This is a genomic window from Methylophaga marina (assembly GCF_030296755.1).
Classification (GTDB): Bacteria; Pseudomonadota; Gammaproteobacteria; order Nitrosococcales; family Methylophagaceae; genus Methylophaga; species Methylophaga marina.
Map to the genome: position 1 here is coordinate 2,375,919 of NZ_AP027741.1, position 57,671 is coordinate 2,433,589.

At 44.2% G+C, this 57,671-nt stretch carries 44 protein-coding genes, 2 pseudogenes and 1 riboswitch (2 of these 47 cut by a window edge); of the genes and pseudogenes, 29 read left to right on the top strand and 17 right to left on the bottom strand.

The features are described from left to right. Both QUE24_RS12190 and QUE24_RS12195 read left to right on the top strand, forming a co-directional pair. Positions 1 to 826, top strand: partial view of an efflux RND transporter periplasmic adaptor subunit gene (locus QUE24_RS12190; RefSeq protein ID WP_286304096.1) — the 3' portion only. It extends 365 nt beyond the left edge of the window; only the last 826 of its 1,191 coding nucleotides appear in the window; its start codon lies off the left edge, out of view; it ends in the stop codon at positions 824 to 826. Positions 827 to 872: 46 nt separating this feature from the next. After that, a complete protein-coding gene (locus QUE24_RS12195) occupies positions 873 to 4,037 on the top strand; it encodes an efflux RND transporter permease subunit (RefSeq protein WP_286304097.1) in 3,165 nt (1,054 codons plus the stop codon). A 12-nt stretch (positions 4,038 to 4,049) separates the two neighbouring features. On the opposite strand, the gene QUE24_RS12200 is transcribed toward QUE24_RS12195, so the two are convergent. The 6 genes from QUE24_RS12200 to QUE24_RS12225 form a co-directional block, all read right to left on the bottom strand. Then, positions 4,050 to 5,354: a YbaY family lipoprotein gene (locus QUE24_RS12200; protein ID WP_286304098.1), complete on the bottom strand. Its 1,305-nt coding sequence runs from the start codon at positions 5,352 to 5,354 to the stop codon at positions 4,050 to 4,052. 98 nt (positions 5,355 to 5,452) lie between these two features. Next, complete coding sequence (locus tag QUE24_RS12205; protein ID WP_286304099.1) at positions 5,453 to 7,327, bottom strand: methyl-accepting chemotaxis protein; 1,875 nt, start codon at positions 7,325 to 7,327, stop codon at positions 5,453 to 5,455. A gap of 100 nt (positions 7,328 to 7,427) precedes the next feature. Beyond that, a complete protein-coding gene (gluQRS, locus tag QUE24_RS12210; RefSeq protein ID WP_286304100.1) occupies positions 7,428 to 8,309 on the bottom strand; it encodes a tRNA glutamyl-Q(34) synthetase GluQRS in 882 nt (293 codons plus the stop codon). A 25-nt stretch (positions 8,310 to 8,334) separates the two neighbouring features. Next, positions 8,335 to 8,613 (bottom strand): YrhK family protein, encoded by a 279-nt coding sequence (locus QUE24_RS12215; RefSeq protein WP_286304101.1) that lies wholly within the window; start codon positions 8,611 to 8,613, stop codon positions 8,335 to 8,337. A gap of 108 nt (positions 8,614 to 8,721) precedes the next feature. Beyond that, positions 8,722 to 9,117 carry a YkvA family protein gene (locus tag QUE24_RS12220; protein WP_286304102.1) on the bottom strand — a complete coding sequence of 132 codons (396 nt, stop codon included), beginning with the start codon at positions 9,115 to 9,117 and terminating at the stop codon, positions 8,722 to 8,724. 18 nt (positions 9,118 to 9,135) lie between these two features. Beyond that, the gene (locus QUE24_RS12225) at positions 9,136 to 9,891 is read right to left on the bottom strand and encodes an endonuclease/exonuclease/phosphatase family protein (protein WP_286304103.1); all 756 of its coding nucleotides are present in this window, start codon (positions 9,889 to 9,891) and stop codon (positions 9,136 to 9,138) included. Positions 9,892 to 10,078: 187 nt separating this feature from the next. Between QUE24_RS12225 and htpG the strand changes: the two genes are divergently transcribed. Then, the gene (gene htpG / locus QUE24_RS12230; protein ID WP_286304104.1) at positions 10,079 to 11,986 is read left to right on the top strand and encodes a molecular chaperone HtpG; all 1,908 of its coding nucleotides are present in this window, start codon (positions 10,079 to 10,081) and stop codon (positions 11,984 to 11,986) included. A 142-nt stretch (positions 11,987 to 12,128) separates the two neighbouring features. After that, complete coding sequence (gene hslO / locus QUE24_RS12235) at positions 12,129 to 13,016, top strand: Hsp33 family molecular chaperone HslO (protein WP_286304105.1); 888 nt, start codon at positions 12,129 to 12,131, stop codon at positions 13,014 to 13,016. 58 nt (positions 13,017 to 13,074) lie between these two features. Here hslO and QUE24_RS12240 read toward each other — a convergent pair whose 3' ends face one another. Next, the gene (locus tag QUE24_RS12240; RefSeq protein ID WP_286304106.1) at positions 13,075 to 13,692 is read right to left on the bottom strand and encodes a DUF1294 domain-containing protein; all 618 of its coding nucleotides are present in this window, start codon (positions 13,690 to 13,692) and stop codon (positions 13,075 to 13,077) included. A 532-nt stretch (positions 13,693 to 14,224) separates the two neighbouring features. Here QUE24_RS12240 and QUE24_RS12245 point away from each other — a divergent pair. Beyond that, entirely contained in the window at positions 14,225 to 14,707 is a 483-nt protein-coding gene (locus QUE24_RS12245; protein WP_343749635.1) for an Hsp20 family protein, read from the top strand. Positions 14,708 to 15,343: 636 nt separating this feature from the next. Here the strand turns inward: QUE24_RS12245 and QUE24_RS12250 are convergent. After that, positions 15,344 to 15,925, bottom strand: coding sequence for a VPLPA-CTERM sorting domain-containing protein (locus QUE24_RS12250; RefSeq protein ID WP_286304107.1), 582 nt, complete (start codon positions 15,923 to 15,925; stop codon positions 15,344 to 15,346). Between the two features lie 18 nt (positions 15,926 to 15,943). Continuing rightward, positions 15,944 to 16,019, bottom strand: a riboswitch (cyclic di-GMP riboswitch). 200 nt (positions 16,020 to 16,219) lie between these two features. After that, entirely contained in the window at positions 16,220 to 17,395 is a 1,176-nt protein-coding gene (locus QUE24_RS12255) for an AI-2E family transporter (protein ID WP_286304108.1), read from the bottom strand. A gap of 313 nt (positions 17,396 to 17,708) precedes the next feature. Here QUE24_RS12255 and QUE24_RS12260 point away from each other — a divergent pair, with 313 nt between their 5' ends. Further along, positions 17,709 to 19,796 (top strand): TonB-dependent siderophore receptor, encoded by a 2,088-nt coding sequence (locus QUE24_RS12260; protein ID WP_286304109.1) that lies wholly within the window; start codon positions 17,709 to 17,711, stop codon positions 19,794 to 19,796. Between the two features lie 47 nt (positions 19,797 to 19,843). Here the strand turns inward: QUE24_RS12260 and QUE24_RS12265 are convergent, their stop codons facing one another. The 3 genes from QUE24_RS12265 to QUE24_RS12275 form a co-directional block, all read right to left on the bottom strand. Further along, on the bottom strand, positions 19,844 to 20,812 hold the full coding sequence (locus QUE24_RS12265; protein WP_286304110.1) for a bifunctional methionine sulfoxide reductase B/A protein: 969 nt from the start codon (positions 20,810 to 20,812) through the stop codon (positions 19,844 to 19,846). Positions 20,813 to 20,882: 70 nt separating this feature from the next. After that, positions 20,883 to 21,611: an alpha/beta hydrolase gene (locus tag QUE24_RS12270; protein ID WP_286304111.1), complete on the bottom strand. Its 729-nt coding sequence runs from the start codon at positions 21,609 to 21,611 to the stop codon at positions 20,883 to 20,885. 273 nt (positions 21,612 to 21,884) lie between these two features. Continuing rightward, entirely contained in the window at positions 21,885 to 23,369 is a 1,485-nt protein-coding gene (locus QUE24_RS12275; RefSeq protein ID WP_286304112.1) for a hypothetical protein, read from the bottom strand. Positions 23,370 to 23,630: 261 nt separating this feature from the next. Here QUE24_RS12275 and recC point away from each other — a divergent pair. From recC to recD, 3 genes and pseudogenes are all read left to right on the top strand, one after another. Continuing rightward, a pseudogene (gene recC / locus QUE24_RS12280) lies at positions 23,631 to 26,857 on the top strand (exodeoxyribonuclease V subunit gamma). Beyond that, positions 26,854 to 30,339: an exodeoxyribonuclease V subunit beta gene (recB, locus tag QUE24_RS12285; RefSeq protein ID WP_286304113.1), complete on the top strand. Its 3,486-nt coding sequence runs from the start codon at positions 26,854 to 26,856 to the stop codon at positions 30,337 to 30,339. The pseudogene recC and the gene recB overlap by 4 nt, the downstream one beginning before the upstream one ends. Beyond that, positions 30,332 to 32,080 carry an exodeoxyribonuclease V subunit alpha gene (gene recD / locus QUE24_RS12290; RefSeq protein WP_286304114.1) on the top strand — a complete coding sequence of 583 codons (1,749 nt, stop codon included), beginning with the start codon at positions 30,332 to 30,334 and terminating at the stop codon, positions 32,078 to 32,080. The genes recB and recD overlap by 8 nt, the downstream gene beginning before the upstream one ends. A 41-nt stretch (positions 32,081 to 32,121) precedes the next feature. Here recD and QUE24_RS12295 read toward each other — a convergent pair whose 3' ends face one another. Further along, entirely contained in the window at positions 32,122 to 32,850 is a 729-nt protein-coding gene (locus QUE24_RS12295) for a Crp/Fnr family transcriptional regulator (protein WP_286304115.1), read from the bottom strand. A 448-nt stretch (positions 32,851 to 33,298) separates the two neighbouring features. Between QUE24_RS12295 and QUE24_RS12300 the strand changes: the two genes are divergently transcribed. From QUE24_RS12300 to QUE24_RS12315, 4 genes are all read left to right on the top strand, one after another. Continuing rightward, complete coding sequence (locus tag QUE24_RS12300) at positions 33,299 to 34,951, top strand: FecR family protein (protein WP_286304116.1); 1,653 nt, start codon at positions 33,299 to 33,301, stop codon at positions 34,949 to 34,951. Between the two features lie 30 nt (positions 34,952 to 34,981). Beyond that, positions 34,982 to 37,414, top strand: a complete 2,433-nt coding sequence (locus QUE24_RS12305; RefSeq protein ID WP_286304117.1) for an EAL domain-containing protein — start codon at positions 34,982 to 34,984, stop codon at positions 37,412 to 37,414. Positions 37,415 to 37,682: 268 nt separating this feature from the next. After that, positions 37,683 to 38,234, top strand: coding sequence for a hypothetical protein (locus tag QUE24_RS12310; protein ID WP_286304118.1), 552 nt, complete (start codon positions 37,683 to 37,685; stop codon positions 38,232 to 38,234). Between the two features lie 38 nt (positions 38,235 to 38,272). Continuing rightward, a complete protein-coding gene (locus tag QUE24_RS12315; protein ID WP_286304119.1) occupies positions 38,273 to 38,815 on the top strand; it encodes a cytochrome b in 543 nt (180 codons plus the stop codon). Positions 38,816 to 38,875: 60 nt separating this feature from the next. Here QUE24_RS12315 and QUE24_RS12320 read toward each other — a convergent pair whose 3' ends face one another. The 3 genes from QUE24_RS12320 to QUE24_RS12330 form a co-directional block, all read right to left on the bottom strand. Beyond that, positions 38,876 to 39,547, bottom strand: coding sequence for an urease accessory protein UreH domain-containing protein (locus tag QUE24_RS12320; RefSeq protein WP_286304120.1), 672 nt, complete (start codon positions 39,545 to 39,547; stop codon positions 38,876 to 38,878). 64 nt (positions 39,548 to 39,611) lie between these two features. Then, the gene (locus tag QUE24_RS12325; protein ID WP_286304121.1) at positions 39,612 to 40,244 is read right to left on the bottom strand and encodes an ANTAR domain-containing response regulator; all 633 of its coding nucleotides are present in this window, start codon (positions 40,242 to 40,244) and stop codon (positions 39,612 to 39,614) included. After that, on the bottom strand, positions 40,241 to 41,392 hold the full coding sequence (locus tag QUE24_RS12330) for a transporter substrate-binding domain-containing protein (RefSeq protein WP_286304122.1): 1,152 nt from the start codon (positions 41,390 to 41,392) through the stop codon (positions 40,241 to 40,243). The genes QUE24_RS12325 and QUE24_RS12330 overlap by 4 nt, the downstream gene beginning before the upstream one ends. A 513-nt stretch (positions 41,393 to 41,905) precedes the next feature. On the opposite strand from QUE24_RS12330, the gene QUE24_RS12335 reads away from it, so the two are divergent. The 14 genes and pseudogenes from QUE24_RS12335 to QUE24_RS12400 all read left to right on the top strand — a co-directional run bounded on the left by QUE24_RS12335 (position 41,906) and on the right by QUE24_RS12400 (position 55,047). Continuing rightward, entirely contained in the window at positions 41,906 to 43,138 is a 1,233-nt protein-coding gene (locus QUE24_RS12335) for a transporter substrate-binding domain-containing protein (protein WP_286304123.1), read from the top strand. A gap of 63 nt (positions 43,139 to 43,201) precedes the next feature. Continuing rightward, positions 43,202 to 44,095, top strand: a complete 894-nt coding sequence (gene urtB / locus QUE24_RS12340) for an urea ABC transporter permease subunit UrtB (protein WP_286304124.1) — start codon at positions 43,202 to 43,204, stop codon at positions 44,093 to 44,095. After that, the gene (gene urtC / locus QUE24_RS12345; protein ID WP_286304125.1) at positions 44,095 to 45,210 is read left to right on the top strand and encodes an urea ABC transporter permease subunit UrtC; all 1,116 of its coding nucleotides are present in this window, start codon (positions 44,095 to 44,097) and stop codon (positions 45,208 to 45,210) included. Before urtB ends, urtC begins: the two co-directional genes overlap by 1 nt. Next, entirely contained in the window at positions 45,200 to 45,955 is a 756-nt protein-coding gene (gene urtD / locus QUE24_RS12350) for an urea ABC transporter ATP-binding protein UrtD (RefSeq protein ID WP_286304126.1), read from the top strand. The genes urtC and urtD overlap by 11 nt, the downstream gene beginning before the upstream one ends. Then, positions 45,955 to 46,650, top strand: a complete 696-nt coding sequence (urtE, locus tag QUE24_RS12355) for an urea ABC transporter ATP-binding subunit UrtE (RefSeq protein ID WP_286304127.1) — start codon at positions 45,955 to 45,957, stop codon at positions 46,648 to 46,650. Before urtD ends, urtE begins: the two co-directional genes overlap by 1 nt. Before the next feature lie 21 nt (positions 46,651 to 46,671). Further along, a complete protein-coding gene (ureE, locus tag QUE24_RS12360; protein ID WP_286304128.1) occupies positions 46,672 to 47,118 on the top strand; it encodes an urease accessory protein UreE in 447 nt (148 codons plus the stop codon). A 53-nt stretch (positions 47,119 to 47,171) separates the two neighbouring features. Beyond that, positions 47,172 to 47,623, top strand: a pseudogene (locus QUE24_RS12365) (urease accessory protein UreF); the annotation flags it as partial. A 15-nt stretch (positions 47,624 to 47,638) separates the two neighbouring features. Then, positions 47,639 to 47,821 (top strand): urease accessory UreF family protein, encoded by a 183-nt coding sequence (locus QUE24_RS12370; RefSeq protein ID WP_286304130.1) that lies wholly within the window; start codon positions 47,639 to 47,641, stop codon positions 47,819 to 47,821. 17 nt (positions 47,822 to 47,838) lie between these two features. Further along, on the top strand, positions 47,839 to 48,534 hold the full coding sequence (locus tag QUE24_RS12375) for an urease subunit beta (protein ID WP_286304131.1): 696 nt from the start codon (positions 47,839 to 47,841) through the stop codon (positions 48,532 to 48,534). Positions 48,535 to 48,536: 2 nt separating this feature from the next. Continuing rightward, a complete protein-coding gene (ureC, locus tag QUE24_RS12380; protein ID WP_286304132.1) occupies positions 48,537 to 50,249 on the top strand; it encodes an urease subunit alpha in 1,713 nt (570 codons plus the stop codon). Continuing rightward, positions 50,246 to 50,893: an urease accessory protein UreG gene (gene ureG, locus QUE24_RS12385; protein ID WP_286304133.1), complete on the top strand. Its 648-nt coding sequence runs from the start codon at positions 50,246 to 50,248 to the stop codon at positions 50,891 to 50,893. The genes ureC and ureG overlap by 4 nt, the downstream gene beginning before the upstream one ends. 8 nt (positions 50,894 to 50,901) lie before the next feature. After that, a complete protein-coding gene (locus QUE24_RS12390) occupies positions 50,902 to 51,816 on the top strand; it encodes an urease accessory protein UreD (RefSeq protein WP_286304134.1) in 915 nt (304 codons plus the stop codon). A gap of 133 nt (positions 51,817 to 51,949) precedes the next feature. After that, entirely contained in the window at positions 51,950 to 54,658 is a 2,709-nt protein-coding gene (locus tag QUE24_RS12395; protein WP_286304135.1) for a cation-transporting P-type ATPase, read from the top strand. 47 nt (positions 54,659 to 54,705) lie between these two features. Beyond that, positions 54,706 to 55,047: a hypothetical protein gene (locus QUE24_RS12400; RefSeq protein ID WP_286304136.1), complete on the top strand. Its 342-nt coding sequence runs from the start codon at positions 54,706 to 54,708 to the stop codon at positions 55,045 to 55,047. A 412-nt stretch (positions 55,048 to 55,459) separates the two neighbouring features. On the opposite strand, the gene QUE24_RS12405 is transcribed toward QUE24_RS12400, so the two are convergent. After that, a complete protein-coding gene (locus QUE24_RS12405) occupies positions 55,460 to 56,083 on the bottom strand; it encodes an arylesterase (RefSeq protein ID WP_286304137.1) in 624 nt (207 codons plus the stop codon). A gap of 23 nt (positions 56,084 to 56,106) precedes the next feature. Here QUE24_RS12405 and QUE24_RS12410 point away from each other — a divergent pair, with 23 nt between their 5' ends. Together QUE24_RS12410 and QUE24_RS12415 are read left to right on the top strand one after the other, a co-directional pair. Beyond that, positions 56,107 to 56,817 (top strand): ABC transporter ATP-binding protein, encoded by a 711-nt coding sequence (locus QUE24_RS12410; protein WP_286304138.1) that lies wholly within the window; start codon positions 56,107 to 56,109, stop codon positions 56,815 to 56,817. Continuing rightward, positions 56,786 to 57,671, top strand: the beginning of a protein-coding gene (locus QUE24_RS12415) for an ABC transporter permease (RefSeq protein ID WP_286304139.1). 1,574 nt of this gene lie beyond the right edge of the window; only the first 886 of its 2,460 coding nucleotides appear in the window; its start codon is at positions 56,786 to 56,788; its stop codon lies beyond the right edge, outside the window. Before QUE24_RS12410 ends, QUE24_RS12415 begins: the two co-directional genes overlap by 32 nt.

The window sequence follows — 57,671 nt, forward strand, 5'->3', positions numbered from 1 at the left end:
TGAGGCACAACTGGCATCCGCTAAATCAAGAGCGACATTAGCGAAAGATGAGTTAGCTCGTGCGGAAAGATTAGTTAAAGATAAATTAGTCTCAGACAGTGTGTTTGATGCAGCAAAAAATGAGAGTCAGGTTTCTGTGGCTGCCATACGTGAGGCGGAAAGTGCTGTTTCTCAAGCGAAACTGAACCTGAATTATTGCTATATCCGTGCGCCGTTTGCCGGGCGAGTCAGCCGCGCTGAATTAACGGTAGGTAATATTATTGAGACGGCGCCAAGTTCACCTGTTTTGACTACCATCGTGGCCAATGATCGTTTTTATGCTGAGTTTGATATAGATGAGCAAACCTATATCAAAATGATGAGAAATAATCATACCAAGCAGAAAATGCCAGTCGATATGACATTGGCAGCAGATGAAAGTGTGGTCTATCACGGTGAAATCCATTCTCTAGATAACCAGTTAGATATTGCCAGCGGTACCATCCGCGCACGTGCCATTTTTGATAACAAAGATGGGGCGCTAACACCCGGTATGTATGCCAATGTCAGAGTTGGGGCCGCAGAGAAACAACAGGCTTTATTGATTCCAAATCGGGCTATCGGCACCAACCAAGATAAGAAATTTGTTTTTGTTATCAACGCTGAAAATCAGGCTGTGTATAAGGAAGTGCAGTTAGGCGGACATCATCAAGGTAAACGCTTGGTGTTATCAGGATTAAATACGGGTGACCGAGTCGTGGTGAATGGCTTGTCTCATATCCGTGCGAATATGGTGGTGTCGCCCAAATCCGTGGCTGAAACAGATGAAGCCGCCACGACAGAATAATGCTGCCAGTCAGTTAAATCGCTTTGTAGCGTAACGAAGGAACGCAATGAATATTTCAAAGTTTTTTGTGGACAGACCCATTTTCGCGGGTGTTTTATCCATTCTTATTTTTATTGCCGGTTTACTGTCAATGTTTCAGTTACCGATTTCAGAATACCCGGAAGTCTCACCGCCATCTGTTGTCGTTAATGCTCAGTTCCCAGGTGCTAACCCAAAAGTCATCGCTGAAACCGTGGCTCGTCCATTGGAAGAACAACTGAGTGGTGTAGAAAACATGATTTATATGTTTTCTCAGGCTACCTCAGATGGTCGTATGACACTGACGGTCACGTTCAAAATTGGTACCGATCCTGACCTTGCTCAACAGATGGTGCAAAACCGTGTCACTCAGGCCACACCAAGGTTGCCAGAAGTCACGCGTCAGCTTGGTGTAACAGTAGTGAAAAGTGCACCTGATCTGACGATGGTGGTGCATTTAACATCTCCAGATAAGCAGTATGATGAGTTATATCTGCGTAACTATGCCGTGCTGCATGTTAAAGATGAATTAGCCAAAGTAGAAGGTGTGGGGCAGGTGCGTCTGTTTGGTTCAGGTGACTACGCGATGCGTATCTGGCTGAACCCTGAAAAAGTGGCCGAACGTGGTCTGACAGCCATGGATGTGATTGCTGCCATCAGAGAACAAAACGTTCAGGTGGCTGCAGGTATCATTGGTGGTTCGCCGATGACGGATCCGGTTGATGTGCAATTGCCCATCAATGCCAAAGGCCGGCTGGAGTCACCGGAAGAGTTCGAAAATATTATTATCCGTGCGGGTAGTGATGGTCAGGTGACGCGTCTAAAAGATGTCGCGAGAGTTGAGCTGCAAGCGGCTGAATTCAGCCTGAATTCGATGCTGGATAACCAACCTGCTGTCGCGATTCCTATTTTCCAATCACCCGGCGCAAACGCGATTAATATCTCTGATAATATTCGTAGCACCATGGCGAAGTTAAAAAACAACTTCCCGGAAGGCGTTGATTACAGCGTTGTATATGACCCGACAGTGTTTGTTCGTGATTCGATTAAGGCGGTTATCAAAACCTTATTAGAAGCGCTTGTTTTAGTCGTCATCGTGGTGGTGGTGTTCTTACAGACCTGGCGTGCATCTTTAATTCCGTTGTTGGCTGTCCCTGTATCGATTATCGGCACATTCGCCTTAATGCATGTGTTTGGTTTTTCCATTAATACGTTGTCTTTATTCGGACTGGTTCTAGCGATTGGTATCGTGGTGGATGACGCCATCGTGGTAGTGGAAAACGTGGAGCGGAACATTGAAAACGGCTTATCACCGTTAGAAGCCAGTTATCAGGCTATGCGCGAGGTCAGCGGGCCGATTGTAGCGATATCCCTGACCTTGGTGGCCGTGTTCGTGCCAATCGCTTTTGTCAGTGGTTTAACCGGGCAGTTTTATCAGCAGTTCGCCTTAACGATCGCTATTTCAACCGTCATTTCTGCTGTTAACTCTTTAACATTGAGCCCGGCATTGTCGGCACTGTTACTGAAAGGGCATGATGCACCGAAAGATAAGCTGACGCGAATTATGGACTTTCTGTTTGGCTGGTTCTTTAACATCTTTAATAAGACCTTTAAAAAAGCGTCGAATGGCTACTCGAGCTCAGTAGGTGGCCTGCTTAAACATAAAGTCTTAATGTCATTTTTGTATATCATCCTGCTGGGAATGACAGTTTACGGACTAAATGGTTTACCCAAAGGCTTTGTCCCTGCACAGGATAAGCAATATTTAATCAGTTTTGCCCAGCTGCCCGATGGCGCTTCTTTAGCTCGTACTCAGGAAGTGATTAAGGAGATGGGACGACTGGCACTGGAAGAACCAGGCGTGCAGAGCGCCGTTCAGTTTCCTGGGCTTTCGGTAAATGGTTTTACCAATAGTCCAAGTGCTGGGATTGTGTTTGTGACCTTGGAATCATTTGATAAACGGCATTCACCTGATTTATCTGCTGCTGCGATTGCTGGCCGCTTGCAGGCAAAATATGCGCAGGTGGAAGAGGCCTTTATCGCCATATTCCCACCACCACCTGTACGTGGTCTAGGGACGACGGGTGGCTTCAAACTTCAGATTGAGGATCGTGCTGATTTGGGCTATGAGAAACTGGCTGAAGTCGTTGGGCAAGTCCAAGGTCAAGCCTGGCAGAGTCCGGCACTGACCAGTGTGTACTCAAACTATAAAATCAATGTGCCACAGCTTTATGCTGATTTGGACAGAACAAAAGCGAAACAGCTCGGCTTAAACATCAAAGATATTTTTGACACCATGCAGATTTATCTGGGGTCGCTTTATATCAATGACTTTAACCAGTTTGGTCGTACCTATCAGGTTATTGCTCAGGCTGATTCAGATTATCGTAATGCGCCCGATGATGCGTTGAATTTAAAAGTACGTAATAGCAATGGTGATATGGTGCCATTAGGAAGCGTACTTGAGATGAAAGAGAGTTATGGGCCGGAAAGTGCCGCTCACTACAATGGTTATCTCGCGGCAGATTTAAATGGTAATGCGGCGCCTGGCTATTCCAGTGGACAAGCACAGGATGCCATTAGCGAAATTCTGGAGAAAACCCTACCTTCAGGCATGGAGTTTGAATGGACTGACTTAACCTATCAACAAGTCATTAGTGGGAATACTGCCTTATTTATTTTCCCATTGTGTTTGTTACTGGTGTTCTTAGTTTTAGCGGCACAATATGAGAGTTTAATCTTGCCATTGGTCGTTATCACCATTGTGCCATTATCGATTCTGGCTGCAGTAACGGGTGTCTGGTTAACCGATGGGGATAGTAATATCTTTACCCAGATCAGTTTCTTTGTGTTGGCGGGGCTGGCCAGTAAAAATGCCATATTGATTGTTGAGTTTGCCCGAGAACTTGAAATCGATGGCATGGAAACGGTAAAAGCGGCTATCAAAGCCAGCCGTATGCGTTTAAGACCAATTTTAATGACATCATTCGCCTTCATTATGGGCGTGGTACCGATGGTTTTATCTACCGGTGCCGGTTCCGAAATGCGTAATGATATTGGTGTCACTGTATTCTCAGGCATGCTCGGGGTCACATTCTTCGGCTTGTTCTTTACCCCGGTTTTCTATGTGATGTTAAGAAAACTGGAAGGTAAACGCCGTTACCATAGTCACAATCATGTGGTAATGAAATAAAGCCCGGCTTTATCAGCGACGGGCGGTAATCGTCCGCCCGTCTGCTGTTTTCAATACTAATGCACCATTAATGCTGATATCCAGCGACTCAACATCGGCTAAGGTCGTCAAAAATACCTTTTCCTGATTCATGATGGCCACCGGACAAACTTTCTGTGTAGTGATGGCAGAAGCAATGTCCAGCCGTTCATTGAACTCATAAGCTGTGCTGTACTGATTACAAGAGGTAAAGCCTGATAAGCGGCCTTGATCATCGAAGGTCATGGTCAGACGTGAAAAATCAATAATGCCTTGCTGATTGATATCCTGAACAATCCACTCTTGCCCAACCAATAAGTCACGGCTGTGCCCTCCACATCCCTGAAAATCGAGATTATCTAAACGGACACTGACCTGATAAGGGTAGGGTAGTCCCGACATATCGTCACGGCATAGCGTTGCTAACGTTTCAACTTTGATATAACGAGTGTCTGAATAGGCTTTCAATTCAAAACCAGCATGGTAAATATGCAATTCAGTTTCGCCGAGGACGCTCTGTTTCTGTCCACCATCCCATGTCATGATGACCTGGTCGTATGTGGCTGAAAGAGACCATTCTGGTTCGTGTCCCTGAGCGCGAAATGGGAGTTGTTCGACTTGATCCTGGTTCACAGCAGTGCAGTGACTCCAACTCATATCAGCAATCGTCAAAATGCCCTGATGCCCTTTATTCCAGAAGCTGACTAATTTGTCTTTAGACTGATATTTGCTTCCTGAGGCGCTGGGTACTTGAAACAGCATATACAAATCATCATTCATTTTGAGCTGCATGGATTCATTCTCAATAACGGTGGTGATCTGCTGCTCGCCACATTGAAACATGACCGTATGACTGTTTTGATGTTCAGGTGGCTGGAAAGAGATCAAATTGAGCACACCCAGTGACACTTCATGCGTGTCAGTGGGAATCAGATTCAGCTCATCTGTGGTCCAGATTAATTCCCCTTCTTTATTCTGAATAGAAGCACGAAGTGCATAATTTTCATCAGCATTGAGTTGGTCTTTGAATACCTGTAGCTGAAAATCAATAGGCACTTGGCGGTTGCCGAGAGAGATGGTTTTTTCAGCCACCACTTCCCCATTTTTTTGGGCGCTGGTGATGTTTTCGAGTTTGATGATGAGTTTGGAATGCTTGGGTAACGCGATACGTTCGCGATAGCTTATTTTGCCACTTATCGTTAGCTGTTGTTGTTTGAGTGTTTGTTGAGCAGAGTCTGAATCACATCCGAGTAATGTCAGACTCAGTAACACCAATATGAACAAACGGTACAAGGGCATAATATGTCATCCTGAATCTAGTCCTGAGTATTCATCATAAATGTAACCTGTACAGCCAAGCTATAACATCAAGTCGTCATCCATGACGTATCTTAGATTCAGACTTTGAACTGAGTGATGAGTTTTTGCAAGTCTGCCGCTAATCCGGCAAGGCCCTGACTGGTTTCCGTTGTTTGTGAAGTGCTTTCTGCATTTTCTTCTGCTACTTGGGCGATATGATTCACATTGCGGTTGATGTCTTCAGCCACAGCGCTTTGCTCTTCAGCTGCACTGGCAATATGCGTATTCATATCCATAATAGAGCGGACTTTTTCAGAGATGGTGGTCAGGCTTTCACCCGCCGCTCCCACTTTGGTGACAGTGGCTTCGACATACTCTTTACCCTTCAAGGTAGCAGCGACACACTGATTTGCTTCGTTTTGTAGACGTTCGATAATGGTTTTAATTTCTTCGGTAGACTCTTTACTACGTTGCGCAAGGGTTCTGACTTCATCAGCAACAACAGCAAAACCTCGGCCGGATTCACCGGCGCGGGCAGCTTCAATCGCGGCATTCAAGGCTAATAAATTAGTTTGTTCAGCAATACCTTGTATAACGGTCAGGACCGTACCAATGTTTTCACTTTCAGCTTGTAAGTTTTTAATTGCATCGGCATTGGTTGAGCTTTGGTCGGCTAACTGCTTGATAGAGCTGATGGTGTCTTTAACTAACAACTGACCTTGGCTGGTTTCACTATCTGAGCTTTTAGATAAATTCGCCGCTTCTGCAGCGTATCGAGCCACTTCCTGAACAGTTGCCGTCATTTCATTCATGGCCGTAGCCACTTGTTCACTACTGCTTTGTTGATTGATAACACCTTTTTTGGTCTGTTCAGCGACCACGGATAATTCTTCTGCTGCGGCACTTACAGTGAGAGCAGAAGTCATGACTTGCTGAATTAATTTTTGAAAGGATGCGGTCATCAGATTGAATGAACGTGCCATTTCAGCAATTTCATCTTTGCCGCTATCATCAACACGTAAACTTAAATCACGATTTTTTTCGACTTCTTGCATGGTTTCAGAAAGCTGATGAAGTGGAATAATAATACTTTGGCTTATTAGCCTGATAAGCCATAGAATCAGAGCAGCCAGTGTTAAAGCAATTACAAACACAGTAATTTTTGCATTTTTAACGGCAGTGGGTATTTCATTATTGATATGTTGCTCAAGCGCATCAAGTGCGCTTTCGCTTTGATGAATGGTGCTGCGTAACTCACCCAGTAAGCCTGACTCAGCATTCATGCCACGGGTTTCGTAGCCTTTCACTAAAGACAGAAAATCAGCACGATACGATTCTATTTCACTACGGACTTGGTTTTTTACATTATTACTCAGGTAGCTGTTATCCAGACGGCGATTGAAGTCGATAAACCCATCTTCAAATTTACTGACATATTTTTTATCAGAGCGAAGCATAAAGTCTTTTTCATGTCTTCTGAGCATTAACATAGCCGCTAATAAACTATCGTCATCGTATGTGTTAATGGTTTCTTCAACCTGATGCACGGCACTACGTAACTTGCCATAAAGGCCATCAGTCGGTGTTAAGCCAATGGTTTGCTCAATATTCACTATCTGATCAAATTTGTCGCCATATTCAACAAGTACATCATGGAGACGATTTTCTGATTCATGTGATTGGTTCAGCCGATCGAGACGCTGTCCAAGTTGATCGAGGTTGGTAAGGAAGAGCTGGTGAGATTGATGGAACTCATTTTGATATTTCAGATCATGTCGGTTAAGAAAATCTTTCTCATGCCGACGCAGCATCAGCATATTTGTTTCTAGTTTCACTGTCTGAATTGATGCTTCTTCCAGACGAATAATTTTAGATAAGAAAACCTGACCTAGAATAATCATCACCAGTATCGTTACGCCAACGAGGACTGACAAAATGAAGAGCTTCTTTTTCACAGTGAGTTGATTGAGCATGGGGTTTTCCTTGAAAAACATCAACAGGTCATATTAATTGACAGCGCTAATCAACTTAGCGGTCAGGTTCTTCATTTCCTTAGCCTTTTTCACTGTTTTTTTAGATGATTTTTTTCTTAACTTGGCAGAGTTGCCAATTCGTTAAAGCCCACTGCCAGATATGGGCTATCGGCATAGCTGAAGATAGGGCGGACGCATCCAAGCCAAGGAAAAAAAGAGCATTGATGAGTTGTTCAGATGCATCATGGATGGCGATAGCTGGCGCAGCAGTTTGCTTGCTCAATTTCTCACCATGCGTATTTGTTACCAGAGGAATATGAGCATAGCTCGGTGATATCGCCTCTATTTGTTGCTGTAGATAAACCTGACGGCTGGTAGAGTTTAATAAATCGGCACCACGAACAATGTGATTGATACCTTGTTCTGCATCATCAACAACAACGGCTAATTGATAAGCAAAAAGACCATCAGCACGTTTTAAAACAAAGTCACCAAAATCTGTTTGTAAATGATGCTGAATATCACCATACACTCGGTCATTAAATATCAGATTGTCGCTATCCACGCGTAGCCGCCAGGCTATCTGTGTGCGATTTGATGATAGGCCATGTCGGCAAGAGCCAGGGTAAACCGGGCCTTCTATGCCAGCGTGTGCAATATCTGCTACTTCGCGACGACTACAGTTACAGGGGTAAACACATTGTTTATCTTTTAGCTTTTCAAGATAGGATTGATACAGCTCACTGCGTTCACTTTGGTAAATGACCTCACCATCCCATTCAAAGCCATAACCGTCGAGCGTGCGTAATATATCGTCTGCTGCGCCTGGCATTTCTCTGGGTTTATCCAGATCTTCCATGCGTAATAACCACTTGCCAGACTGCGTTTTGGCATCAAGATAGCTTGCGACAGCGGTTACCAATGAACCAAAATGTAATGGTCCGGTAGGAGAGGGGGCATAGCGTCCGATGTAGTCAGTCATGATGATCGTGATGGTTGTCGAGCTACTATTTTTGCCACTCAGACTCAGGTATACGTTGCAGGTGAATGTGTGAAGCTAAACGTAAAGTCGGACGTAATAGAAATTGAAAACTCCCAATAATAAACAGCCATATCGCAGTTTTTTCATAGACGGGATACAAAAATAAAATACTACCAATCAAAAACCAGATAGCAATCAGAAAGTCATTAAGAATACTGAGCACTTCATAGCGTCGACGAATCTGTAGTTGTTCGTGGCCTATTGTGAATGTTAATGGACTATCGAGTTTTTTTGACTCAGACATGTTCACCTCAGATATAGACGGATTTTTCAGATGACATTACACACGGCCTGTGTAACTCAAAGCAGTACATTAAATGAAAATTACTTTATGTCTGCAAGTCAGCAGAGCTTAGACACTGCCTGTGAAGCTGGGCCAAATAAGATAAATAAGCCAAGCCGTCAGCACACACCACAACAAGATAATTGCCCACATGACCCAACGGTTTTCGGGAAGCTGAATAGGGTTTTCCTTCGCTTTTAGCTTGCAATCGAACCAGACCTCGTCAGACATAAATTGGATAGCCAGCCAGCAGCCAATGGGTAACAGCAGCAGTTCATCCAACCATCCCAATACAGGAATAAAGTCCGGAATCAGATCGATTGGGCTAACGGCATAAGCAATGACAAGACTGATAATCATTTTACTGATGAGTGGTACATCAGGACGCTGGTAGGCGATATATAAAGCCGATATTTGAGTTTTTAGTGCCTTAGCCCAATCTTTGAGCTGCCCAAAAATGTTCATTCGCAGAGCTATGAGCAGTCAGGGTAGATCAAAAGCAGCAATAAGCGGGGCATGATCTGACAGCTGATTCCATGATGAATGAGGTGGTCTGCCGCACAACGTTGGCTCCATGCCCCGATAATAAATGCGATCCATTTTTAACATAGGCATCCATGAGGGCCAGGTGCGTGCATAACGGTTATGCAAAGTGCGGTACGCTTCTTTTAGATGTAAACGCTGTGCCAGACGTTTTTCAGCTTGCCCGGTCCAATCATTAAAGTCACCAGCAATAATCAGTGGTGCACTGTCTGGTACATGTGCCTGAATGCGATCACATAACAAACTAAATTGTTTGCGTCGCTCAATGCCGGTGAGTCCAAGGTGTATACAAATGATATGCAAAATATCGTCTGACCAGGGCAATTGTACTTCACCATGCAACAGGCTACGGCTGGCCCAGGTGAAAGGAGACACATTGATATTTTCCCAGCTGATGAGTGGGAATTTACTCAGAATGGCATTGCCATGATGACCCACTTCGTAAATCGCATTTTTGCCATAGGCATGATGCGGCCACACATCTTTGGCTAAAAATTCAGAATGCAGACCTTCCGGCCAGGTGTCATGAATCAAACCATGCTTGCTGTGCTCGCCCTGAATTTCCTGCAATAGCATGATATCGGCATTGGTCTCCACCAAGGCATCTCGAATGGGATGCAACGTGAATTGGCGATTGCTGGTGTTAAAGCCTTTATGCAGATTGTAGGTCAGAATGCGGAGCTGGTTTTTCGACATGTATTTAAATCCAATGTACTTGTGTCAACCGAGCACTATCCGGCTTGAGAAAATGAATCTCTATTATGGTTGGCCTGAAAGAAAAATCCAAGTCACAGTTATTGATGGATTGCTCTTGATTTTAAAAAGCGCCGTCCCCATCTGCTTCCCATGTTCAAACAAATAGCCATACGGAGGCATTTTTTCAATGAGTGTTGATGCACATAAGGAAACGCTAGGTTTTCAAACTGAAGTCAAACAGCTATTGAATCTGATGATTCACTCTTTGTACTCGAATAAAGAGATTTTTTTACGTGAATTAGTTTCAAACGCGGCCGATGCAGCTGATAAATTGCGTTTCGAAGCGTTATCAGACGATGCACTTTATGAAGATGACGCGGAATTAAAGATTCGTGTTGAGTTTGATAAAGACAAAAATACCGTCACGATCAGTGATAACGGTATTGGTATGACACGTGAAGAAGTGATCGAAAACATCGGTACCATTGCACGCAGTGGTACACGTAAGTTTTTTGATAACTTAACCGGTGACCAAACCAAAGACTCACAATTAATCGGCCAGTTTGGTGTCGGTTTCTACTCTGCCTTTATTGTGGCTGACAAAGTGACACTAAAAACACGTCGTGCTGGTTTGACGGCTGAGCATGGCGTGCAGTGGGAATCGGCTGGTGAAGGTGAGTTCACCATTGAAACCATCGAAAAGCCTCAGCGTGGCACAGAAATTACGCTACATCTTCGCGAAGGTGAAGAAGAATTCGCAAATGGCTGGCGCCTACGTAACATCATCACTAAATACTCTGATCACATCAATCTACCGATTCTGATGGCAAAAGAGCCATTGCCAAATGAAGATGGCGAAATTGATGAAGCTGATAAAGGTGATGAAACCATCAATAAAGCCACCGCTTTATGGACCCTGTCAAAAAACGACATCACTGAAGATCAGTACAAAGAATTCTATAAACAAATTGCCCACGACTACCAAGACCCCATGCTGTGGAGTCACAACAAAGTCGAAGGCAATATTGAATATACCTCTCTGCTGTATATTCCATCTAAAGCGCCGTTTGATATGTGGGATCGCGACCGCATGCACGGTATCAAGCTTTATGTAAAACGTGTCTTTATCATGGAAGACAGCGAACAATTAATGCCACGTTATCTGCGTTTCGTTCGTGGTGTGATTGATACCAATGATTTACCACTGAATGTATCACGTGAAATTCTGCAAAGCAGCAAAACGATTGATACCATTCGTGCGGCATCAGTAAAAAAAGTGCTGAGTGAAATCAGTAAACTGGCGAAAAATGAGCCTGAGCAATATGCTGAATTCTGGAAAGAATTTGGTCAGGTCCTAAAAGAAGGCCCAGGCGAAGACTTTGCTAACAAAGAAACATTAGCGAAACTGTTCCGTTTTGCTACCACAGAATCAGGCTCGTCAGACCAAACCGTGTCTCTGGAAGACTACGTCAGCCGGATGAAAGACAAGCAAGAGAAGATTTACTACATCACCGCAGAAAGCTACGCTGCGGCGAAAAACAGCCCACACCTGGAAGTCTTCCGTAAGAAAGGTATCGAAGTCTTATTGCTGACTGACCGTGTCGATGAATGGCTAGTAAATTCTCTGACTGAGTTTGATGATAAACACCTGCAATCTGTCGCAAAAGGTGACTTAGACTTAGGTGAACTGGAAGACGAAGAAGAGAAAAAAGCGCAGGAAGAAACCGATAAAAACTTCGAAGACTTAGTCGAAAGAGTCAAAAAATCACTGGAAGACAAAGTCAAAGACGTGCGTATCACGCATCGTTTAACAGACTCTCCAGCCTGTTTAGTCGCCGATAACTACGATATGAGTATGAATCTTGAGCGTATGTTAAAAGCGGCCGGCCAGGATGTGGCAGGGACTAAACCGATTATGGAGCTGAACCCTGAGCATCCAATGGTGGTAAAACTGAAAGATGAATCAGATGAAAGTCGCTTTACCGACTGGACATCGATTCTGTTTGATCAGGCACTACTGGCAGAAGGTGGACAATTGGAAGACCCAGCCACTTATGTCAAACGTATCAACGAAATTTTGTTGGAGATTGCTTAGTTAAAACACGCATATGCGATAGAATAGCCGGGCAAGTAGTTGTCCGGCTTTTTTATTGGGTGAAAGAAATGTGGTGATTTCTTATCTCCTGATTTGCTAAAAAACGCTCACTCCCAAACTCAAAGAAATAGGTATCACAGCAGTGAAATCAGATTGTTTACAACGTTTTATTTTTGATAATGCAGCGATTCGTGGTGAATGGGTCAATTTGCAGGAAAGTTGGCAGGAAGTCCTAAAGCGTCGTGACTACCCTCAAGCCTTACGCAATGTCTTAGGTGAGATGATGGGAGCGGCAGCACTGTTAGCTGCCACAGTCAAAATTACTGGCCGACTGGTTTTACAAGTGCGTTCTGAAGGTCCGGTCTCATTAATGATGGTGGAATGTACCAGCCAAAATACCTTACGTGGTCTGGCTCAGTGGGATGATGATATTGCCGACGATGCCAGCCTGACTGACATGATGGGCGGCGGTACTTTAGCCATCACCATCGAACAAGAAGGCGCTAAACAACCTTACCAGGGCGTGGTTAGTTTACACGGTGACAATCTGTCAGAAACGCTGGAAAGCTATTTTGAAAACTCAGAACAATTAGCCACCAAAATCTGGTTATCAGCGAATGAACATAATGTGGCTGGCTTATTCTTGCAGCAACTACCCAGCGAAGAAAACCAACGAGAAGATGCCCAGGAAGACTGGTTCCGTATCAGCCAACTGGCAAGCACCATTACCGATGAAGAGTTGCTGACCCTGGAGTCAGAAACCTTATTACATCGTTTGTTTCATGAAGAACAAGTCAGATTGTTTGAGCCAACAGATTTACGTTTTTCCTGTACCTGCTCACGTCAGCGCGTTGAAGAAACCATCGCTATGTTAGGGCAGGAAGAGGCCGATGACATTATCGCTACCGAAGGTGAAATTGAAGTCGCCTGTGAGTTTTGCAACCAGCATTACACCTTTGACAAAGTTGATGTTGCCAAGTTGTTTAATGACACCATCGCTTCTGCAAGCGATCCAAATACCTTGCATTAACAATAACAATTAGTAGAAATAAAAGAGGGAGTTAGCGGATGCTGACTCCCTTTTTTGTTTACACGCCTAGACTCTGTAAAAATACGCTTCCTGATGAAGTATGAAGCCAAAATAAACCAGCAACATTCAAGATGACGGTTAACCAAAAGACCATACGAAAAGCTTTCTTTTTGGATTTATGCCGTAATAGCATTTGACCAAGAATAGCGCCGGGCCAGCCACCAACCAAAGCCAATAAATGCAATGTGTTTTCTTGCGTTCGCCAGCGTCCATTTTCAGCCGCTGACTTATCAATAGCATAAGCGATAAAGGTAATGACACTCATCACGAGATAAACAAGTGGAATAGCTAAAGGCAACTTTCCTGTTAAAACTGATATCACGAGTCCAATACTAAAAAGTAGTATTAAAACGCCACCAAATGATCGGTTTTTCTTGCTAGCTTGTGGTTTGTTTTTTTGTCTTGAATCACGAGCAAAACGAATATTTTCAGCTCGATAGCGCTTGTCTTTATCTTGCAATAAATCATAGATGATAACGTCACCATTGATTGGTCGGCGTGTTCTGGGGTTAAAAGCTTTGATATGAACAAAGGCGCGTTCTCCGCCTCCATTGGGTTCAACAAAACCAAAGCCTTTATCATCATTCCAGTTTGAGATTTTGCCTTGAAACTGCATTTTCTTCCTTGAATTCTTGGGTGTCGATACTAAGTTGGGTTGAGTAACGAAACCTAACGGATAGTTTCTTATTTTAAATCACACGCTGCCGCGAGGCGTTCATTTATTTTGATTCGTGACATCCATGTCACTCACCCTTCGGGCGTCTGGCGTCCAAATTCGTTCCAGACGAATTTGTGCATACCAAAATAAACGAACCAAACAAAAGGGCACCCGATATTGCCTTTGATCCAAAAATTAGCCTTGTTTGATGGCGTGGTCGATAACTCCCTTCGGTCAGACACTCGACCACTTAATCCATCAACCAAACCTAATTTTTGGCGGCAATAAACGGGAGAATGGAAGCTTTTCATATCCTCGTTTGTGCTGATAAGTACATTGCCATTTTCATATTGTCCAGATAAAAAATTTCATAAAACGACTTGAAATCTGCTGAGTCAAACCCTATTAAAAATAACGTGAGAGGTTGTCATGAAGGGGCCCTCACCATTGATTGTTTTTGTTTTATATTGCTTCTAACGGAGGATATACCATGAATGCAATTGACCTAACCCCTCTTTATCGTAGTAGTGTTGGTTTTGATCGTTTGGGATCACTGATTAACCATGCACTTACTGCAGACTCCACTTCCAGTGGATACCCTCCCTACAATATTGAGCTCATCGAGGACAACCGCTATGCCATCACGCTAGCCGTTGCCGGCTTCACCCAAGAGGAGCTTGATATTCAGGTTGAAAATGGTGTGCTGACTGTACGAGGTGAAAAAGCGGCTAAAGAAGAGCGTAAATACCTCCATCAAGGCATTGCTTATCGTTCATTTGAACGTAAGTTCAACCTTGCTGATTACGTCGAAGTGACTGGCGCCGATCTTTCCAATGGCTTACTGACTATCAGCCTTGTGAAAGAAATTCCTGAAGCGATGAAGCCTAAATCGATTCCGATTAGCCAAACGGCTAACAAAGCTTTGGAACATGATGTGGAAGATAAAAACGCTGACACTTCTAAAGCAGCCTAACTCATCCGGGGTGCGCGTAAGCGCACCCTTCTTTAAACTATAAGAGAATATTTTAAGTTGTATAACGAATTGATTTTTATAGAAAAAACGATTGGTTATGTAGGTTGGGTAGAGGAACGAAACCCAACGGATAGTTTCTTTTGTTAAATCACACGCTGCCGCGAGGCGTTCATTTAATTTGATTCGTGACATCCATGTCACTCACCCTTCTTCGGGCGCCTTTGGCGTCCAAATTCGTTCCAGACGAATTTGTGCATACCAAAATAAACGAACCAAACAAAAGGGCACCCGATATTGTCTTATCCCTAAAAAATTACTGTATTTTATGGCGTGAACACCAACTCGCTTCGCTCAAACACTTGTCCACTTAATCCATAAAGTACAGTAAATTTTTAGCGGCAATAGACGAGAGATACGAACTTTTAAACCTCCAGTTGATTAGACAAGTTCAGCTTAATTCTAATGGCTTTTTAATATACAAGAGTGTTTGGTTCTTAATGTTGGTCGGTATTTTTCTTCAAAATAAACCGCTCTAACCCTATTAATTATATGAGTTAATCTGTACCCAAAAAAAGCCAGCCCCTTGAGTGCTGGCTTTCACTGACATTTAAGCAATGCCGCATGTGAGATAAACGTTTACTTTTTTAAGTTAGAACGTCTTCTCATTGCAGTAAATCCCATTAAACCAGAAGCAAATAACCAAGCTGCAGCTGGTACTGGTACTTCAGAAACGCTAGGTGTATAGGTGAAATTGTCAGCATATACAGAATTCTTGTAGAAGCCTCCTATCGTGCCAAAAATAGCATAACTAATGTCATCAAAAGCAAGCGACAATGTGACCATTGTGCTGCTGGTACAGCAATTAACTGATGTTGTTCCCAATAAATTATTGGCGATGTCATAGACGGATAAAAAGATATTGTCGAGGTCATTACCATAGTCACCTAGGTCAACAGACACTGATTTGGCACCACCAGCAATAACAGCCTTAAAGGGATCATCACTTGAAAAAGAAGTACCACTTAAACCTCTGGAGCCAGTTGGTGTTCTATCTGTAGAAATATTTGCACTTCCCTTTGAAAAAGTCACACCTTGCGTTGTGTAGCTACTGACATTAGAAAATGATAGTGAATTAAAATTAATCGCCACAGGAGCGGCGTGAGCGATTGCGATAAAACTGGAAAATAAAATGATCGCAGTCTTTAAGATTTTTTTCATATTACATTGCCCTTGCATATATGCAGCCCGACTACCTACATGAGGCTCGTGGCTTTCCGTAGCATGATTCGCATCATGGTTGGCAAGTTAGATAAAGGTTGGGGTGAAGAGAACCTCTTCGAGAATAGATTATTTAAACGAACTGAAGCTTGTCTATTGTACTTTAGTACAATAGACAGAAAAAAGATTAACACCCTGATAATGTTATCAAAATAAGAGGGGAAACCAGCTTGATCCAGATTTGCATGACTTTCAGTGAACAATAAACTTTTAGCAGACTGACTCAACAGATTCTTAGGTTTCTGTGTCGGCATTTTCTGGATGAAAGTTTTCACTACCTCTTGCCGAGAGAAAAGTACCAAATGCCTGCAAGCTGGGGATATGTTCACAAAAGGTACGAACAGCAACCAATAATGGCACTGCTACTAACATACCCACAATCGACCATAACCAGGCCCATAATGCGACCGAGAGAAAAATCACGACGGGGTTCATTTCTAAGCGCCGACCAACGAAATAAGGCGTGGCAAGTTGCCCTTCAATAATCGTTAACGTCAAATAGGCTAGGGCGGGCAGCAGCGCGGTAACGGTATGGTCAAAGGTAAGCAAACCTACGAGGGCCGCGATCACAACGCCTACGATAGCACCAAGATACGGTACAAAATTCAAGGCGAACGCTAACACACCAAATAGGATGGCATTTGGCATGCCCAGCAGCCACATTGATACGCCAACCGCTATACCAAGCACAGCATTAATAAGGGTGATAGTGAATAAGTAATTCGATAACTTGCGTTCGATGTCATAGCTAATTCTGACCGCATTACGCTTATCTTTAAACGTCGGCATAATGTGAACTAGCTTTTCGTAAAACATATCACCTGAGGCCAGCAGAAAGAACAGCAACACTAGGGTAAATACCATTTGCGCCAGAATTTCAGGCACCGAAGTAGCGAGTTTGACAAGCACTCCTGGCTCGCGTGGTGAGACTTTCTGTACTTGCTCTGTCTCGTTTTCCAGCGAGGCGATCCGCTCAATCTGTTTGCCAGCATCAATGACTTCTTTCGCTGACTGGTTGGCACCACGCAATTTCTGTTCAATTTTAAAGCCGATGGTGGGGGCTTCTTTAATCCAACTCTGCACAGGATCTGCGAGGGTGCTTAAGCCCAAGCCTATTAATGTCATCAGTCCACTGACAATAATAAACGCGGAGATAGCTGGTGGTAGCCGTCTGCGCTCAAGGAAACGTCGCACCGGACTAAACACTAGTGCCAGTAACACGCCAAGCGCTACCGGCACGAGAAAATCACGAGCGTGAGCAACACTGCCCAGTAATAGCAGTAAAAATATACCGACTATTGCCCAGTGTGAACTTGACTTAAATATGTTGGTGGCAGGCATATTGTTTGACACTAACTCGGGGCTGGCATCTGCTGGCATGGTGTGGTTATTTTGTATATCGTCTGACATCTCAGCCTTGCCTCTAGTCGAAACCAATTGGGTCATTGTGTTTGATATTTTGTCTAGATTTCATATAACTCTTTTCTGTTCAATATTTCTATTTTTAGTTGATACGTAGCATGCCAGATTTTTAAATGTATTTGGAAAAAATAGAATCACTCTTTTCATCTCAGGAAACTCTCAAACTTACTCACTTGATTGAATTAGGAGACTGAATGCCAGTGTTTTCATATTAGTTGTTAAATAATAATGATTTGTATTTAGATTTTATGATCTGTAAAGTGCTGTCATTTTTTAAATAACAAATCATGAGATAAGACATATGAAACGGAGCACACGATATGCCATTAGCTTGTCATTGGTCTCGCTGTATAGCGGCTTAGCTAATGCGGAGCCAGTTGAACAAGTATCTGAGTCTAGCGAAGTGATTAGTCTGGATTCATTGCGCATTTATGGCGAACCAGAGGAAACCAAATCAGCAACAAAACTGGATTTAACCATCTTTGAAACGCCTCAGATTGTCTCGGTTATTTCACAAGATCAGATTGAAGATTTTGCCTTAAATGAGGTGAATGACTTACTGAAATATGTGCCGGGTGTGACGGTGGAGCAGGTAGAAACGGGTCGAACGTACTACACCGCACGTGGTTTTGATATCGTTAACTTTCAGTATGACGGCATTGGTGTGCCTTTTTCATATGGTTTGACACAAGGTCACGATGACACCGCGATGTATGAAAAAGTGGAGGTCATTAAAGGGGCGAGTGGTCTGATTACTGGTTTAGCTAATCCTTCGGCCACCATCAATTTTGTGCGTAAACGCCCCACTGATGAATTTCAGGCATCAGCTAAAGCCTCTTATGGTTCATGGAATACTCGTCGTGTTGATGCCGATATTTCCGGGCCTATTAATGATCGCGTTCGTGGTCGCTTAGTCGTTGCCAAAGAAAAAGGAGATTCATACCTTGATCGCTACTCCACAGACCGTGATGTCTTTTACGGCATTGTTTCAGCAGATCTGACGGACAGCACTGAGCTAACTTTTTCTCACAGTGTGAACGACCATCATAGTGATGGTAACTCATCAGGAGCATTACCACTTTTCTATAGTGATGGCACATTGACCGATTACGATGAGTCAACCAATACGGCGCCTAGCTGGGCTCAGCAAGATGTGAAACAAACTCGAAGTTTCATCGAGTTGGAACAAAGAATAGGTGATGATTGGGCAATCAAAGCCATGTACACCCAAAACAAACAAGAAAAGCAATGGAACTCACTGTATTTAGCCGGCAATCCTGATCCAATTACAGAGTCAGGTTTGACTGCTCAGGCCAGTGATTACAAAGCGCAGGACAAAGAAAAAATATTTGATTTATATGTGAGCGGTAAGTTTGAGTTAGCTGGCAGAGAGCAAGAAGTGGTTGCAGGGATTAATGTCGCAGATATCCAGCTGACTGGACGTTCAGTTTATTCAAGTACATGGAATTATGATCCCATTGGTGGCAACTGGTCAGCTGGGTTGACACCAAAACCAGTATTTGATGTTTATGATGCCTCCCAACAATCTACCGATATCGATCAAGAACAAGATTCCGCTTACTTTTCAACTCGCCTGCGACCAACTGACAGACTGTCTGTATTGCTAGGAGCACGCACCGTGAAGATTGATCAGGATGGGATAAGTTATGGTGCACCTCAAAAAGTGTCCGATACTGAAACCGTGCCTTATGCGGGGTTAACGTATGAAGTGATTGATGGCACGATGCTTTATGGTAGCTACAGTGAAGTATTTAAAGCACAAACTTGGGTTGATGCCAGTCTGGCACCACTGGGTCCTGTAAAAGGGGAAAGCCGTGAGTTTGGTGTTAAACAGGAGTTTAATGATGGCAATGCTGTATTGACCCTTGCACGCTTTGAATCTGAACAAGAAAACTTTGGTGAATATGTGACACGTAACGTGGCAACAGGCCTGAATATTTATCGTGGTATTGAGTTACAGAGTAAAGGTTATGAGATCGAGTTATCTGGAGAGGTTATTGATCGACTGAATATGAGTGCAGGTTATACCTATCTCAATATGGAAGATGAAAACGGTGATGACACGCGTGTGTTTATTCCAACCAAACAATTCAAGTTAGCAGCCAGCTATCAAGTGCCTCATGTTAACGGATTAAACATAGGCGGTGGTGTTCGTTGGCAGAATGAAATTTACTATGGTGATACCGAAGTGCAGGGAAGTTATGCTTTAGTCGACTTATTTGCTCAATATCAACTAAATAAAAATGTCTCTTTAGCCCTCAACTTATACAACGTCGGTGATGAAAAGTACCTGGAAAGTCCTCAATGGGGACAAGCGAATTATGGGGCACCGAGAAGTGCCATCGGTTCAGTCACCTGGACGTATTAATCTTTAAAAACAGGGCATCATTTGATGCCCTGTTTGATTGAGGCGGTTTATTTTTTCAACTTCCAGTCTTTACGAATCCAATGACAGGTATAGCCATTGGGGTAATGTTGTAAATAGTCCTGATGTTCGGGTTCGGCTTCGTAAAATGGACCGGCTTTAGTGACTTCGGTGGTGATAGGGCCGGGGAGAATGCCGCTGGCATCCAGTTCTTTTATTAACTCATCAGCGACTTTGGCTTGTTCACTGTTTTCCACAAAAATAGCCGAGCGATAACTGTCACCGATATCATTTCCTTGGCGGTTTTTGGTGGTGGCGTCATGCACCATAAAGAAAAACTCCAGGATGTCACGGTAGCTGGTTTGTGAAGAATCAAACATCACTTCAATCGCCTCAGCATGACCAGTATCGCCTTGTTTTACATCTTTATAAGTGACATCAGGCACATGACCGCCAGTGTAGCCAACACGGGTATTAATCACGCCGGGTTGGTGACGGAACAGTTCTTCCATTCCCCAGAAACAACCACCGGCTAAGATGGCAGTTTCAATGGTGTCGGTGTCCGTCGATTCATCATGATCAAATAAGGGCAGATAGTCACCATAGCCCTCTGCTGCGAGCTGGTCTTGTGGGATAAACCGCAAGCTGGCCGAGTTAATACAGTAACGCAAACCTCCATGTTCCTCTGGCCCATCAGGGAAGACATGACCCAGGTGCGAGTCACCATATTTTGAACGCACTTCGGTTCTGACCATGCCTAGCGTGTCATCACTATGCTCAGTGATATTGTTGGCATCGAGTGGGCGGGTAAAACTAGGCCAGCCAGACATCGAGTCGTATTTATCTAACGAGGTAAATAAAGGCTCGCCAGACACTACATCTACATATAAACCCGGTTCTTTATTATCCCAATAGGCATTGTTAAAAGGGGGCTCGGTGCCACATTGCTGAGTGACGTGATATTGCAGTTCATCAAGCTCAGAAATGGCCGCGTCATTTTTATGGTATATCTTCGTCATATTCATCCTTTGATTGTTATGCTCTGCGTGTATTGACACATAAATGTTGTGAAAGTGGCATAAACAAAATTTACTTGAACGTGTTTATTTCCATTAACAACTCCGGCCAGTGTTCCGCCCAGCAACAGTGATGAGTCATGCCAGTAATCACTCTGACTTCAGGCTGTTGCGCGTCAGGAAAATGTTGCTGATACGATCTGGCAACTGCCTCAGGCATGATCTTGTCTTCACTACCAACAAAGTGAATTTGTGGCACATCGGTGAGTTTTTGCCACGCATCTGCCGGGTTGAGTGAGTCTGTTAACGCTGAAATATGCTGCATTTCTGTCCAGGCTGTTGTATCAAGATTACCTGTCACGGTGACCAGTTGGTCGACATCATTTCGTTCAGCTGCCAAGAGAGTAGCGATGGCACCACCACCTGAGTAACCAATTAGGCGTAGCGATGAAGCCTGAAACTGATTTTTGAGTTCAGTCACAGCTTGATTCATGGATTCTACAACCTCGGTTGAAAATCGAGCTGAGGTCCATAGCTTTTTGTCACAACGGTCTGACTTCACATACTGACAAGGGCGAGCCAGATAGACCGCTTGTTTATCTTGAACTGCGAGTTTGAGTACCAGCGGATCGACCGGGGTGGGATCAGAAGATATTTTTCGACGATTTAACCAGGCTAAACCATCACCTTCGATATAAATTGTTAAACGTTTTGATGGTTTGCTGTTTTTAGGACCAAAGCTTTGCAACTGAAATGAAGACGTGGTGAGGATTTGTGATTGCCAGCCCTGGCTGTTAGCCAAGTGTAATGCCTTATCCGAGCGGTTTTGTGTCGTCGGTATCGAGGAGCATGCCTGAAGCAGCAATAAAAAAGTGAACCAAACAATATGTCGAGAATTCAAAACTGGCCTCTTTCTGACACTGAAATAGTGAGTGAGACACTAACATACCTAATCAGAATGGTGGTTGCTTTAACAAGCGTTTTATCAGCTCAAAAATAATTTAGGGCCAGTGCATTCACGCCATATTAAGTGTTTACACTGACCCTAAACTCAGGTCTTTAAATGACATCCAAATTAGGCTGCTTTAGCACCTCTCAGACGTGAGCGGCCAGCCCACATACCTACTAAACCAAAAGCAAACAGAGGCAGTGCTGCTGGTAATGGTACGGCGCTTGGGTTAGAGAACTGGCTAGCAAGATACTCAGTAGAGAACATGCCATCACCACCGAAGCCCCATGATGAGAAGTTTTTGAACTTGCCTGATAACAGTTCGCCACTATCCACACCTAATGATAAGTAGACGAGGGCATCTGAAATCTCAAATGACAAAATATCTGACAGCTCGAAATCATTGAAGAAAATGCTGTTGATACCTTCACCACCGTCAAAAATGCCTGTGCTTAATAAGCCTGATGTGGAAGTCAGTCCATCAACAACGACTTTATCGTCACCACCACCAAATATCACATCGCCTGCAATTTCACTGTTGCCAGTCAGTGTCAGGCTGCTGTTGCCTTGGTTTGGCGCAAATTGGATAGCGGTGCCTGAGCGACCGACTAAAGTGCCACTGTTTGTTACCGTCACTTCAGATGTAGCGGCTTCGTCTGCACCAATAGCGTGGACACCTTCGATGTAACCTTCATTGACGATAGTCAGGGGACCTGCGACACGGTCATCACCTTTGGTCGGTTCGAATAAAGGATCGATGTCGATGCCGTTGCCACCATTGAGTGAGTCACTGGCTGTGCCGGTAGAAACGATGACGCCTGTAGCATGGTTATGTACTTTACCTTCGTCAATATCAATACCGTCGTCCGTGCCCAGAATGACACCGTAGTTATCTGCTGTACCACCGGCAAACTGCACACCGTCTTCATCATCCGTCGCACCAGCATTTGTCCATGTTTGAGTGCCTGCATCCCATGACAAACCATTCAGAGCGATAGTGCCGTGATTTTCAAGTGTGAAGTCTTCACGTGCTTCGATGACTTCTTCATCACCACGTAATGTGCCGAAGTTCACGACTGTTGTGCCTGGACCACGGCTTTGAATAGCACGTCCCTTTTCACTTTCAATAAGGCCGTAATTGGTGATGCTGGCATTTTCCAATTCGGCATCGTTATCTAATCTGACGGCCTGATTCTCAGCTGAAATAATGCCTGTTTCACGGTTAATTAAAGTGAAGTTGTCAGCATCGTCTTGTAGACGAATGCCACGGTCACCACCAATAATGGTGCCTGAGTTATCAACGGTCAGATTGGCGCCTTTACCGCGAATCGCATCATCATCGCCGCTTTCGATAAGGCCATAATTGACGATAGATTGGTTTGCACCTTCCAGTTGCACTGGACGATCATTGGCATCAACCAGCTCTACACCGTTTTCAACGGTCACAGATAAATTGTCGCGGTCGTCATCAATATTATTGCTGTCTGTCGCAGTACATAGCAGAGTGGGTGAGCCGCTTGTGCCACCTTCAACACAATCCGCCGCCATAGCCGGTGCGTTGTAGAGTGCTGCTAGCATCGAAACAAAAAGTAGTTTATGTGTATTTTTCACGTTACCTCCAGGTCAGATAATGGATATCGATGGCTAGAGTAGTGATGCTTTATGACAATGTTATGAATTTTGGAATTAATGTGAGTTATGACACAAATGAGAAAAATAAAATATGCTAGCGAATATAAATTTTAAGTGTGTATCAATGATGCTTTTGTCGAAAACAATACGATAAGACCAAGTTAAGCAAAGAATCAGAAAAGCAGTTTGTTTCAACTGCAACATCCCGTAATATGTGGCTTTTGACGTGAAGGAATCCACATGCTGAAGATTGTGTACAGTAATGACAGCAGACATCTTGCTGCCTGGCTTGCTGAACAACTTCAGTCTGAACCCCTCAGCCCGTTTGAGCAGGAAAATATTATTGTGCAAAGTAACGAGCTGGCGCGCTGGTTGTCGTTATTTATCGCCAATGAACAAGGCATTGCTGCCAATACCGAGTTCCCTTTTCCTTCGGCCTATATCTGGCGTTTGTTTCGGCAAATCTGGCCCGATATTCCTTTACATTCTCCCTATGCTAAAGCGCCGATTAGCTGGCGTTTATTTGCCATGCTGCCTGAGTTAGCCAATGAGCCCGAGTTTGAGGCGATTGCAGCGTACTTAGGTGAACAAGCCGATGAGTTAAAGCGTTTCCAGTTAGCCGAACGGTTGGCCGATACCTATGACCAATATCTGATGTATCGACCGGACTGGATAGCTGAGTGGGAGCAGGGAGAAAGCGCAAACTGGCAAGGGCATCTATGGCAGAAAATAACGGCTGACGATGCTGAACCCATGCATCGGGCCAGATTGTTAAACCAGCTCAATCAGCTTTTACAAACAGCCACAGAAAAGCCTGCAGGTCTGCCAGAACGACTCAGTATTTTTGGTATTTCTTCGCTGCCACCTGTCTATTTACAGACCTTTGCCCTGATGGCGAAGTTTGTCGATATCACCTTGTTTTATTTATCACCCAGTCAGCATTATTGGGGGATTTGATCGACCCCAAACAGCAACAACGTCAGCAGTTGGAATTGATGCTGGACGACCCCGAACCAGAATTGAATGCGGATGTGGGTCACCCTTTATTGGCAAGCTTAGGCAAACAAGGTCAGGAGTTTTTTCGCCAATGTCAGGACTTGCCTCATGAAGCTGAGACCTGTTTTGTTGAGCCCATACCAGACACCATGCTTGGCATGTTGAAAAGCGATATGTTTGAGCTGGAGGTCGGTGAGCAGCAAGTGGCGAGTGCTGACGATAACTCTATTCTGATTCAGGTCTGTCATAGCCCGATGCGGGAAATGGAAATTTTGCAGGATCAATTGCTGGCTTTATTTGAACAGCACCCTGATTTATCACCCACCGATATTGTGGTGATGACGCCGGATATTGATGTGTATGCACCGTGGATTGAAGCTGTATTCGGAGCAGCTGATCCTGCCCACGCTATTCCCTTTAGTATTGCTGATAGCAGCGGCCAGCAGGAGAGTATTTTACTCAACGCCTGGTTTAGTATTCTGGCTTTGCCACAGTCGCGGTTTGATGTGGAAAGTGTGTTGGCATTACTGGAATGTCCTGCCATCCAGCAACGGTTCCAGCTCGATGAAAATGCCTTATTATGGCTGCGGGAATGGTGTCAGCAAACCCGAATTCGGTGGGGCCATGATGCCAAAGATAAAATGGCATTGGATTTACCTGCTAATGACGCTAACACCTGGCGTGCCGGATTAGACCGTTTATTACTCGGCTATGCGATGCCGCTGACAGAGCAGGGTGAGCCATGGCGTTTGTTTGACGGCCAACTGGCGATGGATGGCATTAGTGGCGATAAAGCCAGAATTGTGGCATCAGTTTCGCAGTTTATTGCGGCACTGGATAACTGGCGACAATGGTTAGCTCAGCCTCGTACACCACAGGATTGGCAACAGCAGCTTAATCTGTGCCTGGATAGTTTTTTTGATGCCGAACATCTGGATGATCCACTGGCAGAACGCGAGCTGATTTCTATTCGTACCCAGCTCGATCGTATGATTGAAAGTACTGAACTGGCCGGATTTGATGAGCCACTTGGCATCAACGTGATCTTAAGCTGGCAGCAATCTCACCTGGAACCGTTGGATAACAGTCATCGTTTTATGGGACATGGTGTCACCTTCTGCGGCATGGTGCCGATGCGTAGCATACCTTTTGATGTGGTCTGCCTGATTGGAATGAACGATGATGTTTTCCCACGCCGTCAACCGAGTTTGGGATTTGATTTACTGGCACATCATCATCGTGAAGGTGATCGTTCTCGCCGTGATGATGATCGGTATCTGTTCCTCGAAGCTTTATTATCAGCTCAGCAAACACTTTATATCAGTTATATCGGTGCCAGCATTACTGATAATGCCGAGATTCCACCATCTGTGTTGATTAGTGATTTACTGGATTATCTGGACGAGCGGTTTATCGATGAGCATGGCCAGTCGGTAATAAATCAGTTAGTGACTCACCACCCATTACAGGCATTTAGCCGTCGTTATTTTGATCCGCAACATAACAAACTGTTTAGTTTTAATGCCTTGCAATGTCCGGTTTCTCAGGCAATAACAGCACCTCAAGACTGGTTTGCAGAGCCGTTGCCAGAAGCGGATGAGTCATGGCGTGATATTAATTTGATGCAACTGAATCAGTTTTTTATGCATCCGGCCCGGTTTCTTTGCCGTGAACGACTGGGTGTCAGATTGGAACTGGATGAAGATGAACTCAGCAGTCGGGAACCCTTTGAATTAAATGGGCTGGAAGTCTGGCAACTGCGGCAGTGGTTATTAGAAAACAAACTGAGTGACACGCCTGATCTGAATATCTCTGAGCTGGTGCAGGCAACGGGCATGTTACCGCAAGGTGAGTTTGGTGATGAGTGGTTGCAACAAGAGGAGCAGAAAGTCGAAGCGTTTCTTGATTCTTTAACGCCATATTTAACTGAGCAGCGTCTTCCTGCTGTGCCATTTGAATTAGAGATTGGCAAATTCACGCTAAGTGGTCAGCTCGATAAGCTGAGTTCATCAGGATTATTACGATACCGTTTATCACGTAAAAAAGGCCGCGATCTGATTAACGGCTGGTTGGAGCATTTGATTCTCAATATTGTTAAACCCGAAGGCGTCACACTGGAAACACAACTGGTGTTTGAAGACGAAGAGATTACCTTTACCCCAGTCATCGATGCTCAGTTTTTATTAGAACATTATCTGAACTTATATTGGCAAGGCTGTCAGCAACCACTGCCTTTGTTTGATAAAACCAGTCTGGCTTATGCCAAACAGGCCTTGAGTGACAAACCGGAAAAAGCCCAGAAAGCCGCTGAACGAACCTGGTCTCCAGCCGGTGAATTTGTGATGGCTGAGCAGGATGATGCCTATTATCAATGCTGTTTTCCTGCTAATCCTCTGGATGAACGCTTTGCCGAAATTGCTTTGCAAGTGTACGAGCCGATTCAACAACACATTGAGGGAGGGCAATTATGAGCGCCCAATTTGATGTGAATACGGTTGAACTCAAAGGCATTAATCTGATTGAAGCCAGTGCTGGCACGGGCAAAACGTTTACGCTGGCAGAGCTTTATTGCCGACTGGTGGTACAACAAAAACTGGAGGTCAGCCAGATTTTGGTAGTGACCTATACCCGTGCAGCGACCGAAGAGTTACGAGGACGTTTACGGGCAAGATTGGTGAGTGAGCGTAAACAGCTTAGCCAACAACAACAGGCGGACCCTCAGGCGATAAAACGTTTGCAACTGGCGATTCAAAGTTTTGATGAAGCCGCTATCTACACCATTCATGGATTTTGTCAGCGAGCCCTACAGGATTTTGCATTTGAGAGCGGCCATTTTTTTGATATGGAAATGGTGGCTGATGAACAAGAGCTTCGACAAGCGGTAGCTGATGATTTCTGGCGTCGCCATATCAGCTCAGCTGATAAAGCCTTTGCTCGATATTTATTACAAAACCGCCAAAATCCGGAAAGCTTATTGCAGTCGGTGAGCAGTGTGATCGGCAAGCCTTATCTTGAAGTCATCCCATTACCTGAGATGGCAACCGAACCATTACAAAGCTTATTTAATGAGCAATTCGATCATGTTCAGTCGCTGTGGTGGCTACAGCGTGAACAAGCTATTGCTGTATTGCAGGACAAAAATTTACTTAACGGTAATAAATATCGTACTGCCAGTGTCAGCAGCTGGATTGCTGAAATGGATAATCTGATGCAGGCCGGAAAACAGGCGGGCTTGTTTGAGAAATTTGCCAAGTTTGGTCATGCCGAACTGACTCAGGCATTAAAAAAAGGTCAGGAGTTACCTGAACTGAGTTTATGGCGGGCATGTGATGCTTTGCTTGATACGGATCAACAATTGCAAACAGCCCGTTTATTACAGCTGCAACAACTACGTCAGCAGTTAGCGGAATATCTGGCGAGTGAGCTACCAAAACGCAAGCAGCAATTAAAACTGCAGGCTTTTGATGATCTGCTGCTTAATTTGCAACAGGCGCTTCACGGACCGCAGGCAGATAAGCTGATTGCTAAAATTCGTGAACAGTTTCAAGCAGCATTGATTGATGAGTTTCAGGATACCGATCCGATTCAATACGATTGTTTTCACACGATTTTTGCAAATACCGAACAGCCCGTGTTTTTTGTCGGCGATCCTAAACAGGCGATTTATAGCTTTCGTGGCGCTGATATTTTTACCTATCTGCAAGCCAAACATGCTGCTAGTAATGAGTTTAATCTGGATACTAACTGGCGATCTCATCCACGTTTAGTGCAGGCCGTTAATCATCTGTTCGAACGCGTGCCACAGCCTTTTTTATATGAAGACATTCCGTTTCTACCGGTCAAGGCTGCACGTCCTGATGAAGCGTGTTTAACCATCACTGGACAAGCCGTGTCGCCCTTATCGTGGGTATGGATGGCATCTGACAAGCCATTTAATGTCAGTGATATGATGCAATACGCGGCAGATATTTCAGCTGATCAGATAGCTGATTTATTAAATCAATCTGCTGCTGGTGAGGTCATGCTGACCGATAAAGATGGCAGTCAGCGTCGCTTGAATGGTGGTGATATTGCTATCTTAGTCAGAAGTCACAAACAAGCGACAACGATTCAACAAGCATTACGTGCTCGTGGTGTGAACAGTGTGCAACAGTCGCGTGACAGTGTGTTTGAAACCCATCAGGCAATAATGTTGGAGCGGGTGTTAATGGCGATTGCTCAACCGAGCAATGATAGTTTGATTGCCACGGCTTTAGCCACGCCACTATTTGCCAAAACGGCGTTGGATATCTATCAGTTACAACAAGACGAACAGCTTTGGTTACAACAAACCGATTTCTTTGTTTCTCTGCATGAGCAGTGGCAGCAAGCCGGATTTATTGTGATGTTTCGTGCCTTAATTGCTGCACTGGATGTGCAGCGTCGCTGGTTAGCGTTGGCGGATGGTGAACGGCAATTAACTAACTTATTGCATTTAGCCGAACTGATTCAGGCGTATGCGACCCGCCGCAATAATACGATGGAAGCCATTTTGATGTGGTTAGCTTCACAGCGTCAGGCGGCGGATAAAAGTGGCGATGCAGCTCAGATTCGTCTGGAAAGTGATGAGCAACTGGTCAAAGTCATTACCATCCACACCAGTAAGGGGCTGGAATACCCCATTGTGTTTTGTCCCTTCCTTTGGCATCAGAGCCAGTTCAATCAGTCACCGACCGTCATGACCTTTCACCGTGAAGACGATAATCAAGCTTGTGTGGCATTTGGTGAACCTGGTTTCTCTGAAGCTCAACCGATTGTGGCTGAAGAACAGCAAGCCGAGGATTTACGCTTACTCTATGTGGCATTGACTCGTGCTCGTGAGCGCTGTGTGATTGTCTGGGCACCAGTGAAAAATGTGCAGCAGAGTGCGTTGTTTCAGCTACTTCATCCCGAGTTAGAGAGTGTTGATGCGGGTCAGATGCAGCAAGATTTGCAAGACATGGTCAACGCACAAAACACGAATATGGATAGGGTGAACTGGGATCTGGAAGCAGCGCCTATCGTCAAACAAGCTGAAACGACAGCAGAGACATTACAGGCCCGAGAGTTTCAGGGACAGATTCAGACACCATGGCATATCGGCAGTTTTACTGGCCTGAGTCATGGCCAGCATATGGAGTTACCAGATCATGACGCACCCTTGCTGCCAGTGGAAACGCCTAGCAGTGAACCACGCCAGGATCGTTTTGGTTTTCCGAAAGGCGCGAATGCGGGGACCTGTTTACATAGCTTATTTGAGCACTGGGATTTCCAGCAGCAGAATGAAGAACTTAGCTTGCTGGTGGATAAAACATTAGGCCAGTTTGGCATTGACACAGAATGGTCTGTCACTGTGTCATCTTGGTTAGAGGCCGTTGTCACCACGTCATTAGATAAGCAAAGCGGATTGACCTTACGTGATATTCAGCCACATCAGCGTTTAGATGAAATGGCATTTTTCTTTCCAGTGACGCATTTAACAACAAAACGTTTAAAAGACACCTTACTGCCATTTGTGGCTGATTATCCAATTCTCAATCCTATCGTGAAGTCATTACATTTCGCTGATTTAAGTGGCTTTATGAAAGGCTTTATCGATCTGGTGTTTGTGCAGGATGGTCGCTTTTATATTGCCGACTATAAATCCAATTGGTTAGGGACGCAGGCAGAAAACTACCAACAAGGGCCATTGGATGAGGCGATGGTGGCACATAGTTATCCATTGCAATATCTGATTTACAGCCTGGCTTTGCATCGTTATTTAAAAACACGATTGCCTGACTATAACCCTGAACAGCATTTTGGTGGAGTGTATTACTTATTCATTCGTGGCATGCATCCTGATTGGGGACAAGCGGGTGTGTATTTTGAGCGGCCATCTTCAGCATTACTTGAGGCACTTGATCTGTGCATGTCTGAGGTAGGCGATGTCTGATTTGCTGAAGTTATTGCGCCAGCACGGTTTAAGCGAATTAGCTTGCCAGTTTGCCGCTTATATTGATCGTAAAGAGCAGGGCATGCGTCCAGTGGTGAGTATCACGGCAGCATTATTATCAGAAGCGATTGCCGAAGGTCATGTTTGTCTGAATTTGCAGCAATTACCGACATTTTGTCAACCACTGAAATCGGTATTACCTGAAAGCGTTGATGACTGGATGGAAATCTTGTCATTAGCCAAAACAGTCGGGCAACCCGGTGATTACACACCGCTGATTTTGACAGAGCAGGGCTTGCTTTACCTTTATCGTTATTATCGTGATGAGCAGGATGTTGCCAGTCTGATTCAACAACGTTTACAGCCTGTGAAGGATATTGATCTTGAACAGCTCAATGAAGATTTAGGCCGATGGACCAGTGTGATTGAAGGTCCAGACTGGCAAAAAATCGCTGTAGCGGTGGCATTAAGCAGACAGTTTGCTGTTATTTCCGGTGGTCCTGGCACGGGTAAAACCACGATAGTATTAAGCATGCTCAATAGTTTGCAGCAGCAATCTCCCGAGCTGCATATTGGTTTGGCTGCACCGACAGGTAAAGCGGCTGCCAGATTGCAGCAATCCATTAGTACGCAGCATGCTTATGAGGTCAAAACGCTGCACCGTTTATTGGGCATTACCGAGCATAACGATCAGGGCCGTTACCATGCTGAACGACCGCTGCCTTTAGATGTGTTAATTATCGATGAAGCCTCAATGATTGATATCAGCTTGATGGCCAAATTAATGCGAGCTTTATCGCCGTCAGCCAGACTGATTTTATTAGGTGACAGTCAGCAACTAGCTTCAGTTGAGTCGGGTGCAGTGCTGGCAAATTTAAGTGAAGGTAAACAAGGGCAGTTCACCGCTGAATTTAGTGAGCAGTTTCCTGAGCTGGAGATTCCAGTGACCGAAACATCAGCGTCATCCACATTGCTTAATAGCTTTGTGCGTCTGCAACACAGTTACCGTTTTGATAAAGACAGTACTATCGGGCAATTAGCTAAACAGGTAAATGAAGGCGATGTGTTAGCGTCACTCGCTTTATTGAATCCAGCAGCTAATGACATTTGGTATGACACGGATGAAAGCCGGCAACAATCACAATTTATAACAGGTTACCAAGCCTTTATCGACGCGGTTGAGTCTAAGCAAACTCCGCAAACGGTCGTAAAAGCGTTTGATTCATTCAGAATTTTGGCCGCCTTAAAACAAGGGCCACAATCGGTGTTATCGGTTAATCGCTTGTTGATGAGATTGTTAGCCCAACGCGGCTGGCGAACCAGCTTACCGTTTTATGCTGGCAGACCGATCATGATCACCCAAAACGATTACCGGCAACGGCTGTTTAATGGCGATACCGGTATTATTTTGTATGACGATAGCGGCCAGCTCCGCGCCTGTTTTTGTTTTGATGAGGAAGTGCGTTGGGTCCCGATTAACCGTCTTCCAGCTCATGAAACCGCATTTGCCATGACGGTGCATAAAAGCCAGGGCTCAGAGTTTGATAGCGTCAGTATTTTATTACCGGATGAAATCAGCCCTATTCTTAACCGTGAACTGCTGTACACCGCCATTACCCGAGCCAAACAACAGGTGTTTATTCTGAGTAAAGAAGGCACGCTGCGTCACACCATTCAAATCAGACATCAGCGCGAGAGTGGTTTAAATAAACAATTAAAGCATGCTGATGATGGCGTTTAGAAAATGCGTGCTTCAATGCTGTTCTGGTTGGTGTTAGCTACTTATTTCCACTCAGGTGACGTTTCCAGATAGCCACTATCAAAACTTGATAATTTTATCAGGCCATCAAGGTCATTTATCACTATATGACCCTGTTTATTATCAATTAATCCTAAATCACGTAAGTGTTTTAAGGTACGGCTGACATGAACAGAGGAGATACCGAGCGTGTCGCCAATCAGACTTTGATTAATGGGCAGATGAAAATCACAAGCACATGATCCCAGCCGCATTTTCATTTCCACCAGAAAATGAGCCAGACGCTCAGGTGCATTTCGCCTGCTGATATTGACGATTCTTTCAATTAACATGGCTTGCTCTCTGGCCATGATGGTGAAGAAAATTTTAGCCAGCTTAGGCGATTGTTCAAAAATTTTCATCAGTGATTGTTTAGGAAATGGATGCGCTTTCAGCCTCGTTAACGCACGAAACTCTGTGAATGAGTTTTTCAACCCAATTTCTTGTAAGCCGATAATTTGTCCTGGCAGGAAAATGTCCAACACCTGTCTTTGTCCATCAGCCAGGGTTTTGATAGCACATGCCAGACCTGACTGGAGTGTATAGAAATAATTGTTGTACTTACCTTTACGTGTCAGTTCTTCACCGGCTTGAAATTCACGTTCATTATTTTCTAGTGTCATCAGTAAGTTGACTTCATCTTCCGTTAAATCAACCACCCGTTCAAATTGATGAACGATACAACTCCGTACATTACCAAAAGCTAGATCCATTAAAACTCACATGAAAAATGTTAAATGAAAGCACTACTTCCCTCGGAAATGGGGGAAAGCATGTCTCCTATAATTATCATTCATAAATTGCTAAGCGTTTTAGATGAACGATGAAATAAATATCAATCATCAAAAATTCACACCAACCTTGGGGTAAAGTGACTGATGATTATCAAGGACGCCAAGATATGGCTATTTGAATGCTCCGTCTTTAACAATTGTTAAATTGATAGAAAATTGTTGAAAAAATCGGAAATTATCTGTGAGATGCAGGGCATTTTATCTTTACAGACAGAGATGAGACCTAGTCACGCAAAGGCTTAAGCTCAGTTCATCATCTCGTTTTATAAGACACACCTGATTTTTTTAGGAAAACAGTGTTTTTGTATTTAAGCAGAGTGCTAGTATATAGTTCAAAAGACAAATCTATTTGAACTTGGGACTCTCGATGAAACAGTCATGTCTTAGTGTTTACCGCTTTATCTGTTTAACCATTATCTGGTTGCTGTGTTCAAGTAGTGCTTATGCTCAGGATTGGATTTATACCGTTGTTGACGGTGACAACCTCTGGAATCTAAGCGAACAACATCTTGATAAAGTCACCCGGTTTGAACAGTTACGCAAACTGAATAATATTGAGAATCCCAAACATTTACAGCCTGGCACCAGGATCCGTGTGCCACTAGCCTGGATTCGCAGCAATCCGGTTGCTGCAAAAATTATCTCCATTAACGGCAGCGCTGAAATTCAACGTGCCAGAAGCTCGACAACGGAGCCAGCAAAAGTCGGATCGTTAATGCAGCTTGGTGATCAGCTATCGACAGAGGATGACAGTAGTGTGGCTATCGAGTTTGCCGATAAGTCAGTGTTGTCACTTCATGAGAATAGTCTTGTGCATTTTGATCATTTAAGTGCTCATGGTGTCACCGGCATGGTCGACTCCAGATTGAACTTGTTAAAAGGCCGTATGGACACAAAAGTCACGCCTGCTGTGGGGCCTGGTTCACGATTTGAAATTGAAACACCCTCTGCTATTAGTGCTGTTCGAGGTACGGTTTACCGAGCATTGGTGATGGATAATGGCGATAAGTCGAATATAGAAGTCTTACACGGGAAGGTCGCTGTTTCAGGCGCCAACAAGCAATTACTGGTGAACAAAGGTTATGGAACCCAAGTCGCCACTGGTCAACCACCTTTGCCGCCAAAAGCACTTTTACCTGCCCCCATTTTTGAGCCAATTCCTGACACCATCACTGAAATCAATTGGCGATTAGCCTGGTCAGAAGTTGCTGGGGCAAAAGCCTATCGAGTTGAAGTGGCGACAGAAAATGATTTTGACACCTTGGTTTGGGAAGGCATCACTGAATACAATCGTGCTGCTTTTCCCGATCTGCTCGATGGCCACTACGCTGTCCGCGTTCGTGCCATTGACTCACTGGGGCTTGAGGGCATTAATCAGCAGGCCATGATTCAGCTTAATGCTCAGCCACAACCACCGATTGCATTGAAACCTGTAGATCATCAGGTTTTCCGTGAGCAGCCGCCCAGCTTACAATGGACAGCAGCGGATAATGCTAAAGCCTATCGCCTTGAAATCGCAGCCGATGACAAGTTCACCCAGCCGCTATTGGACAAAACGCTCACTGATTCAGAATTTGATGCTGCCTCTTTATCAGCATTGGGTCATTACTACTGGCGTTTATCCAGTATTGCTAGTGACGGTGAAGTTGGGCCTGTCGGACCAGCACGTTCGTATCAAATCAAACCGATTCCTGAAAAAGTTGAAGCGGCTGTCTCGGCAGAAGAGAGTGGTCAGTTAGTCGCTAGCTGGAATGTTGGGATGGGCCAACCCAATTATCGTGTGCAAATTGCAAATGATAAGGCATTCAATGACATCATTATTGATGAAACAATTGATAAAGCTGAATATGCATTTGAACCGTTTGAGGGGGATGAACGCTATCTTCGTGTCAAGAGTATTGAGCAGGATGGCTACGAAGGACCATGGGGTTCGACACAAACTATCCAGCCTCTACCTGAAGAACCAGTGAACTACTGGCCTTTGGGTTTGTGGACTATCTTTACCATTATTCTTATCTAATATTGTGAGGCTTTCTGACTCTCATCGTAGTTGGATTATTGGCTCATTTTTAGTTCTTTTTTTGTTGCAGCAGGGTTTTTCTTATCTGAGAAAAAAACACTGCAACGATTAGACTTGCTGATTTACGACGTGATGCTGCCTTTGCATTCACCGAAAATGAGTGAGCAAATTGTGATTATTGCTATTGATGATGCCAGCATACGGGCATTAGGAAGGTGGCCTTGGTCGCGTCACCAGCATGCGAAATTACTCCAAGAACTTCAAAAAATGTCGCCAAAAGCTATTGGCATTGATTTGATCTTTTCTGAGCCTGAAATCAATAGTAATGCTGATCAGTCTCTCGCTCAGGCTATGCTTCAGAATCAACACACGGTGCTAGTGGTGGCGCCCATCAAAGAAACCTCTGATTCTCTGATTGTTGAACGTTTACCCATTCCCTTATTAGCGTCAGCCGCAGCGGCTCTGGGCCATGTTGATGTGGAATTAGATATTGATGGTACTAATCGTCATTTTTATTTATATGCAGGATTGGGTAATCCCCACTGGCCCAATGTTGCGTTGGCTATGCTTAAAGTAGGGGAGGATGCGGGTGATTATGGTTCACCAAGTCAGCCCCTGAGTGAGTACTCGGTAGCAGGTTGGGTACGAAGCCATAAAATGATGTTGTCATTTACTTCCGCTGACAATCTCGCCAAACGTATTTCTTTCAAAGATGTGCTGGAGGGGCGTGTCGACCCAGAGCTTATCAGGGGCAAGTATGTATTAATTGGCGCAACATCAGCAGGCATCGGTGACATGATTTCAACACCAGCCAGTCGTTCTCATCAACGTATGCCAGGGGTTGAGATTATTTCTCAGGAGATGAATACACTTTTACAAGATTCACACTTGTATGAGTTATCCTCCTCCATGCAGTCCGGCTTAACCATACTGCTGATTATAGTAAGTGTGGGTGCTATCGTCCTGTCACCACTACGATATTCATTGATAACAGCCGTTTGTAGCCTCATCTTTATTCTCAGTTGTTCCTTGTTTTTATTGTTGGTTTACAAACTATGGTTTGCTCCAGCGACAGCATTCATTTTGACAGCCATCGCCTGGCCGTTATGGACTGTCTGGCAAAACCGTATGTCGGATCGTTTTATTGAAAAACTGATTGTTCAGTTAGATGCACAAGCTAGACAGCATATTATTACCGGCTTACCCAATCACATTACGTTGCAGGAAGAGCTATACAAACTAGGCACGCTCGACCAACCGGCCAAATTAACCGCTTTGATCATTATTCATGTGAATAAGCATGAATCAGCGATAAGTGTGATTCACCGTGCAATTGGTGACTCCTTACTGGTAGTAATAGCCGACCGTATTAAAGCGGCTGTAGGAGATGATGTCTTTGTAGCGCATTTAGAAGAAGACGATTTTGCAATTTTACTCTCTGGACAAAGCGATCTTGCCTCTATTCAACAATCAGCGAATGCTTTATTAGCTCAAATTCAAACCCCTTTTCATTACCTGGATGAAGAAATTGTGCTGTCGCCGAATATGGGTATCAGTGTCTGGCCAATGGATAGCAGAGATAGCTCGGAACTACTTCGCAAAGCCTTCACTGCGATGTTTAAATCCAGAATGGATGAGTCTTTACCGATTTGTCTCTACACGGCCGATATCGGTGAAGAAATACAAGCCCGAGTCGAGCTGGAAAAAGCGATGACAGGGGCATTAGAGAGGAACGAATTCCAACTCTGCTATCAACCCCAAGTGGAAGCCAGCTCAGGAAAGATAATCGGAGCAGAAGCCTTACTACGCTGGCATAGTCCAGACTTAGGACCAATTGGACCTGAGACTTTTATACCGGTTGCAGAACAGTCAGGATTGATTAATTCGCTGGGTGAATTCGTCCTTAGAAAAGCCTGTGACGATCTTAAGCTGATGAAAGAAGCCGGACTGGAACATATACGCATTGCTGTGAATTTATCACCATTACAGTTTGCCAATATGTCGCTTGCTGATGATATTGCCGAGATATTAAAAAGCAGCCATATTGAGCCCTCAAGACTGGAGCTTGAAGTCACTGAAAGCACGCTGATGCGAAATATGAATACCGCTGTAGAAGCGATGATGAATATTAAAAAACATGGTATGAGTTTGGCGATTGATGACTTTGGTACAGGTTACTCGTCACTCAAACACCTACAACTGTTTCCTCTGGACTGCTTGAAAATCGACAAGTGTTTCACTCGTGATATTGAAGATAAAAGTTCACTTGAAATTACCTTGTCGGTTATTGACCTGGCTAAACGGCTCAATCTTCGCATTATTGCTGAAGGGGTTGAGACAGATGCCCAGGCAAAATTCTTCCGTCTGCATCGCTGTGATGAGTTGCAAGGCTATTTATTCAGTAAACCGATTCCGGCGCAAGCGTTGATTGAACTGATGAAAGAGCAAGCTGAGGTTGCTTAGTCAGACAGAGGTGTTTTAAGCGACTCCATATGTTTTGTAGTCCATGATTTTATGGATATGTTCGGCGTTTGTTTTGATTTCTATGCTCACTTCTTTTTTCCTCTGAACCATTCTGATTTCTTCCTGTCACTTAACTGATTGTGCTAATACAAGCATTTTGGCACTATCTAATAGGTTGAATATAAAGCTGAAACACAAAACTGTTTTAGCTTTATTTCAATTCAAGAGAGAGAAATTTTATTAACTATAACAAGAGGAAAAGTGTTGCATGTCTAATGAAAACAACAAGACTTCACTGCCACACTGGGCAAGTATCCTCGGTGTTGTCGCGATTATGCTCGGTGTCTTTCTGACGGCTGTGCATGGTAATGAGGCGATGAAACAGGCCGTGGTGACCAGCAATATGCCAGCAGATGGTGTGATGCCGGCAGCTGACTGTCCAGAGGAAGAGCTGGAAGAGGAGGGGATTACCATCGCTGAATGTGAATACCTCATTGAGCATGTCAAAGGCGTGGCTTTAGCAGCGCCAGACTGGTTCCCGAATGTGCAAATGACACTGGCTGGTATTGGGGCTGTGTTGGCATTTATTTCTGTCATCATCGGTGGCGCCTTAGTGAATTACACGCCATGGGCATCGAAAGCGGCGATGGTCGTCTTTAGTGGTCTCGCAGCCGTTGATTTATTGCAGTTTGCTGCTGTAGTCAATACAGGACCAACGCTACGTGAAGTGTATCTGGGCGGTATTTTGCTCTGGTTCATTCTGCATTTAATGTTAGTCGTGGGTACATTAGCTGGCAGACACAGTGAAGCCAATGCTTAATCTCCCACATTTGCAACGAAATATAAACGGAAGCTGTTATGCAAAGACAAGGTTTTAGTAGAACGGCGGTAATCCTGCATTGGTTGCTGGCTGTTTCAATTTTCTTTTTATTTATCTCAAGCTGGTGGATGATGGGCTTACCTTTGCCATCACCGGAATTACAATTCCGGGCATTTCCATTTCAGTTACATAAAAACATCGGTATCACATTAGTGATCATTATTCTGATGCTGCTGTATGTCCGTCTCAGGCATCGACCTACACCACCAGACTCAACGGATATGGCACCCTGGATGCACTGGTCTGCCATTGCTGCACATGTGGCAATATATGGTTTAGTGCTTGCGGTCTGTTTGACTGGCTATCTGTCATCAGCCCATACCCGTTGGGACACCGTGTTCTGGTGGTCGATTGAGTTCCCTCGCATTGCTGCACCTGATGAGGAAATGAACGAGTTCTGGGGTGAGCTGCATATGTGGACAGCATGGGCGCTACTCGGCATTATTGCCGTGCACGTCAGTGGTGCCATTTATCATGCCTTCCGTAATGATGGCATCGTCAGACGTATGATGCGTTGGTAAAAGTAGACGTGTTTCAATAAATAAAAATGGGGCCTTACCGGCCCCATTTTTATTGTGGTGTTAAAAAGTCCCTTTTAGCCAGACAAAGCCGAGTAAAGCTGTTGCCAGACCTAAAATACCTTTGGCATAACGGAACAGCGTTTCACTGCGGTCATACAACAGTGATTGAGCAAATCCTAATAGTAAACCAAAGCACAACATGCTCAGTAATACCCCGATTGAAAACAGGACGACATATAGAATGCCTAGGCTGGAAGATTTGGCAATCAATGCTGGCAAAACGGCCAGTAATGGGCCACTACCAGCAACCCCATGCACAATGCCAACGGATACTGGCAAGTGAGAGCGATGAGGTTTAGATACTTCAACAATATGAGTGTGCTTGGTGCCATCGGCATGCTGATGAGTCGTTATTTTCAATCCAGCGTTCGGATGAATAAACCGATAAGCTAAAAATAAACCAACAGAGAGTAAAAGCACGCCAATAAATCGTTCTGCCCATAGACTGGCTTGTTCACTAAGATGCCAGTCAAAAGCGATAAATAAAATGGCGAGTAACATCACGGTTGCCCCATGACCCAGTGCCCAGCGGCCACAAAAGAAGGCTATTTGGCGAGGTGAGGAGCGTTTTGCTGAAAGGCTGGTCACAGCCATAATATGATCCGCATCAAAGGCATGTAACATGCCTAAACTGAGGCCGGTAAACATAAGTGTTAGACTAGAAATATCCATTAATTTTTACCTATGATGTTTGACTAAAATCAAACTGAAATAAGAGAAGCCTGTTAATAGCTGTTTATGTTTTTTCATTGGAAAATGACTGTTTTGCAATAATTTCTTTTGCTAACTCACCTACTGGCATACGTTGTTCCATCGCCTGTTTTCGCAATAATTTATAGGCTGCTTCAAGACTAATATTTTGTTTTTCACTGATAAAATGCTTGGCGTTTTCAATATGTTGACTGGCATTGAGTTTGGATTCTAGGTTACGAATTGTCTTTAACATAGAGCGAGTTTGTTTAAACTCTTGCAAACCCAGCAGTAAGTTACTGAGTACACCCAAAGGGTGAAATGGAAGACCAATAATCGCTTGCGCATTCAAACTTAATGAATATTGCAAAACCAGTGGGTTTTCATAGTCCACCACCAACACTAAAGCGGCCGGTGGGTTGCTGACATCCCAGTGAAAGTCATAATTATTCTCAATAATAGGGGTAAGCCCCAGCATCACCACCTGATAATTAGATGAAAAGTCCTCAGGTGGTGGCCATTCCGTTTTTAATGGAAAGCCAATGCGCCGGATCTGTTGTTCGATTTTTTTACGATTCTCACCTTCTGGCATGATCAGCAAGATTTCATGCTGGCGTAAGTTTTTAACTAAGGTGGAGAGCTCCAGAGGCTGCTGAACAGCAGTTAAGCGCTTACTCATAACGACTCTCTGCTGGCTGTTTCCAGAGGGCTCGTCGAATATGAGACTAAGTAGGGATCAGGTTTCAACGCCGTGTCGGAAGTCACTAATATATCGAATTGACCTTGTTGATTGACTCGACCTATGCGTGACCATAAAAAACAATGATTATTATCAGGATCAATTTTTACCGGACCCTGTGGTGCCGAATGTCGAATATCGGCTATTTTTTCCATCACCTTATCAGCATGGAATGACTCAGCCAGCTTGACCGCTTTGATAGCCAGATGAACCTGGAAATACGCCGCTTCCCAGCACATTGTGGTTACTTCATCCTGGCCATAGGTGGCCTTATATTCCTTGACGATTTCCTGGTTTATCTGGGTTTCAACTGACTGGAAATAAGGTGCTGCGGTGTAGTGTCCAAAACCTGCCTTAATTCCCATCGCCTGAATTTCTGTTTCGGTCGTTGTCAAGCTGGCAATAGGAATAGGTTTATCGGCATTTAATTCCAGCATGGCTTGATAAAAATACTCAATGCTTTTGCCGACAAAGTTAGAGAAGACAAACTCGGGATGCTGTGAACTGACGTGCCTGGCAACCTCATAGACAGCTTCTTTGTTGGTTTCTAATGGCAGAAACATTTCTGATATGACGTCACCATCTGATGTTTCGATGAGTTCACGCATGATGCGGTTAATCTCACGAGGCCAGATATAATCGGAGCCAACCATGCAGACGCGTTTACCGACGTTTTGAAGCATGTATTGGGCAAGCTGAACACAACCTTGATTTGGTGCCGCACCGGTATAAACGACATTCGGTGCATACTCAAATCCCTCATATTGCGTTGGGTAAAAAAGTAAAACATCGTAACGCCCGATAATCGGTAGCATGGCTTTGCGGCTAGCCGAAGTGTATCCACCGAAGATGAGTTTGACGTTATCTTCAACGATTAACTTTTGTGTGAGCGGGCCATAATTTTCTGGAACAGATTGAGGATCAACACAAATAGGATGGAGTTGCTGACCATTGATGCCACCCTGACGATTGATCCTATCAATTGCCAGCAGGGTTGACCTGAGCATGGTCTGTTCTGGATTAGCTGTGACACCTGTCTGAGAAAAAATGACACCAACAGGGATTGCAGCGGGATACGTATTAGACATTAAAAACCTCATGTAATATCAGGCATAGAGCCATAAATGTTATTCATTCTGCGTTTTTGCAGAATCAGTACCCATAATTCGGGTAGATAAACAGCAATTGATAATGAGTTTCTAAATGTCTATTTCAGTGGACCATACCGCTTTGTTGTTGTCAATTCGCTTCTGAATATTAAACAAACGATTCGGATGACACGCAAAAATGGTGCGATGTTTATGATCTTTGCACCAAAATTAAACAATCTTTTTACAAAAATAAAAGTCAATTTTTGTAACTTGTTGTTTATTTTGTGATATTTGTCTTTGGCATAAATTGTGCGTAAACCCTAAGTGAGGATTGATAGTTATTCTGCATGAGATAACTGCCCGCAAAAGCGCGTTCAGTTATATATTCATCATCCAGAATCTCCAAAAGCGGAGTGTGATTATCTGTCTCTAAATGTCATGTTATTTTTCGAGCGAAAGGGCTCCCTAATTTATTAGGGGGCCCTTTTTGCGTTTTAAGGGGAAGCATTAATGAAATTACTAAAAAATCTTAAGGCAACTATTGCGGTTGTTGCCTTTAGTTTACCGTTTATCGGGCAAGCGAGTGCGGCCGATGAAATTAAAGTGGGCGTACTTTTTTCACTAACGGGTGGCTTGTCTATTGTAGAAAAGTCTCTGTCTGATGCCACCTTAATGGCAATTGATGAAATCAATGCCAATGGTGGTGTTGACGGTAAGATGATCAAACCCATCGTAGAAGATGGGGCGAGTGATCCTAAAACATTTAATGAAAAAACAAGCAAACTAGTGATTCGTGATCGTGTCGTTACCGTCTTTGGTGGTTACACTTCAGCTAGTCGAAAAGCGATGCTACCTGTTATCGAAAAACGTAAAAATCTATTGTTTTATCCTACTTTTTACGAAGGATATGAGTGCTCAAAAAATGTCATTTATACCGGCTCTGTTCCTAACCAGCAGTTGAATAATTACATTCCTTATTTGGTTAATAAGTTAGGTAAGAAGAAGTTCTTCATTGTTGGCTCTAACTACTTATTTCCAAAAGAAATGGCAAAAGTGGCTAAAAAGTTAATTGAAGCTAATGGTGCTGAATGGGTGGCAGATGAATACCTAGAGCTAGGTCATTCTGAATGGGGCTCAATGGTCAAAAAAATCAAAGACAGTGGTGCTGATGTTGTGCTGTCTAATGTGGTAGGTGACTCTGTCATTTCTTTCTATCGTGAATATTTCAACCAGGGTATTTCACAAAAAGATATTCCTATTGCCTCAACTGTGACCTCTGAAATTGAGGTGGCGGCATTAGGTGGTAAATATGCTGCCGGTAGTTATACCTCATTCCCTTATTTCCAAGCTATTGATACCAAAGAAAATCACGACTTCATCAAACGTTATCGTGCTTATGTTAACGATCCGAATGCTGTCACACACGTCACTATGGTTGCAGCATATGAGAGTGTTTACGAGTGGGCTAAAGCGGTAGAAAAATCGGGTAAAACCAAACCACGAGACATCATGGAAGCGGCAAAAGGGGTATCTATAGATGGACCTATGGGCGTGATGACAGTAAGTCCTGAAAACCTTCATAACTCGATGACGCCTCGTATTGCTCAATGGCAAGAAGATGGTCAGGGCAAAATCGTCGATGAATATGATGTGCCATTACAGCCATTACCTTATTCCGCCTACGGTGAAACAGCTGACAATCTGTTCTGCACCGTGTCCGGTTTGGACAGTTCTAAATTGTAATTATTTATATCCTTACGGCCTGTCACCTCAAGGTGAACAGGCCGGTAAGAGGAGAATTTTAATATGTTAGATACTGTATTCATTGGGCTAAGTATTGGCTCTATCTTGCTATTGGTCGCATTGGGTTTATCCATAGTCTATGGCTCGATGGGGGTCATTAATATGGCTCATGGTGAATTAGTCATGATGGGTGCCTATACCACCGTACTGGCTCAAACCTATTTAGGTTTTAATCTGTTTGCAGCTATTCCTTTAGCTTTTCTCGTCTGTGCTGGTTTGGGGTTACTCATTGAAAAGCTGGTGATTCGTCGCTTATATAGCCGGCTGTTTGATACTTTGCTGGCGACATGGGGGGTGGCTATTTTACTACAGCAAGCTATTCGTCTTGAATTTGGTTTGTCTTTTTTCGGCATCCATATCGATGGCCTTGGACCAGGGCTACAGTCTGTGACTCTGCCCGAGATCATGACAGAGTCATTTACTGTAGGTGAGTTTGTTATTCAGCCTTATAGAACATTTATCATTTTAGTGTCTGCACTGTTGGCATTGTTGACGTGGTTTGTGATGTATCGCACCCGAATAGGTCAACAAGTAAGAGCAATCATGCGTAATCCTGATATGGCAGCGGCCTGTGGCATCGATGTCAAAAAAGTGAATGCCTTAACCTTTGCTTATGGTGCCGGATTGGCTGGTGTCGCTGGTGTCATGATGTCTGGGTTTAAAACCGTTATGCCTGATATGGGCAGCTCACTGGTTGTCGATGGCTTTTTAGTGGTTGTTGTTGGCGGTGTTGGCAGCTTAGTGGGGTCGATTGTCGCCTCTGGCATTCTTGGTCAGTTAAACGGCGTGGTTGCTTTCTTTAGTAACGATATTATTGCTAGGGCAGTTGTTTTTGCGGCTGTTATCGCCATCATTATCTGGCGTCCCCGTGGCTTATTTAACTACAAGGGGCGTTAATGATGAAATTGACATATTCACACCTGAAAATAATGGTTTACGCCATATTTATCGCGATCATCCTGTCTCTGCCTTTATTTTTAGATGAGTTCTGGCTAAACCGCACAGCAAAATATTTAATTTACGGCATGTTAGGTGTCGCTATTTCATTGAGTTGGGGCTATGCCGGCATTTTGAATTTAGGGCAGGGCCTGTTCTTTGGCGCTGGGGCATACATGTTAGGCATGAGTCTGAAGTTAGCCAGTCCCACCAGTATGGAACAAGGTGGGCAGACACCAATTCCTGACTTTATGATGTGGAATGCGGAGCCTGATGCGGTGATTGATCTCTGCTGCATCAATGATGTCTCATTCTTATGGATGCCATTTCAATCACAAAGCTTTGGCATCTTTATGGCTATCGCCTTACCTGTCCTTGTTGCCTGGCTGATAGGCACGATCATTTTCCGTAAAGGCATTGCGGGTGTTTTCATTTCGATTATTACATTAGCCATGGTGTTATTGGCTCGCCTGTTAGTCGTTGATGCACAGTCTTTTACCGGCGGTTTTAACGGCTTAACGGATCTGGCCTGGTTTAAGATAAATGGTTATGAGTTTGATCCCTATACGGTCAGTACTTATTACCTGGTTGCCATCTCACTAGTGATTGTCTTGCTTATCACTCGAGTATTAATCAATAGTCGGGCAGGCTTGATATTACAAGCTATTCGCGACGATCAGAATCGAGCTAAATACCTGGGTTTTGATGCTGCATCGTATCAGACCTTTTTCTTTTGCGTGTCAGCGGCTATCTCTGGATTTGCAGGGATGTTGTATGTCATTACCGCAGAGTTTGCATCACCTACATTTATGGATTTGTCCTTCAGTATCGCCATTGTGATCTGGGCAGCAGTGGGTGGACGTGCTTCTATCTTAGGTGCCTGTATAGGTGCCATTTCTATCTCGATGTTAGGGGCCTCGGTGAGTGAAAGCGAGCTGTTTGTTGAATCGTGGCAAGCCATTCTGGGGTTATTTTTTGTTTTGGTGGTGTTGTATATGCCAAAAGGCTTGGCCGGTATTGCTCATGGGATTTGTAGAAAACTAACTGTAAACCGGGGGAAGGCTGATGAAAGCTAAAAATCGTGATCTTTATATCGATGGCTTAGGAGTTAACTTCAGTGGCTTCCAGGCAGTAAATAATTTCAGCATGGTCGTAAAACACGGTGAAATGCGTGTGCTTTTAGGCGCTAATGGTGCGGGTAAAACGACATTGATGGATATGATATGCGGTAAAACCCAGTCAACGGCGGGCAGAATTTTTCTTGGTGATAAGGAGATCACCAATAAACCACCACATTTAATTGCTCGCTTGGGGATAGGGCGTAAATTTCAGATCCCCAGCGTTTTTAAAGAGCTTTCTGTCTTGCAGAATCTGTCAGTGGCAGCAATGCAGGAAAGTACAGTACTTGCCAATTTAGGCTCAATGAAACGACGAGTTGATCATGAGCGTATGAACGAGGTGATGTCGATGACTAATCTCGAAAACAAAGCACATGAGCTGGCCGAAAATCTCTCTCATGGTGAAACACAATGGCTTGAACTTGCCATGCTGATTATTCGTAAGCCTCAAGTGATCTTACTTGATGAGCCCACAGCCGGTATGACTGCGGATGAAACACTTAAAACCTCTCAAATTATGAATAATCTGAAAGGCCAACATACGATTATTGCTGTTGAGCATGATATGGCATTCGTTCGTGAAATTGCCGACAAAATCACTGTTATGCATCAAGGAGAGTTTTTGGCTGAAGGCCACATCAGCGATATAGAAAATAACCAGGCAGTGAAAGATGCTTACCTGGGAAGTGGGGGCATTCACTAATGTTGACGTTGCAATCAGTAAACAGTTTTTATGGTGGCAGCCATATTTTGCACGATGTTAATTTCAGTCTGGAAACAGGCAAGATTTTATCGGTATTAGGCCGTAATGGGGTAGGCAAGAGTACCTTGCTAAAAACACTGATGGGATTGACCAGCTCCATGACAGGGAGTTTGACACTCAATGAGCTTGAGCTTGGTGATCAGACAACCTTCTATCGGGCACGTTCAGGGATGGGATATGTACCTCAAGGCCGTGAAATTATTCCCGACTTTTCGGTGAAAGAAAATATTTTGATGGGGCGATTTGCCGACCAAACCAGTAAGGGAGAGATTCCGGATATTGTGCCAGAGCTATTCCCTTATTTAATGGATAACCTGGATCGGGCGGGTGGATTATTATCTGGCGGCCAGCAGCAGCAATTAGCTATTGCCAGAGCCATTGCTACCAATCCTCAGGTGTTATTACTGGATGAGCCTACCGAGGGTATTCAACCCAATATCGTTGAACAGATAGAAGACTGCATTCTCAGACTGAATAAGGAACTTAACTTAACCATTATTCTTGTCGAGCAGAATATCCGTTTCGCGAAGAGGGCTTCTGACGAGTTTCTTATCCTGGATAACGGACGCCTTGTTTGTCAGGGAAGCGGGAATGAACTGACCGATGACCTGGCTAATCAGTATTTGACCATCTAAGACGAATATGAGGATAAATATATGCTTGTCTTAAACGACATTATCGGCAGTGTGAACGACGAAGATATTGCTGAAAAACTTCATCATCACGGACATCATGACCGTATTGAAGTCATTCGAATGAATGTGGCTGATACCGCACGTAGTCGGCAGAAAGTGGTGACGGATAAAGGCACTGAATATGGTATCGCCCTATCCCGTGATAAGCGCCTATATAACGGTGCGGTATTGCTCATGGATGATCAGCGGGCTGTGGTGATACGGGTCAATGAAGAAGAATGGCTTCGATTATCTCCTGTCAGTACCGATGCCGCATTAGAGCTGGGTTATAACGCGGGCAATTTGCACTGGCGTATTCGGTTTGATGGTGCTGATCTGCTGGTGGCTCTGGAAGGGCCTACACAACGTTATATCGACAGACTCAGCGGGCTGATTGAAGCCAATCGTGTGACTGTCGTTCAACCTTGACTACAACATCACCACCAGAAATGACCTCTTCAGCATTAGCCATGTTGAGCATGATGCAGTTTGGAGATAGCCAATTTCCAAGTGGCAGCTTTGCTTTCTCAAATGGTCTGGAGACCTTATTCAACGACAATAAGATCAAAGGTCCAGAGCAAATATATGACTTGATTGAAGTGCAACTCAAGGGGCGTTGGAACAGTTTGGATCGCGTCGCCTTATGTCACGTCTATCGGCAAGCAGAAAATCTGGATGTTATCAACGCGATTGATAATGAAGTTGAAGCCTTAAGTCTTTCTGCTGGATTAAGAACAGGATCGAAACGCAATGGGGCAGCATTATTAGGTATCCATGCACGTTTAGGCACACCCTTGAGTGCGGAATATCGTCAACTTGTTATGGGAAAAAAGCACCCGGACATATTCCTGTCGTCCAGGGTTTAGTGTTTTGTCATTGTGGATTAACGGAGCTGCAGGCACAGATAGCAAGTGCTCATGGCTTATGCAATGACATGCTGGGTGCCTGCATGCGGCTGGGTAAATTAGGTCATATTCATGCTCAGTTGATACGACAAAAACTGTCTTCTGTTATTGCCTCACTTCTCGAACAGCCTGTTTCAGATGAACAACTTATGCATAGCTATGTGCCATTAACTGAAATTGCGGCAATGCGTCATGAAATCAGTGACCAACGGCTATTTGCCAATTAATTATTTAAGGAGAAATTATGTATTTAACTCCATCAGAACTTGAACGTTTAACCATCTACACAGCAGCAAAACTTGCACAAGAGCGGCGTGATAGAGGGTTAAAACTGAACTATCCGGAGGCCACGGCATTAATCGTTAATGAAGTGCTTGAAGGTGCACGGGATGGTCGTACTGTGGCAGAGCTGATTAGTTTTGGCAGCACCATTCTGAGTACCGATGATGTGTTACCAGGGGTCAGTGACATGATGCACATGTTGCAAGTGGAAGGTGTTTTTCCTGATGGTTCTAAATTAGTCACCATACATGATCCTATCCGTTCAGGAGAGCAAGAGGTCCCTGAATATCCTATTCCGGGCGAGCTATTTCCAGCAGAAGGTGAAATTGAACTGAATGCCAAGCGTGAAAAACGCACTCTTCGGGTGGCAAATACCGGTGACAGACCGGTACAGATTGGCAGTCATTACCATTTTTTTGAGGCGAATAAAGCCTTGGAATTCGATCGTGAAGCCGCATTTGGCATGCGTTTAGATATCCCTGCCGGCACAGCAGTAAGGTTTGAGCCAGGCCAGGAAAAAGAATGCATTTTATGTGAGTTTGGTGGCGAAAAAGCACTGTATGGCCTTAATGGACTGACCAATGGTTTAGCTGATGATGAGGCAGTGAAGCAAGCGGCATTGAGCAAAGCCAAGCAAGAAAATTATTTAGGAGCATAACGATGGCAATAATGAGTCGTAAAGAATATGCAGAAATGTATGGGCCAACCACCGGTGATGGTATTCGCCTTGGTGATACCAATTTAATCGCTGAGGTGGAGTACGATTTCACCGTGTATGGTGATGAGTGCCTTCATGGTGGTGGTAAAACACTGCGAGATGGCATGGGAATGACCTCAGGCCTAGGAAGTGAAGACGGTACATTAGATATGCTGTTATGTAATGCCCTGGTAATCGATCCTGTCATTGGCATTGTGAAAGGCGATGTCGGTATTAAAGATGGCAAGATAGTGGGCATTGGTAAAGCCGGTAATCCAGCCACTATGGATGGAGTAGATCACAACTTATTAGTGGGGCAATCGACCACAGTAAGAGATGCCGAAGGGCTAATTGCCACACCGGGTGGCATTGATGTGCACGTCCATTTTGATAGTGCTCAGTTATGTGACCATGCCATTGCTGCAGGCATTACCACCTTGTTTGGTGGCTCGTTGGGACCTATCACCGTAGGGATTGATTGTGGTGGGGTATTTAACGTAGGAAAAATGCTGCAGGCGGCAGAGGACTTTCCCGTTAATTTTGGTTTTCTGGGAAGAGGTAACTCATGTAAACCTGAGTCTTTATATGAGCAGATTGAAGGCGGTTGTGTTGGCCTGAAAATCCATGAAGACTGGGGCGCCATGCCTGCTGTTATTGATACCTGTCTTAATGTCGCTGATGAACTGGATTTTCAGGTCCAAATCCACACCGATACCTTGAATGAAAGTGGCTTTTTAGAAAATACATTAGCCTCCATTAAAGGCCGGACCATCCATATGTATCACACTGAAGGCGCTGGCGGAGGTCATGCACCAGATATTATTTCTGTTGCAGGTGAGGCCAATTGTTTGCCTTCATCAACTAACCCAACAAATCCGTTTACCCGTAATACGTTTGATGAGCATCTGGATATGACTATGGTTTGCCATCATCTTAGCCCGGCTATTCCAGAGGATGTCGCCTTTGCAGAAAGTCGGATTCGTGCTCAAACCATTGCTGCTGAAGATATTCTGCATGACATTGGCGCCATCTCCATGCTCGGGTCAGATAGTCAGGGAATGGGACGTATTAATGAAGTGATAACCCGAACCTGGCAATTAGCCAGCAAAATGAAAGATCAACGCGGCAGGCTGGATACAGAAAAATCACGTATTGGTGATAACGAACGCATCAAACGCTATATCGCTAAATATACGATTAATGCAGCGAAAAGCTTTGGTGTGGCTGAGCATATTGGCTCATTGGAACCAGGCAAAATGGCGGATGTTGTTCTTTGGCGACCAGCCATGTTTGGGGTTAAACCTGAAATCATCGTGAAAGGTGGTTTTATTGCTTATGGTGCAATGGGTGACAGTGCGGCGTCATTAATGACCTGTGAACCAATCATAATGCGTCCTCAATGGGGTGCTTTTGGTGTTGCCAAACAAAAACTGAGTGCTAATTTTGTGAATCCATTGGCGATTGAAAAAGGATTAGCTGAGAAGCTGGAGTTGAAAAAAACCTTACTGCCGGCCACGGGGACTCGAAATCTCACCAAAAAAGACATGTTACATAACGATGCCTGTCCTGAGATGTCTGTTGATCCACAGACTTTTGATGTTCATATCAATGGTGAGCTGGCTTATTGCGAACCCTCTAGCGAACTTCCACTAACACAAAGGTATATCCTGCGATGAACACATCTTTTGACTTAAATTCATTAGCCGGGCCAGCCAGAGTTGGTATTGGTGGTCCGGTTGGTTCTGGTAAAACAGCGTTAATTGAAAAGCTTATTCCAGCATTTCAGCAACGGCAGATTGAAATTGGCATTATTACCAATGATCTGGTGACCAAAGAAGATGCTGAGAGATTGAGAAAAAGTGGTTTGATCGATCCTGAACGGGTCATGGCTGTTGAAGCCGGGGCTTGTCCTCACACGGTCATTCGGGAAGATCCGACGTTAAATATAGAAGCTTCTGAACAGATGACCATTAACTTTCCTGAGATTGAATTAATTCTGATTGAAAGTGGAGGAGATAATCTGGCTTCTACTTTCTCTTTGGATCTGGTTGATCAATGGATGTTTGTGATTGATGTCGCTGGTGGTGATGATATACCGCGTAAAAAAGGGCCTGGCGTTTTACAAAGCGATCTCTTGATTATTAATAAAAAAGATCTCGCACCCTATGTCGGTGTCGATTTTGACGCTATGTATTCTGAAGCAAAAAATGTTCGTGAAAACAGACCCGTTGTGGCGATTAATAGTCGCTCAGGAGAGGGCGTTGAACAAGTGGTTGATTACATCGTTTCCAGTTTATTGTTTAATAAAGCAACGTCATAGGTAGACACATGCGAAGCGAAGATTTTTCACCTTTCGATAATCCTGCTGTCACGCCGATGGGTATCAATACGATGCAATCACGTAAGGCGCGTGCAGAACTCAGATTTACAAAAAATACGTCAGGTAACACCTTTATTTCTCATCAGCATGCGGAACATCCTTTCCATATCACCCGGCCTTATCATTACGAACGAGATCCGGAGGGTATGGTGACACTGTATCTGCAGTCATCCTCTGGTGGTATTTATCGAGGTGATGATTTAAGTATGGATGTGCTTTTGGAAGAACAGGCACAGCTTCACCTGACAACACAAGCCAGTACGATTGTGCATAACACGCGAGGTATTAAAGCAAGGCAGTCTGTTGATCTGGTGTTAGGAAAAGGCAGTTATTGTGAGTACATTCCTGATCCCACGGTGTTATTTAGTGGTGCCGCTTTTTGCTCAAATATTCAGATTAAATTAGGAGAAGGTTCAAAAATTTTGTTTACCGATAGTTTTATGTGGCATGACCCCAGTTACAAACTAGTCACCGAACAGGGGGAACATGCTTTTGCTGGTTATGATGGCAATATAAAAGTTGTCGATCAGCATATGAATCTATTAGTTCTGGAGCGATTTCGACTGGAAGGAAAAGACGTACTCCAGCATAACTGCGCTATTCACGATTCTTTTCGTGCACAAGGTTCACTTTTTATCATTGACCAGTCGCCGTCATTAAATTGTGTTCTTGGAGCGATACGGGAAGGCTTATCGCATTTTAATGATATCTATGCTGGTGCCTCAGAGTTACCTAATAATAGCGGCATTATTATTCGTTTTTTGGCGAAAGATGGTATCGCTCTTCAAAAAGCATTGAATATGAGTTGGTCCATTTCGCGAGAGCAGTTAACCGGTACTATTCCTAAGTTAAGACGCAAATAGCTTTTAGTATTGATCCTTGTCATATCAATACGATGCTGGCGTTTTGCCTGGCGAGCATCATTTTCAGGCAAGAAAAATACGGGGTATAGTGCTTATTACAGATAGACGGTGGATGATGTGAGGCTCTGTGAAGATGAGTTCATCAAAAAGTAGCGTTACAGCATGGCATACCATGAGTGTCGACTCTTCATTTGAAGCATTAACGACTTCAGCAGCAGGACTGGATTCGCAGGAAGCAAGTGAGAGACTCCGTCAGTACGGAAAAAACAGTCTGCCAAAGGCAAAAAAACGCAGTGCTGTTATCCGGTTTCTCAGTCATTTTCATAATATTCTTATTTATGTATTGCTGGGATCTGCTGTTGTTACTGCCGCTCTTGCCCATTGGATTGATACCGGTGTCATCCTGGCCGTTGTTATGGCTAATGCGATTATTGGCTTTATTCAGGAGGGTAAAGCCGAATCAGCTATGGGGGCGATCCAACAAATGCTGGCACCGGTTGCTCATGTTATTCGTGGTGCTGAAAGAGTCAGTATTGAGGGTGAAGAGCTGGTTCCGGGTGATATTGTCTTGATTGAAGCAGGCGATAAAGTCCCTGCTGACTTACGCTTATTTGATGCCCATGGCTTATCTATACAAGAGTCAATTCTGACAGGTGAATCTGTAGCGGTAGAAAAACTGACCCGTTCAGTTGATGAGCAAGCAGCGCTCGGTGACCGAAGCTGTATGGCCTTTTCTGGAACATTGGTGGCTTCTGGACAGGGGAAAGGCATTGTTGTTGCTACTGGTGGAAATACTGAGATTGGTCGTATCAGTAGTTTGCTTTCAGAGGTGGAAACGTTAACAACGCCACTCATCAGGCAGATGAATGTGTTTGCTAAATGGTTAACGCTGATTATTCTGGTACTCGCCTCACTACTGCTGGTTTTTGGTTATCTCTATACTCAGCATGATCTTGCTGTGATGTTTATGTCCGTCGTAGGGTTGTCTGTAGCAGCTATCCCGGAAGGTCTCCCTGCGGTACTGACAATTACTCTGGCAATTGGTGTTCAAGCTATGGCCAGACGCCAGGCCATAGTTCGTCGCTTGCCCGCGATTGAAACATTAGGTTCGGTGTCTGTGATTTGTTCTGATAAAACCGGCACATTGACTCGTAATGAAATGATGGTGGCCTCGGTTGTCACTTATCAGCATGCGTTTACCTTAGAGGGCGAGGGCTATAATCCTGAAGGCGATTTGAAGTTAAATGATCGGTGTATTTCACCAACAGAGCATAGTGCATTAGAAGAAATGGCTCGTGCGGCCGCGCTATGTAATGACGCTTCGCTAGTAGAAAAGTCAGGTGTCTGGCATAGCGAAGGTGATCCCATGGAAGGCGCTTTATTGTCCTTTGCTGGCAAAATGAATCTCGATGTCAGGCTGGAACAATCCGTATGGAAACGGAGTGATGCAATTCCTTTTGATGCCCGCCACCGCTTCATGGCAACGCTAAGTCATGACCATCAACATCATGCTTGTATTTTTGTTAAAGGTGCGCCGGAGCGACTATTAGAAATGTGTGGCAGTCAGCGTAGCACTGATGGCAAAGTTGAACCTTTAGATATGGCCTATTGGCAGCAACAAATGCTGACTATTGCTGCAAAAGGCCAACGTTTGTTGGCGTTTGCCGTTAAACCCGTTAACACTGACTATACTGTTTTGGAGCAGGATGATCTCAACGAGTCTCTGATAATGTTAGGGATGGTCGGCATGATTGATCCCCCTCGAACGGAAGCCATAAGCGCTGTGGCTGAATGTCACCAGGCTGGTATCCGTGTGAAAATGATTACGGGCGATCATGCCGAAACCGCTGCTGCAATAGGTAAACAAATTGGCCTGAAAAATCCGAATAAAGTGCTGACTGGATTAGATATTGATGGCATGGATGAGCAGCAGTTAAAAGCCAATGTTATTGATTGCGATATTTTTGCCCGTACCAGTCCTGAGCATAAATTAAGACTTGTTACAGCAATACAGGCACATGATTTGACTGTCGCCATGACTGGAGATGGTGTGAATGATGCCCCTGCACTTAAACGTGCTGATGCCGGTATTGCGATGGGACTTAAAGGTTCTGAAGCAGCAAAAGAAGCGGCTGAATTGGTACTGGCCGATGATAACTTTGCCACGATTGTGTCAGCTGTCCGCGAAGGGCGAACGGTCTATGATAATTTGAAAAAGATTATCAGCTGGACCTTGCCGACCAATGCCGGTGAAGCCATGACGATCATTGTCGCTTTGCTGTTTGGTATGACATTGCCTATTACTCCGGTTCAGATTCTCTGGGTGAATCTGATAACAGCAGTGACTTTAGGTATTGCTCTGGCTTTTGAACCAACAGAAGAAAATACCATGCGCCGGCCTCCACGATCGCGAAATGAATCGTTATTAAGTGCCGAGTTGTTGTGGCATATTGTCTTGGTCTCTTTGCTTTTCTTGGGTGGTGTCTATGGTATTTACGACTATGCTATTAGTCAGGGATATTCGGTTGAACTTGCACGAACACTGGCCGTCAATACGCTGGTTGTAATGGAAATTTTCCACTTATTTTTTATTCGGAATATTCACGGTACATCGATCACCTGGAAAGCTATCTGTGGCACAAAAGTCATTTGGCGGGTGGTTTTTGTGATTAGTTGCGCCCAGTTTGCTATTACCTATCATCCTTGGCTTCAGACTATTTTGGGTACCGAAAGTATTTCTTTTTGGGATGGCGTTCTGGTGATAGCTATTGGTGTGATGTTATTTATTGTGATTGAACTGGAAAAGCAGCTGCGTCTTTTTGTGCGGCATGCCAGAGTATAAGTGATGAAGTATGCTGGTTAATTAAAGTGGACGTTCAAGAGAAATCAATGTGTGGAGCAAGGAATAAAAAGAAAACCGTTCTTCGAGACGAACGTGACAGGCGAGGACTTCGGTTTCTGAGTGCAGAAATTCAGCAAAATGGCGATCTGGTTTTTGAAGGACAAGATCTAGGGCCTGCTGTTGAAGAGTTTTTTGGCTCCTCCGAGTATGAATGGCGGTGGACGATAAAGGCAGAGCATATGCCGATCTTACAAAAAGCTCTGGGTGTGGATGGAGATATCATCAACTTGCTTGAAACGCGTTTCAGTAATGAAAAATCAGCCGGTGTGTTGTCTTTTTTGGAAGAGCATAATATTCCTTATGAATCCTGGCATCGGTATGGCGATTAGCCTTTATTCATAAACCTAATCACATGATTTAGTCATTGTGATGGTTTAGGGCTCACATAAAGAGGATGAGCGAATAAATAAACTATCACTTCTTAGTGATTGCGCCCATACTGACTATCTATGTACCGACATTGATTGGCGTTGATGTTTCTACCTAGAACATGCCCTCAAATTTGCAATAAGCAGTTGAGGTTAATGCATTCAATTAACAGGTGAATATCATGAGTAAAGGTCAAGATAGTAAAAAGAATCAGAAAAAAGCACCGCTATTAACGGCGAAAGAAAAGAAAGCAGCAAAAAAGGCCAAACAAGAAGATAAGAACGTTTTCGGCCATTAATCAAAAAAGGCTACTCAATCTCTGAGTAGCCTTTTTTCTGTCATCACTTATAACAGTGTGTGGTAAAACTATTCTTATTTAGCCTCATCCAGTAGTGGCAGCAATGCCGGCTTAATATTCTGTAATACAACAGGTTGGCCTTCTTTATTTGGGTGCAAGCCATCAGCCTGCATCAAGGTTTTATCAAGAGCGACACCTTTCAGCATAAAAGGCACATAAGCCAGTTGATATTGCTCTGCCAACTCTTTGTATAAATTAAAAAACATCTCTGTATAACGTTTACCGTAATTCTGTGGAATCTGGTTGCCTACTAACAGCACCTTGGCGTCAGCTTTATGTGCCTGTTCAATCATGGATTCAAGATTCTGTTTGGTTTGTGTCAGTGGATAGCCACGTAAGGCATCATTTGCGCCCAATTCCAGAATGACCCAGCTGGGTTTATGTTCTGACAACAGTTGTTTAAAGCGGGCTAAACCGCCTTGCGTGGTTTCACCACTGACGCTGGCATTCACAATGGTAATTTCCGGGTGAGACTCAGATAGTTGATTTTCCAGTAAACTAACCCAACCTAATTCTGGTCGGAGATTATGGGCAGCACTCAGGCTGTCTCCCATAACTAGCAATGTCGATGCTGATACTGCGTTGCTCATCAATAAACTGATGAGTAACACAAACCAATATTGTCTTTTTAAAAACATACAAACCTTTAAGAGTGGAAAACATGGCAGTTACAACTGCAATCAAAGTAACGAATTTAACCCATACGGTATCGGCAAATACAGGCGATTTGACCATATTAAAAGGAATTAGTTTAGATATTCAGGAAGGTGAGTCGGTCGCCATTGTGGGAGCATCTGGTTCAGGTAAGTCGACCTTGCTGGGCTTACTGGCAGGTTTAGATGTGAATACGTCTGGCGAGATTTATCTTTACGACCATGCTTTCTCAGCCATGGGTGAAGAGCAACGAGCCTTACTTCGCGGGCAATATGTCGGCTTTATCTTTCAATCTTTTCACTTGTTACCGAGTTTGCAGGCAGTTGAAAATGTGATGTTACCGGCCGAATTGAAGGGCGATAAAGATGCTCGTCAAAAGGCAGAAGCCTTATTGGAAAAAGTAGGGCTCTCGCATCGTTTAACGCATTATCCAAACCAGTTATCCGGTGGTGAGCAACAACGTGTGGCCATTGCCAGAGCTTTTGCCTCCAGCCCGAAAATTCTGTTTGCTGATGAACCTACCGGCAATCTGGATGAAGGTAATGGTCGCATTATTATCGAGCAGCTTTTTGAGATGAATAAAGAGCAGGGCACGACGTTGGTGATGGTGACACATGACAACCATCTGGCAGAAAAATGTGATCGTCAACTCGTGATGTCTGCAGGTCAGTTGGTGGAAAAAACTAATGCAATTTGCCTTACGATTACTACTGCGTGATATCCGTAGTGGCGACATTCTAACGCTGATTTTTGCGTTGATTATTTCTGTCAGCACCGTCACTGCGATTAGTTTATTTATTGATCGCCTACAACTGTCATTTGAAAGCGAGTCAGCCAACTTAATGGCGGCAGATCGCTTGATTAGCTCTGATGATACGATATCTGACAACTGGCAAACAAAAGCCGATGAGCTGGGGCTTAAACAAGCTCAACGCACCTCATTCCGAACCATGATATTTGCCGGTGATAATTTACAACTCAGTCAGGTCAGTGCGGTGACAGCACTTTATCCTCTCAAAGGTGTTTATTTGGTTGACGATACCTTGTTCGGTACCGGGCATGAATATACTCAGCCGCCACAGCCGGGGAAGATCTGGCTGTCCTCACGCCTCGCCAGTTTATTAGGCGTCAATATTGGCGACAAGGTTGAGGTGGGTGAGACAAGTTTAACCGTTAGTCACTTTCTGGTCAGAGATCCCAATGCCAGTAGTTCGGCGTTTGCTATATCACCTCGTGCGGTGATTAATATGGCCGATCTGGCAGCAACACAAGTCATTATTCCTGGTAGTCGGGTGCGTTATAGCCTGTTACTGGCCGGTGATAAGGACTTATTAGAACAGTATGAAACATGGGTAACGCCACAACTGAATGAGGGCCAACGCTGGCGGACGCCGACACAAAAAGGTGAGCGAATTGGTGACACCATTGGTAAAGCACAATCCTTTTTATTATTAGCTGGAACACTCGCGGTTATCCTGTCTGGGATTGCTATGGCCTTAGCTTCATCTCGATTTGTAAAACGCCACTTGATGCAGGTTGCCGTGTTAAAAACACTAGGTGCCACACCGAAAA

Coding starts and splice junctions, on each gene's coding strand:
- QUE24_RS12395 (WP_286304135.1), top strand. CDS start 51,950: ATGAGTTCATCAAAAAGTAGCGTTACAGCATGGCATACCATGAGTGTC.
- QUE24_RS12220 (WP_286304102.1), bottom strand. CDS start 9,117: ATGAACATTTTTGGGCAGCTCAAAGATTGGGCTAAGGCACTAAAAACT.
- QUE24_RS12265 (WP_286304110.1), bottom strand. CDS start 20,812: ATGACGAAGATATACCATAAAAATGACGCGGCCATTTCTGAGCTTGAT.
- gluQRS (WP_286304100.1), bottom strand. CDS start 8,309: ATGACTGACTACATCGGACGCTATGCCCCCTCTCCTACCGGACCATTA.
- QUE24_RS12240 (WP_286304106.1), bottom strand. CDS start 13,692: ATGCAGTTTCAAGGCAAAATCTCAAACTGGAATGATGATAAAGGCTTT.
- QUE24_RS12370 (WP_286304130.1), top strand. CDS start 47,639: ATGCGGCTGGGTAAATTAGGTCATATTCATGCTCAGTTGATACGACAA.
- QUE24_RS12335 (WP_286304123.1), top strand. CDS start 41,906: ATGAAATTACTAAAAAATCTTAAGGCAACTATTGCGGTTGTTGCCTTT.
- recD (WP_286304114.1), top strand. CDS start 30,332: ATGTCTGATTTGCTGAAGTTATTGCGCCAGCACGGTTTAAGCGAATTA.
- QUE24_RS12295 (WP_286304115.1), bottom strand. CDS start 32,850: ATGGATCTAGCTTTTGGTAATGTACGGAGTTGTATCGTTCATCAATTT.
- ureE (WP_286304128.1), top strand. CDS start 46,672: ATGCTTGTCTTAAACGACATTATCGGCAGTGTGAACGACGAAGATATT.
- QUE24_RS12400 (WP_286304136.1), top strand. CDS start 54,706: ATGTGTGGAGCAAGGAATAAAAAGAAAACCGTTCTTCGAGACGAACGT.
- QUE24_RS12325 (WP_286304121.1), bottom strand. CDS start 40,244: ATGAGTAAGCGCTTAACTGCTGTTCAGCAGCCTCTGGAGCTCTCCACC.
- QUE24_RS12390 (WP_286304134.1), top strand. CDS start 50,902: ATGCGAAGCGAAGATTTTTCACCTTTCGATAATCCTGCTGTCACGCCG.
- htpG (WP_286304104.1), top strand. CDS start 10,079: ATGAGTGTTGATGCACATAAGGAAACGCTAGGTTTTCAAACTGAAGTC.
- ureC (WP_286304132.1), top strand. CDS start 48,537: ATGGCAATAATGAGTCGTAAAGAATATGCAGAAATGTATGGGCCAACC.
- QUE24_RS12315 (WP_286304119.1), top strand. CDS start 38,273: ATGCAAAGACAAGGTTTTAGTAGAACGGCGGTAATCCTGCATTGGTTG.
- urtE (WP_286304127.1), top strand. CDS start 45,955: ATGTTGACGTTGCAATCAGTAAACAGTTTTTATGGTGGCAGCCATATT.
- urtC (WP_286304125.1), top strand. CDS start 44,095: ATGATGAAATTGACATATTCACACCTGAAAATAATGGTTTACGCCATA.
- QUE24_RS12225 (WP_286304103.1), bottom strand. CDS start 9,891: ATGTCGAAAAACCAGCTCCGCATTCTGACCTACAATCTGCATAAAGGC.
- QUE24_RS12250 (WP_286304107.1), bottom strand. CDS start 15,925: ATGAAAAAAATCTTAAAGACTGCGATCATTTTATTTTCCAGTTTTATC.
- QUE24_RS12215 (WP_286304101.1), bottom strand. CDS start 8,613: ATGTCTGAGTCAAAAAAACTCGATAGTCCATTAACATTCACAATAGGC.
- recB (WP_286304113.1), top strand. CDS start 26,854: ATGAGCGCCCAATTTGATGTGAATACGGTTGAACTCAAAGGCATTAAT.
- QUE24_RS12320 (WP_286304120.1), bottom strand. CDS start 39,547: ATGGATATTTCTAGTCTAACACTTATGTTTACCGGCCTCAGTTTAGGC.
- urtD (WP_286304126.1), top strand. CDS start 45,200: ATGAAAGCTAAAAATCGTGATCTTTATATCGATGGCTTAGGAGTTAAC.
- QUE24_RS12205 (WP_286304099.1), bottom strand. CDS start 7,327: ATGCTCAATCAACTCACTGTGAAAAAGAAGCTCTTCATTTTGTCAGTC.
- QUE24_RS12330 (WP_286304122.1), bottom strand. CDS start 41,392: ATGTCTAATACGTATCCCGCTGCAATCCCTGTTGGTGTCATTTTTTCT.
- QUE24_RS12410 (WP_286304138.1), top strand. CDS start 56,107: ATGGCAGTTACAACTGCAATCAAAGTAACGAATTTAACCCATACGGTA.
- QUE24_RS12310 (WP_286304118.1), top strand. CDS start 37,683: ATGTCTAATGAAAACAACAAGACTTCACTGCCACACTGGGCAAGTATC.
- QUE24_RS12260 (WP_286304109.1), top strand. CDS start 17,709: ATGAAACGGAGCACACGATATGCCATTAGCTTGTCATTGGTCTCGCTG.
- QUE24_RS12200 (WP_286304098.1), bottom strand. CDS start 5,354: ATGCCCTTGTACCGTTTGTTCATATTGGTGTTACTGAGTCTGACATTA.
- QUE24_RS12195 (WP_286304097.1), top strand. CDS start 873: ATGAATATTTCAAAGTTTTTTGTGGACAGACCCATTTTCGCGGGTGTT.
- QUE24_RS12405 (WP_286304137.1), bottom strand. CDS start 56,083: ATGTTTTTAAAAAGACAATATTGGTTTGTGTTACTCATCAGTTTATTG.
- QUE24_RS12300 (WP_286304116.1), top strand. CDS start 33,299: ATGAAACAGTCATGTCTTAGTGTTTACCGCTTTATCTGTTTAACCATT.
- QUE24_RS12255 (WP_286304108.1), bottom strand. CDS start 17,395: ATGTCAGACGATATACAAAATAACCACACCATGCCAGCAGATGCCAGC.
- ureG (WP_286304133.1), top strand. CDS start 50,246: ATGAACACATCTTTTGACTTAAATTCATTAGCCGGGCCAGCCAGAGTT.
- QUE24_RS12245 (WP_343749635.1), top strand. CDS start 14,225: ATGAATGCAATTGACCTAACCCCTCTTTATCGTAGTAGTGTTGGTTTT.
- urtB (WP_286304124.1), top strand. CDS start 43,202: ATGTTAGATACTGTATTCATTGGGCTAAGTATTGGCTCTATCTTGCTA.
- QUE24_RS12375 (WP_286304131.1), top strand. CDS start 47,839: ATGTATTTAACTCCATCAGAACTTGAACGTTTAACCATCTACACAGCA.